Here is a 47,010-nt window from a genome sequence, read left to right as displayed (position 1 = left end):
TGTGCATGAAAATAGGCATCCTCAATGAGGATGCCTATGGTTAAAAGTTATTCATCAATACTATTTGACAAAGAGCCTAAATTTTGCTTGTGCTATTTTTAATTTCAAAGTTAAAAATTCCTTCAGAGCAGTCGCGGGGCGACCCATTATCTCTTGATAATCATCAGTAACAATGTTCAATAATCCCTCACCACCAGCATCATACATCGAACTTAACATATGTCCTTCACCGCCTTGATCATACAAGTCAGAGAACTCTTGTAATGTAACCGGTTGATAGCCAATTTTATGACCCGATACCTCAGTCAATACAGCTGCCAATTCAGGCATTGTATAATTTCTATCTTGAGTCAAAGTATAGATTTTTCCGTCTTGACGCAACTCGTTCGTAGTTGCTACTTCAGCAAATGCTTTAGCACTATCTTCTAAACTGATAAATGACAATGCTTCTTTTCCAACCGGATAAATAACATTTTGTCGCTCAATCAATTCAGGCAAATATGGAACCAATGGATCTGCATATAATGAATTTTTAATAATTGTATATTTCAAATTTGATGCGGCCAACCGACGTGGTAAATACCCATAGAATGCTGATAGATCAAAGGGATTATTCTCTTGATCAGCTATGAAACCCATTGCCAAAATGTGTCTAACTTTAGCCTTCTCAGCCGCAGTTATGACATTTTCTAATTCAGCTACCCGACTGAAACTGTCATGGCTCTTACTTGGAACATAAACCAAAATATCTTTATCTGTTAAAGATTCAACCATCATATCTTCATTTTGATAATCGATTGGTAGGACTTCTAACCCTACATCCGCAAGCTTTTTAGCTTTTCTAACGGTATGTACTCCAACACTTATATCAGAGTTAGGTACAAGTTGCATTGTTTCTTTTAATATCTGTGAACCTAGATGTCCCGTTGCACCAGTAATAATATATTTCATATTTGAATACCTCATTATAAGTTAATATACACATGTTACTTTATAAGTTACACGTTTGCAAATCATTAACCTTCACTGGAAATAACTTCAATTGAATATTTTACCTTTGGCATAATCGAATTGAGTGTTTCGCATACTCTAGTCAAAGCATCAACACGGTACTGAACTGTCGTATACTCATTTCCTTGCACGACAAACAAGATATTTTTGGTACTATCGTCTATCTTATAAAGTTCAGAATCACGACAATCCAAATATGCTAAAATTCCATTTTTGTCTCGATACACATAATCGTAATCTGCAACCTTTTTGTCAGGCGCCAAAATAGGCGAGAATATATCAACCTTGTTTGAGACTGTGAATTCAATTGGGAAATCAATTTTATCCATATCATGTGCACCAATCGATAAATAAGACTGTAGAGATTCAATATTATAAACATCAACTACGGAATTAACTCGAGGAAAACTACCACGATGCTGAATATTGCCTATCAAAGCCTCAGCGGTTGGTGGATTTTTTTTCAAACTTCGGCCAATTTTTTTGACCATTTCAACATATCCATTGATTATTTGATTATTACGTAACTGGTTCAAATCAGTTTTCAATGCTTTATCTTCATTTATTTTTAGTTCTTTCAAAATTTGATTATCCAATTTTTGGGAAAAATCAACTCCGGTTACTTTACCAATAACAATATTACTGATTCCTAAATCTACTAAACTTTGATTTAATTTAAAATTCATGATGCCACCCTATCTTTCAAATAAAAGTAATAGTTATAAAACATTTTCATACAAAGTGTATCTTATCTTGCATAATGAATGATATTAATTCTTGTTTAACAAAATAATCATTATATACTGACATTATCAAATCAATTACGAGGTAAAAAAAATGGCAGAAATAAAAATTCATATTTTACACACTGGACTGGTTCAAGTAGATAAAGCTTTACCATTTCATGAAAAATTCCGTAATCCATTGGCATTCACAGGCTTATTTCGATCAAACAAAAATCAAATTGTTCTGCCTGTTTCCAGTTATTTAATTGAACATCCCAAGGGGCTAGTATTAATTGATACCGGTTGGAATGAACTGGTAAGGACATCCCAGTGGCAGGAACTTGGTCTACAAACTGTTATTAACAAAGCGTACCTTCCCGATGGGTGGTCAATTAGAGAACGATTAGCAGAACTTGGGTACAAACCTGCTGATATTGATTATTTGGTTCTTAGCCACCTGCACAGCGACCACGTAAGTGGATTACCTTTAGTCAAAGATGCCAAAAACATTCTTGTGTCTGCTGAAGAATGGCAAGCAGGTAATACTGACAAATTGAGATACATACCTAAATCATGGGCCAACACTAAGATGCGAACATTCAATTTTCATCCCTCCAACTTAGGACCATTCCACCGTTCGTTCGACCTTTTCAATGATGGAAGCATAAATTTTATTTATACTCCCGGTCACAGCCGTGGATTAGCCGCAACATTGATAAAGGGCGCAGATGACAAAGAAGTTTTACTTGCATCAGATACCGCATATGCACAGGAATCTATCGACAAATTATACACTCCAGGAATCGCCGTCAACCGAGCTCAAGCTATTGAGTCTGTCGGTTGGGTCAAGGAAAAATCACAGGAATCACAGGTTATTGAAACAATCACCAATCACGACCCTAACGTCAAACAGCATATGATTACTCTGTAAACCAGTATGACATTAATGACTTAAATGATTCATTCATAAAATCCGTTGTCCGAGAATCAATGCCATTGCTAAGACTCCATTTAATAAAAGTCAAAACATTTGACGCATACATTTTTTTAATAAATTCATTAGATACAGGTGATTTTTTATCCTTAATAATATCGTCCAAGGAATCACCAATTAATCGTTCAAACTCTTCTTGTAAATTTGTGGATTCTGCATGGACAGAAAATAACAATAAAATTCTTTGAGAGTCTGATTTTAAGTACTCAATGAAATTCTTCAATGATTCCGGATCATCAAATGTCTTCATTCTAATATCCATTGCACGTTGTAAAAGCGACGTGTAATGGATATTTTCTTTTTCTAACAATTCATATTTATCCACATAATGCTGATAAAATGTCGAACGTCCAATCAATGAATCATTACAAATATCAGTAATAGTAAGTTGTTCAAATCCTTTTTGATCTACTAGCTTATAAAAACTATCTTTGATTAATTTTTCGGTCTTAATTACTCGCAAGTCCTGCATCAACTCACCCCATTTACCCATATTATGACATATAAAAAGACCGATTTGCAGCGGTCTCATAATTTCTTATATTTCAAAGATAATACTGAAAGATAAATAATTACCATTGTGGAAATAATTGTTATCCATATTGCTGGCATAATGTGAGAAATTTGTTCAGTCCCCTTTATCAAGTAAATGTTATCTGTCACTAATGCAATCGGATTATAGCGTCCTGTACTCTTAAATAAATTTAGCAATGTCAAAACAATGAAAACCACAACTGATGTCAAGAAACCCATATAATTACTCTTACTTAAGCTTGAACCTAAAATCGTAATTGCTACAAATAATAATCCAAATATTAATAATGGCCACATGCCACTCCAAATATGGGGACTCCTATTATCCGGAAAATAGTAAGATGTATATCCCCAACTAATCAAGAATGCCATCATTATTGCCAAACACCATTGAATATAAGCAACTATATACTTGGCCATAACGACTGAATAACGTGGCAATCCTTTAGTTACAAGATTTACCAACGTACCTTGTGCTACTTCGTTACTGATTGTCCCGCTGAAAATAACCACTAAAATATAAATACCAATCTGTGTCATATTTTTATAATATTGTTGCCAGGCATCAATACTAGTTGGATCCGGCATCTTAATTGTTAATCCACTGCCTGTCGCCATCTTTAAAATATCAGGTGTCAACTTTGCCATTAATGGACCTTCGATACCAAAAATAACGAAAACAACGGTAATAATCAATAAGTGATAGTTACGCCATGACTCCAATAATTCTTTACGGATAAAAAACCACGTAGCTTTCATGACGTTACCTCCATGAAAATATCTTCCAGACTAGCTTCTTGTTTATCCATCGACATAGGAATCAGATGCGATTTCAATAACATATTCAGCACAGATTCGGCTACAGCCTGATAATCACCATCATAATTAAGAATAACCTTCTTATCTTTTCTTGTGGCACTATCACCCAGAATCTGTGATACTTGATTTGCAATTTCATCTGAATCAAATTTCAAAACAATTTGTGATTTGGCATATTTTTTCTTCAAATTATCCAAACTATCATTTGCCTTCAATATCCCATCATGTAAGATTCCAACTTGATCACTGATTCGCTCCACATCAGTTAAAATATGAGTCGAAAAGATTATCGTCATTTCACCACGTAAACTTGCCAATAAATCAAGAAACTCACCTCGACCATTTGGATCAAGTGCCGATGTTGGCTCATCACAGATAAGTATTCTTGGTCGATTTAGTAACGCTTGAGCAATTCCCAATCTTTGTTTCATTCCTCGAGAGAATCCATGAATCCTTCGTTTATTTATTGGTAAATCAACCGTCTTTAACATTTGATTAATTCGAATAGATAAGTCCTCTTTAGAAATACCAGTCAATTGTCCGCACAATGTTAAATATTCTGTCGGATTCATATAACCATAATATTCCGGAACATCGGGTAAATATCCAATTTCACGGTTGACGCCAGAATTACCATAATGAACTTTTTGACCATCAATCAAGATATCACCTGAATCAATTGTTTCTAGACCTAAAATCATCTTCATAGTTGTTGTCTTGCCGGCACCATTATCACCCACAAATCCAAAAATCGAACCTTCTGGAACTGCAAAACTAAGACCATTCAATACTTGCTTGTCACCATACCGCTTCTTAACGTCGTGCAATTCTAAAATTGCCATTAATACTGTTCCCGACCGATAATGAAATACAAAATAGCTCCAATGGGATTAACTAATAATGTTAGTAAAACCCACAAAATACGATTTCCCATTCGATAATTCTTATGTCTAAATATATGAATCAAAGCGGCAAGATCCAATCCAACTTCAAGTATTATAAGCGGAATAAAAAGTGGCAAATTGTTTGTAATAATATCAGCATTATTCATTTTCAAAACGCTCCTTTATCGTATTCAAACGTTCGAGTATTTTTTTAAATTCTTCGCTATCTTGATACTGTTGTAAGAATGGATTCTGCGTGACGATCGTGATGAAGTCTGACTTCAGCTGATTCTCATCGCGTGGTAGCGCATGTCCAAGGTCAGTTTGATTCAACCACTCATTGATTTTGTCAAAGTATCTATCACCGTGTAATTCCAATGGAAATTGCATATTACTTAATAGATCAACGTATTGAGATAGACAATCCATCACTTGTTCAGTTCTTTGCATCTGTGCGAATCCCATAGCTGCGGAATTAAAAAAATTAATAACAATAGCCGGATTTAATTTTTTGAATGAAAAGGATTGAATTAACGATAAACCTTTATCATAAGTTGATTCGAATTTGTCCGGTTGATCTACTACAAGTTGTAAATAATTATTTATTTGACTCATCATCACAGCTGTATATTGAAAAAGTGAACTCTGAGTAGTAGCAATTGCTCTGTCCTTATCACCTTTCAATTGATAGGCCCATGCAATCAAACTCTCAGTTGGATAATATTCTGGCACATATTCACCTAATGTATTCAGGACTTCATCAGGTTTTTTCAGCATCAGCGCACAATAGGCAGAATAATTATTAGCTTTATCTAACAACACTGGATCATTAGAAATTTCCAGAACATGAGCAAACAGTTCTTGTGCTCTACCAATATATTTCACCATCTTATCATCTCTTGACTTACCTGGAAGCAAATCCCCGTGGTTCAACAATAACTGACCCATTTCTAGTATCAACGGTGCACAGGAATAATAACGATGGACTACATCCTCGATCGAATTCAAAACCTCTTCAGGCTTATTCGAGTCAAATTCGTTGGTTATCGAAATATAAATGTGACGAATTTGCTCAGTGGATAGGTTGTTACTATAATTCATCAACTCGTCAACTGAAATATTGAAATAACCAGCCAACAATGGAATCAAAGTAATATCTGGATATGACTGACCGGTCTCCCATTTTGATACGGATGCCTTAGATACCCCCATGAAATCAGCAAGTTGTTGTTGAGTAATTTGCTTTTCTTTTCGCTTCTGAGAAATAATCGTTCCAATATTCAGTTCCATGCCTACCTCCACTTAATCTCTTGTATATTCTAATTATAGATGGTAGACAAAGTTAAGTATAGCGATACTAAGTTAACTATTTTATGTGATAATCAACTAACTCGATACAAACAAAAAAAACCGCATTTCTGCGACTTTAATTTTGTTTAGTGTTTCTTGATATATTTATTACGATATGCCAAAGTAACTAGGATCATTACCAAGACGATTGCAATGATGAAGGCAATTAATAAGTAATTAGGCTCTGGACTTGCGTTCTTAACAATAGATGTCTTCGCTAATTTCTTAACCGTTTGAGTCGTGACAGTAAATTTTCTATCAAAGTGCCAAGCAGACGTACCTGCTTTGGCATCCAAAATCAATTCATATGTTCCAGCTTTTAAAGTTTGTTTAGGACTACCGATTAGATAATCAAAATTGCTATTTGGTGCCATTGATAATCCAGTTTTGTTCTGTTTATAAACTTCCTTGCCACTTGAATTCTTGACCGTCGCATTCACTGATAAGTTATCAATGATGGATGGAGTAGGATTGATTAAGTTAGCCGCAACATAATTGTAATAGTTAACTTGTTTTTCGTTAATATCGCCAAGATTCAACTTTGGTTTAATTTTATCTGAGTTTTGTCTCAATTCTAAGCCGATTACATAAGCATATTCATTATTAATATGAATCCCCTTTTTGGCGGCTTTCGGTGTCGCAGTTATTTCTTGTACTCTGATGCCACCAAGAATTATTCCGGAAAAGTTTTCTTTAGGAGAATCCAAATGTACAGTAACTAATTTGGTTGTATTAGCATCGACTTCTACATCCTGTGGACTGGTAACAAGAGATTCAATATTGTATGCAAGATTATCATTCACAGATGAGCCGTGAGTACTATAATCAATCACGCCATTGGAATTAGTTAAACCACGATTAACTGAAACTTCATAATGATGGCTTACGGAATCTTTATTATTTATTTTTATCGTCAAATTCTGACTTTGTCCTGGTGTAACCTTTAAATCAAAATAAGAACCTGATTTTTCAATTTGATTATCTGGCAGATCTGCACCAACTGTATAGTTTAATGTATCAGCTTTTACAGATGTTACTCCAGTTACCAAAAATACGAATAGTGAAGCAAAAGCTAAAATTATTGGCAAAAATATTTTTTTCGTCATTATCATCCATCCTTCCTTATTAAGAACGAGATGTTAAGGTTACACGCCTCAAATTTCGATAAAAGAAAGACAATACAATTTAGTATTGTCCTTCAAAAATATTATGATGGTGCATCTGATAAGCTCCAAGTTACGGTTGAAGTATAAGCACCTTGCAAATTACCAGCAGGTACGTATAGCGAGAAATCAGCTAGTGCATATGATGTTGTATATGCACCGACACCAGTACCTGCAGCGGCATCTTCAAGATTTACTGCACTAGTAGATAATGTGACTCCATTCTTGTAAGTTGGAAGTGTTGAAACATTAGATGAATCATCAGCTGTAATAGGTGTATCAGTAGGCGTTGCAATCGTGAGTGCTGCACCTTTTAAGCTAGTGCCAGAAGTTGTTCCAGAAAATGGTGTTGCTGAAACGTCTAGAGACCAACCAGTTGAGAAACCTGGATTAGTAAGCTTTAGATCTGATGAAAGTTTCAATGGCGTGTAATTTTGTTTAGAGACTGAATATAATTGACTACCAAAGCTTATTGTTGGAACGTCGTCCAATGATAGCATCTGTGTAGTCGTCAAAGTTGCATCCGACGTAGTTGTTTGTGGAGCAGGTGAAGCTGCAGCCGGTACAGTTCCTGGTGCAGTGTAACTTGTGGTAGGAGTAGTAGTAGTAGTAGTATCAGTCGTTGCAGCTGCTACCGTGACAAGTGTCGATCCAACACCGAGGGCTATAGCTCCCAATACAGCCGTTCCCTTAATTAATTTTTTCATGATTTAATCCTCGAATAAAAAACTTTCTCGTAAAAAATACTATTGTATTTGGATGCCATTAACCTGTCTAAACATCCACCTTCTTTATAGTCCGTTTAAACATTGATATCAAAATTATTGCCCAAAAAAAATAAACTAAAAGTATTATTAAAATACCTTTAGTTTGTATAAATTTTTTTACCATTTATCGTGATTCCACAGGCGTCCATCAAGTTCATGTTGAATTTGATCCGTTCTAGTCGCCTGTTCATTCACAACTTTTTTTAATGCCGTCAAAAAAGCTCGTTTTTCATATTCTGGCTGAGAACTCTTAAGTTGGTCAATTTGATCCATCAACCATTGTGATTGTTCATCCATTATTCGTCCTCACCCTCCTTGATCATTTTTAAAGTGTCATTTACTTGCTCAAGATTTTCCTTGTTTTGAATAAAGGTATCTCGAATTAGGTTACCAGTAAATTGATCCTTGTCAGGTAGTTCTTTAACAAATTTCTGCAAGTGTTCTTCAAACCATTCTTCACGATTGACTAATGAATCAGGATACTTTTGATTCAGGTATCGTTGGTAATCAATCAACAATTGCATTTGTTCATCTTCAGACATGTACCAAAATTGCGGGACAGAGAACAGAGGCATAATTTGCATTTTTCCTAAATTAGCAATTGCTCGATATGGAGCCATTGCTTCATCAAGTGTAATATTTTCAGTCGCACCCTTTTGAAAATCCTTTAGGGGCATACCCGTAGTGACAACTATCCCGAATTCTTTGTTTTTCAATGGATAAGTTTTGTCTCCATATATAAAATTATGAGTCAAGACTTCATCTTCCCATTTTTTAAGTCCATACGGTGCTGCATACCAATATAGTGGAAATTGAAAAATAATCCGATCAGCTTGACGAAGTAAATTTTGTTCTTTGATAATATTTATCTCATTCAAAGATTCTACATGATGCCAAATAACATCTGCATCTTCAGCACCCTTTCTCAAGAATTGTTGTGTCTGAGAATTATCGATTTCTGGATGTGAAACGATGACTAAAGTTTTGATAATCCACACCTCCATAGTGTTTCTAGAATAACATATTTTGACCACGACGGCTTCTCACAAGATTGATGTCGAGTGATATAATTAGCACATATATTAGAATAACTCGGAGGATGAAATGCAAAAAATTATCGTTGATCCAGAATTCTGGGAAATCTTTCCCGATGTAGAAATAACCTGCATGACTGCACGTGATATCGATAATCATGATGACAGCAACGTTCCTGACAACTTGATTCAACATGCGAATGAAGTCGCAAAAAAATGGGTACCAGATGATCCCATAAGTGCTAATCCCGTTGTTCATGCATGGCGTGAAGCATATCGTAAGTTCAAGACTAAAAAAGGTGCTCGTAACGCCGTTGAAAATCTTCTCAAACGTGCAAAGAATGACAAAGGAGTTGGTAACATCAATCCAGTTGTTGATGTCTACAATTCCATATCACTAGAATATGCCTTCCCTATTGCCGCGGAAGACCTCGATAATATCGTTGGGGATGTCCATCTAACGGTTGCCAAAGGTGGAGAACCATTCGTACCAATAGGTGAAGATGAACCTGAAGAAGCATTGACTGGTGAAGTTATCTATCGTGACGAACAAGGCGTTCTCTCACGTTGCTGGGCATGGCGTGACAGTTCACGTGTTGAAGCTACTGATGATACTAAGAATTTGTTATTCTATATGGAAAACATCCAACCAGATCGTAAAGACGATCATACCGAGGCTGGAGAACAATTGATCAAGCGTTTCAAAGACTACCTTGATATTGATATCAATGACTTAACAATTATCAGTAAAGACAACCCTGAATTTGTATTCAACAAGTAATCAAATAGCTAGTGAACTCCATTTTGGAATTCACTAGCTATTTTTGTGCCATACTACTTATTTGGTAATCCATCATTCAAAATCCAATTTATTGTAGCATGGTATCTTCCACTTGAATTTTCATTGTTGAGTTTTAAGAACATACCTAGATTACTATTCCAGTCATCTTCTACATTCACTATTTGTTTTTCCTCAGACTGCTTAGTATTAGTATAAATATCGGTTAAATTTGTCAGAGGCAAAACATTACCAACCGAATTCTTATAAACAATCTCACCATCAAGTTTTTGAGTACTATCTTCCTTTATTAATTCTGTTGCTTTGGCTTGTAATGTCCAACTCCTACCAATACTTCTCCCATCTGTAACTTGAATGTGCCAATCATCCTGTCGCGGTACTATTTGCCCTGCATATCCAACATTGATTGGTTCAAAAGACACGTATTTACTAACTTTATAATCTAATCCGCCTCCAATAAAAATTACAACTGAACCAACAGAGGTTGAATTTCCTAAATTATCATTTGCAAATATTGTTACTACATTTGATCCTACATGTAAATTATTTTTTTGTACATCAAAAATGTAATGTGCATTTTGCGAAGTATTTCCAAATAATTTAAAAGTATTCTGTTCAATACCATTAATATTTGGATGCATTGTTACATCTGATGGATTAATAAGAGATCCATTTGAATATGAAACATTTCCACTAATGGCAGTCAAATCAGGCACAGACTCCATATTTTTATAATCTACTCTATCAGATACAGTTAATGACATCGATGGAATAACAATATTAAAGCTGGGAGTATCGTCATCAACGATGAAGTTATCACTAGAAAATCTAGCATGTTGTTTATTGACAATCACAGGCTCTGTACGATTATTAACAACAGTATGAAGTTCTATTTTTGCATGTTTATTATTATTAGATAAACTTCTTAACATCAAATGCTCAACTTTACCGTTGCCATTACCATCAATAATACTAAATTCATTTTCTTTTATTTCCTCAGGATGATCCGGATCATCATCATAAGTGATTTTTCCACCATTAAATGTTACCTCTTGTGGAAGATTCATAGAAGTAGAGATTTTACTCCATTCTTTAGAACCATTTTTATAATTCAAGTTATAAACAAAATCAAGATTATCACCAATATTTACTTTATCGTCAGGACCGGGAATTTCAGTTCCCTTCGTCGTATCTTTTAAATTAACATTAGAATCTGCATTCACAAAGGATGGAATTGATTCAAAAACTATTAAATTATTTTCAGTAAACCGACCAGTGCTACCTGTGAAACCCCACATTAATTTTTTACTATCTCCAAGCTTAAAATGATTCATATCTAACTTTTGGGATCCAACAATACCAGTGCTATTAGCAGTACCATCAATGTTTTTGTCATCAAATGCATAGGATAAAGTACTTGTCGCATGATTAAATTTTACCGTCATGTGATGCCATTTTTCATTAGTTAAAGATAAATTATCATGAAGATTTTTATGATTCATTTTGAAGAATGTTCTGGATCCATTGTTACCGCTGGTAATCTCTTTCATATACGTAGCATTCGGATCATACTCATCAATAGTGTAATTTGCGTATCCATCAGGGTAATCCATACTAATGTGTTGTCCATGAATTTGCTGATGATAAGTAAAATTACCATCACTACCTCTGCCATTTAAAATATCCGCATCAAACGACACACCTTTACCGTTTATATCATCAGCTCTCGTAAGTCGATTAAGAAATGTATCAAATTCAATTGCAAAACTATTTTGAATTGCAGTTTGAGATATTGATGCTCTCGAAGCTGACCCTAAATTATTGAAATCAGCTCCCCATACCCCCAAGGTTTCTCCTGGTGCAGGACTACCATCAAACCTTGATATAGCCCTGATTCCTCCAAATGGGTTTAGTGGTGAAGAATCGTCTTTAGCATTCTGCAGGACAAACGCCATACCGTCACCAACTTCCCTAGGTTCTGCAAGATTAAGTGGTTTACCAAAATATAACCACATCGACATGGATTGATCTTGAGAAATATCTAAAAAATTTGATTCACTTGTATTACTCCAAATGGCCCCCAATTGATTAAAATTATGCGTAACTCTTAAAATACCAGTTTTATCGTTTGGATTATTCTCATTTCTTTTTATAACTTTTGAGGAATTCATATCTTCATCTGAATCTTTTTTATGAAATTCACCTCTCAAGAAAGTCGGATCCGATATATCCAATCCTCTTGGAGCAGTATCCAAAGCATTTTTTAAATCATCTGGATCTGCGGGTTCCACATCAACTGGAGCCACATTTGGTTCAACACTGTTTGCAGCATTTACTTCAAGAGAAGCCACCTTAAATAAACACATAACAATCAATACATTAAATATAAAAAATATGAATGATATTTTATAATGTTTTTTATTAAAAAGCATAAATAAGCCTTTCGTAATCGTTATATATCTTCAAATAATCATATATATTATAACAAACAAATGACAACAAATCTTAAAAAATCACATTTTGTTTTCAGAAAAACGATTTGAATATTTACATACTGTCGACTAGACTCCAATAGATCTTTCCTTCATAAGAACCAGCCTGTGTACAATTATTTACCTTCAATAAAATCCCATGCTTATTTTTCCAAGTACTGGCGACATCAATTGTTTGAATATCTTCATTGTCCTTAACATTCGAAGAAATTGTAGTCGGATGATTTAATTCTATTAATTTGCCATTTTCTTCCTTGTAAACAACATTACCATCCAATACAGTTTTAGTAGTATTTTCAACTAGCTGACCTGCTTGGGCTTGCAATTGCCATAATCTACCATTCGATCTACTATCAACGACTTCAACTTGCCAGCCATCCTGTCGCTGAACTATTTCGTTAGTTGAACCAGCCATAACTGGTACGAACGATACTTTATCTTGGATATTTCCAAATTGCAATCCACCACCAATATTAATAATTATTTCTGATTCTTTAGATTTATTTGATGACCTCCCTTTGGCACTAACTTTCAAAACATTTTGATCAATATGTAATTTTGTTTTGTCTACATACAAAATGAATTCGGCCTCTTTTGCAGCTGGATCACCGAGTCGAATTGAATTAGGTGCACCACCATTCAAATCATATAATATTGCAATAGTACTTGGACTAAACATTTGATCTCTAGCAAACCAAACCCTACGATCTAGAACTTGATCCATCGACGAATATTCAAGTTATCACTTTCAAATCTAACATGAGCTGAATCCACCTTGGTTGGCAATTCAACATTTGTATTATTATTGTTATTATTTGTTGGAGGTTTTGCTGCAAATATAACTTGATTATTAGTAAAAGCAAACATTACTAACATAACCAAAGCATATGCAATTTTATAACCTAATCTGTAGCTTGCCATTAAAATACCTTTCCCTGGTAGTTACCAATCATAATTTTAATTGCTAATTGTAGCAGAAATCCCGCAGCAAATGTTATCGAAATAGTCATAATAAAATTCAATAAAATGATTTTTAAAAACAAAAAAATGCAACCAATAAAGGTTACATTTTTTTTAATCTTGAAATAAATTTACTAAATCTTCTGATTTAAGATTTTGTTTTTCTTCACCACTAACATCTAATTTTATTTGACCATCTTGAACCATAATCAAACGATTACCGTATTTCAAGGCATCAGACATTTTGTGTGTGATCATCATTGTTGTCAAGCCCTCACGTGTCACAATTTTTTGAGTTATTTCCATAACATCATGACTAGTCTTTGGATCTAATGCCGCTGTGTGTTCATCCAACAATAATAATTTTGGCTTACTCAATGTCGCCATCAGTAACGATAAAGCTTGGCGTTGTCCACCGGACAAATATTTAACTTGCGTCTCTAATCTATCTTCTAATCCCATATTCAAAGTTTTCAACAACTCTTGATATCTGTTCCATCTATCTGCCTTCTTATAACGACGTAAGCTAGCAGTATGCGTATGACTTTGTGCCAACACTAAATTTTCAGCGACACTCAAGTCCCCCGCAGTTCCCATCTTTGGATCCTGAAATACTCGTGACATCCAGCGTGCACGATACGAAACTGGCTTCTTAACAACATTACGATCCGCCAAATCTATTTCACCAGCATCGGCAGTCAATGTTCCCGCAATCGTGTTCAATAGTGTCGACTTCCCAGCACCATTATTACCGATTACGGATATGAAATCACCTTCATAAACTTTTAGACTAACATTCTTTAAGATATGTTTCTCATTCTCTGTTCCCGGAAAGAATACCTTTTGTAAGTTTTTGACTACTAATGTTTCTGATTTCATCTCGTTGTTCATAATTTTCACCTTCCGCTAATTGTGACAAATATTGTTTTAATTGTCTCTTTGTTTTGATGCGATTTTGAATGATTGGAACGCAGATAACAATTACCAGGATAACTGCTGAGAGTATTTTCAAGTCATCTGGTGGGAATCCTAAGCCCATAGCGACTGTTAGCAACAAACGATAGATAATCGCTCCAAAAACCATCGCCAACAGTCTAACGATAATGCTACGTCCACGTAAGAAAATTTCACCTACTAGAACCGATGCAAGTCCAATAACGATTGTCCCAATGCCCATTCCTATGTCAGCATAACCATTACTCTGAGCAATCAGTGAACCTGACAAAGCAATTAAACCATTCGAAATCATGTAACCAAAAATGATCATTCTATCCGTCTTGATTCCATTAGCTGAACTCATGGCCTTATTATTACCCGTTGCCATGAGCGACAAGCCTAATCTAGTTTTAAAGAGGCTGTATAAGAGTGCAACCACGATTGATACAATAATTAATCCAGCAATTATGGTCTGAATATCTGGATCAAGATTACCAGGTAAATAACTTGTTAGAACTTTTTGATCCAACAAAGGAATATTTGACTTACCCATGATATGCATGTTGACAGAATACAATCCTGTCATAGTAAGAATACCTGCCAATAAAGAGGGAATTCTCAACTTAGTATCCAAAATTCCTGTTATGATACCTGCCAAACATCCAGCAATAAATCCAGCAATCGTTGCAACAAAAGTTGACTGTCCATGTAGCATCAAACTAATTGTGATTGCAGCACCGAAGGGAAAACTTCCTTCAGTTGTCAAATCAGGAATATCTAAAATTCTAAATGTGATGAAAACACCAATAACTAACGGTACCCACAATAATCCTTGTCCTAAACTAGATATAAGCATATGCGATTATCTCCTTTTTTAAGGTTTTGTAATTGAACTTGGGTCAATACCAATTGCCTTGGCATTTTCTTTATTAACATACAATCTCAAAGTTTTTGATGTTTCAATTGACATCGTTTCTGGTTTCTTTTTATTAACTAAGATTTGATAGGCCATTTCTCCAGCTTGCTTACCAAGATCTTTGTAGTTAATTCCATATGTTGTTGTACCACCATCTTGAGCCATTTCGATTGATCCGGTAACAACTGGTAATTTGGCTTCTTTAGCCTTTTTACCAATAGTCTTCATGGAACTAGCCATCAAATTATCTGTTGGTAAATAAATACCTGAAACCGTATCTTTCATCCCTGAAACCGCACTAGCAACGTCGTTAGTACTTGTGACACTAACTGTTTTAATTGCAATATTATTAGCTTTGGCATATTTCTTTGCACGTTTAACTTGTAAAACTGAATTTTCTTCTGAAGAGTCATACATAATTCCAATTGGCTTGTTACTTGTAGCAATAGACTTCAATAATTTAATTTGTTTTTCAACTGGTGATCTATCACTAGCCCCTGTGACATTCGTATCCGGCTTGTCGTTTGATTTAACTAATCCTGCACCTTTTGGATCTGTTACAGCCGTTATAACAATTGGAGTTGTTTTAGTTTTTTTAGCTAATCCCTGTGCTGCTTGAGTTCCAATTGCTAGTAGCAAATCTGGTTTCTTTTGTGTTAATTGTTGGCTCATAGAATTGACGTTTGATTGGTCCCCTTGAGCATTCATGTATGTGTAGTTTACTTTCATTGACTTATCATGCTTCTTAACTGCATCCGTCAATCCCGATTTGAAGCCGCTTCTAGCAGCATCAAGTGATCCATGTTGAACAATTTGTAAAATGCCGACATTAAGTGTCTTACTATCTGATTTTGATGATGATGAACAGCCGGTTAATACGACCGCTGCCATAATAATTGTAATTAATCCCATTAAATATTTTTTCATAATTGATATCCTCCCGATATTTAAAAAAGGTAAATAAAAAACCAGATAGATTTTTAGAAAAATCCATCTGGTTAAACATCGGGCCCGAATATTGTCCCCAGATAGATTTTACCCGTATCTATCTGGCTTGATGACATGTTCAAAAACTTTAGCCAATCAATAGATACGAACGCTTGCGTACGCGTTCGTATCCAGTTGACTGAACACAAACGCTATCTAAAGAAAAAGCTAAAGGCGAATTGACTATTCAAATGTGTGATATTGCTATTCAGTTTTATCATAGTTAATTACCTTTCCTTTCATGTCTTTAATTTACAATGACTAGTAAACCATGTACAAATTATGCTGTCAACAACTATTTTAATAATAAGATAATTTTATGAGTAAAATACTAATTTAAAAAGTATCTATGAATACTGATATAACAACGTTTATTATTGACCAACAGCATTTTTATAAATATTGGAAATTGTTTTCTCATAATCAGCATTGGAAACTCCAAAGACGATTTTCATATCACTGCCTTCTTGGATAACTAATCTAATATTGATCAAACTCTTATCAAGATATTGCATAATACGTCCGGCAATAGCGGGACGGCTGCTCAGCTCTGTCGAAACCGCCGCAATCAAGGCAATATTATCGTTCACAAAAACTTCATCAAGGTTACATTTGCTCTTCAACTCTGACATGACAACACTGAGAATACCCTTTAATTCACGTTGCGGTAATAAGAATCTAAATGAATCTGTTCCTGAGGGAACTGAATCAACAACCAAATTATGCTTTTGAAAAATCGATAAAACACTTTGTAAAATTTCAAGATGTTTATTTAATTGATATTTTTTAACAGTAATAATTGTATAATTTTTCTTTCCAGCAATTCCTGTAATAACTTGTTTATTGTCGCGCTTAATACGGTCAACAACTAATGTTCCGCCGCTGTTTGGATGATTTGTGTTGAGAATTTTGGTTGGAATATTTTTAATTCTAACTGGTTGCACAGCTTCTTCTTGAAAAACATTGAATCCCATATATGACAATTCTTGTAACTCACCATATGTTAGTGAATCAATCCGTTTACACTTACTAACAATTCGCGGATCCGCCATCAAAATACCAGAAACATCTGTCCAGTTTTCATACAAATCAGCGTTCAAAATATTAGCCAAGATAGCACCGGAAATATCACTGCCACCACGCTGCATTAATTGGATCTTACCATTCTGACTACCGTAGAATCCCGGCACAACGATTCTTTCATTTTCAGAATATAGGTCTTTGAACTTGTCAGCAGTAGCTGACATATCAATTTCTCCATTTGAAAACATCATAAAATCCGCCGCATCGACGAATTTGAATCCTAGGTAGGCTGCCATAAGGTGAGCTGTTAAGAATTCACCACGAGAAATCAAATAGTCACTTGAACAATCATTCAAGTTATTTTCAATGATTTTAATTTCATTTTCAATATCAAAATCAATTTTTAAATTATTCTTAATCTTCAAAAATCTTTCAACAATCTCATCTAGGACCTTTGAATAATCCGAATCACTCAATCTTAATTTATCGAGTTCAATCAATAAATCTGTGATTTTAATTTTTTCTGCAGCGCTTTTACCTGCGGCACTAACAACCACAACTTTACGTTCACTGTCATCATCAATAATTGCTTTTACTTTTGCGAATTGTTCTGCATCGGCAACTGAGCTGCCACCAAATTTAACTACTTTCATTATGCGACTACCTCCATGGGTAAACTGGCCATAAAGGCTTTACTATCAAAGGAAAGAACTTCTTTCATCAAATCATGCATCTTACCGGCTGAAATTTGTTCAACTCTGAGGAAATCTCCCTCAGGATAAACTTTGTAATCTGAAAAAATATCACTAACATCATATGACGAGCGAACTAGATAATCACTCTTTGTTAAGTTTGAACAGTATTCAACTTTACTATCAAAATTGCGAACTAAGTGATCCTTAGATTCCTTGATATCCAAAATATCTTGCACAACAGCATTCGCTGTTGGCAACATGCCGGCACCTTGACCGAAGAAATCCAGCTTACCAATTGTGTCTCCATTTAGAGAAATCAAATTGTAATTATCAGGTGTATTGGCTTCAAGTGTGTGACTCAAGAACAATGTTGGTTCAACGATATAGTCAAATTTATTTTCACGCTGATGTGTTTTACCAATAAGCTTGATCGACATACCCTTCTTGGCAAAATAATCAATATCACTGGCACTAATGTTGCGGATACCAAAAATCGGCATTTTATCCTGATCAGCAATATCAATGTTATAAGCAATATCCGCACTGATGGAGAGTTTGTTAGCAACATCGATGCCATCAATATCTGCACTAGGATCAGCTTCAGCATAACCTAGTTTTTGAGCTTCTTTGAGGACCTCAGAAAATGATTGGCCACGTTTGCTCATTTGATCAAGGATAAAATTACTTGTTCCATTGAAGATTCCTTCAATAGAATTAACTTGATCAATGCGTAAGGCTTTTTCAAGTCCCTGAATCCAAGGGATACCACCGCCAACACTGGCTTCAAAATAAAACTTAACACCATTGTCACGTGCGGCCTCTGTGAATTCTTTTAGATACAACGCTATAACGGCTTTGTTAGCTGTAATAACGTGTTTCTTATGTTTCAAGGCACTCAAGATATATTCATGTGCTGGCTCGATTCCACCAATTGCTTCTACTACTACGTCCAAATTCTTATCGTTCAAAATTTCATCTATACTATCTGTCATTTCTGGTAAAATGCATTCTTTATTCTTACGAATCAGAATATGAGCAACATGGAGGCTTTCGGTTTTACCACTAGCCTTCTTTACTATTTCATAAACGCCTTTACCAACTGTACCAAATCCCAAAATAGCTATGTTCATGGTAATAACCTCCTGTTTTCTGTGTTCATTATTCGTAAACACTTGTTTTTTCTTTAAAAACAAGTTATCATAATAACATTCAATTTGCAAGGGGTTATAACTATGAATAATTTATATACAAGCACAAGAAACGACCAAGTTAAGATTTCAGCCAAGGATGCAATCCGTCAGGGATTCTCTGAAGACGGCGGATTGTACGTCTTTCCAAATTTTGATGATGTATCTATAAATATAGAAGAATTAAAAAATAAAAGTTATCAAGATATTGCTAAATTAGTCTTGAAACAACTGCTACCAGACTTTTCAGATAAAGAAATTGCTGAATGTGTCAGTGCAGCCTATGACTCAAGCTTCGATACAGACGAAATAACCCCCGTCACCGATATTGATAACTTCCACATTCTAGAATTATTCCACGGACCAACAAGTGCCTTCAAAGACGTTGGCCTACAACTACTTCCTCAACTAATGAAGCATTCAATCGCTGACAAACGTGTCATGATCCTCACAGCTACAAGTGGTGATACTGGCAAGGCGGCCTTGGAGGGATTCAAAAATTCTGACAAAATTGCCATCACGGTTTTCTATCCTCATAACGGTGTCAGCAAAGTTCAGCAATTACAAATGGCTTCAACAGATGGTGACAATACTGAAGTCGCCGCTATCGAAGGTAACTTTGATGATGCACAAAGCAATGTAAAAAAGATTCTCAATGACGCTTCACTTAAGCGAGAACTAGGAAATAATATCAGTTTATCAAGTGCTAACTCAATTAATATTGGTCGTCTAATTCCTCAAATCGTCTACTACTTCTTTTCATACAAGAAGTTAGTCGAAAATAATCAGATCCATAACGGTGATAAAGTAAACTTCAGCGTTCCAACTGGTAACTTTGGCGATGTCCTCGCCGGATATCTTGCCAAACAATTAGGATTACCCGTTAATAAATTCATCGTTGCCAGTAATGAAAACAACGTACTTACAGACTTCTTCAATAGTGGTATTTATAACCGCAATCGTCCATTCTTCAAGACAGTTGCTCCAAGTATGGATATTCAGATCTCCAGTAACTTCGAACGTCTACTCTATTATAAGAGCAATGGTAATACTGCATACGTTAAGCAATTAATGGATGAACTAGAAACAAGTGGAAAATATCAAGTTTCTGCAGAGTTACTTAAAAGTATTCAAGAAGACTTCTATTGTGGATACAGTACTGATGATGAGATCAAAGAATCCATTCAAGATGTCTATCAAAAACAAAGTTACCTGATGGATCCGCATACTGCAGTTGGATATAAAGTTATGCGTGACTATCAAAAAATCGACGACTCTTGTCCAACAATCCTTTTGAGTACTGCTAGTCCCTACAAGTTCGTCAAAGTCGTAGCTGATGCTGTTCTCGATGATAATCATGACGATGATCTCCAGTTGATGAAAGATATTCAATCAAAAACTGGCGTTGAAATCCCTAAGAATTTGGCTAACGTTTGGAACTTGCCCATCCTCCACAAAGATGTTATAAAAAAAGACGAAATGCGTGACTACGTCAAAGAAAAAGTTGAGGCCGACCTATATGATAAGAATTAAAGTACCGGCAACTAGTGCCAACATCGGTGTTGGCTTTGATGCACTCGGCCTAGCGGTCTCTTTTTACGGAATTGTTGAATTCGACAAGTGTGACAAAAAACTACAAATCAGTGGTTGTCCTCGAGAATATAAAAATGAAAATAATTTGATCTATCGTGCTTTCGTGAATGGCTGCGAATATCTAAAAAAAGATATTCCTAACGTATCAATCAGTATCAATAATGACATCCCTATTGCACGTGGATTAGGTAGCTCCGCCGTTTGTATCGTTGCCGGATTAAAGGGCGCCAGTGTTTGGTTTGGTGACACAATGTCCAATGAGGAGATCCTCAATTTAGCCACAAAATTGGAGGGACATCCTGACAATGTATCTCCAGCTATCTACGGCAATCTGTGTGCTTCAATCAATCACGACGGTGATATTCAAGTAGCTCACTACAAAGTAAATATGAGCTTGAATTTCATTGCCATGATTCCTGACTATCCAATCAGTACTGAAGCGGCACGTGAGGTTCTGCCTGACACAATGAGTTATGCTGATGCTATTTACCAAATTGGCCATCTTGGTGTTCTGATCAAAGCACTGGAACTCGGTGATATGCAAATGATTAAATCAGCCATTGTTGATAGGATGCACGAACCATATCGTAAAAAACTAATTCCAGATTATGATCAAGTTGCAAAGATCTGCGAGGAAGAAAATGTCATTCTTTATATTAGTGGCAGCGGGTCAACATTAATGGCCATTGCTCAAGATGATCAAGTTGACTCACTCTTTGACAAAATTTCGGAACAATTTCCAAAATGGCAAATCAAGCCTCTCTCAGTTGATACAACTGGTGCAACTACCGAAATAATCTAAGATAGATTAAGTGCCCATAAGAAACGGCAAACCTCCCTGTCGTTTCTTATGGGCACTTTTTGGTACCTACTGCACTTTAAAGTACGTAATTGTTTAATTGATCTAACCCCTTATAATGATATTCATGTTCTAAAACACACATACATAAGGAGTTGACAAAATGAACAACAAAAAAGTATCACCAACATGGATCCTGATGTCATTGGCCATTAGTGCGTTTGCCATTGGATCAACCGAATTCATCAGTGTCGGAATTATGCCCATATTAACTAAGACCTTCAATATCTCACTAGCTACTGGTGGATTGACCGTTTCAATCTATGCAGCTGGTATCATGGTCGGTGCACCAATTTTGACTTTGATAACTAATCGTTGGAGTCGCAAAAAGCTTCTGATTGGTATTATGGTCAGTTTTGTTATTGGTAATTTAATTGCCGCATTTGCTCCAACATTCGGGATTCTTCTATTAGGAAGAATCATTACAGCTCTATCACACGGAATCTTCATGGCAATTGCTTCATTGATTGCTGCTGATGTAGTCGAACCAAATAAGCGTGCTTCAGCCATTGCCGTGATGTTCACTGGACTAACAGTTGCAACTGTTACTGGTGTGCCACTAGGAACATTCATTGGTCAAAATATTAACTGGCGTGCTTCATTCTTCTTCCTAGTCATCTTAGGATTGATCGGTTTGATCACAAACATTGTTTTAGTACCAAATAATCTACCACTTCCTAAGCCTACAAATGCCAAAGGATTATGGAAAATTATTAAGCAACCTGAGCTACTACTTATTCTAATTATCACAGCTTTAGGATACGGGGCAACTTTCCCCGTTTATACTTACCTAACAACTATTTTGAACAAGCAAATGGGTTGGTCTGAATCAGCAATTGTTATCATCTTGATTTTTTATGGCGTAGCTGTCGCTATCGGCAATACTATGGGCGGACGCTTAGCTAACAATAATCCACTCAAAGCATTACTAAAGATGTTAGTTGGACTTGGTGTTGCATTAATTCTTGTTCGCGTAACTATGAACATGCATCTACTTGGTTTGATTTCAATTTTGATCATGGGACTATTTGCCTTCATGAATGTGCCAGGATTGCAATTGTACATCGTTCAACTTGCTGAAAAATTCACACCAAACGAAATTTCATTAGCTTCAGCATTGAATATTTCGGCGTTTAACGTTGGGATAACCTTTGGTTCCTCCATCGGTGGACAAGCTGTTTCAGCGAATCAGCTAGTTAACACTCCTTGGTTAGGGATCAGCATGCTAGTAGTTGGTATTGTCTTAATTGTTGTCTTACAAAAGATGGTTTCCACAAATGACATGACACCTAAGGATATCGAATTAGAAAATTGCTAAAACTTGAGTAATCTATAATTGATGTTACGATATTAATACTAGTTTATGAGGATGGTAATTATTAATGAAACAATCTATTTATAATATTGGCGTCGAAGCCACGATGAGTATTATTGGAGGAAAATGGAAACCGATCATTCTGTGCCACCTCAAACATCAAACCATGCGTACTGGTCAATTACGGCGTGCCATTCCTAACATCACTCAAAAAATGCTGACACAACAATTACGTGAACTAGAAGATGACGGTATCGTCACTCGTAAAGTTTACAATCAAATACCACCTAAGGTAGAGTATTCATTGACTGAATACGGCGATAGTTTGAATCGTATCCTCGAAGAATTATGTCTCTGGGGTGAAGATAACATTGCCCGCCGCAAGTCTAAGGGTGAGAATATCATTCTTCTAAAGAGCGATTATATGGAAACACAAGACTTACCAGACGTTGAATAGTAATCTAAAAAGAACAGTTCACTATGAACTGTTCTTTTTGATTGAACATTAGTTTACTAATCGTGATATACTTTTAAAAGAGTTTCGACAATTTAATGCGAGGAGATTTATCGTGGAAAAATATTATATAGTTGACGGTTCTATTCTTCCAGAATCATTTGACAAAGTTATTAAGGCCCGTGGATTACTCGAAACAGGCAAATCAAGCAATGTCAGTGAAGCTGTCAAAATGGTCGGGATCAGTCGTGGTACCTACTACAAATATAAAGATCTCGTTTTTTTGCCAGATGAAGATATGAACGACCGTAAAGCCTTAATCTCAATGATGCTTAATCACGAACAAGGAATCCTGAACAAAGTTCTAGGAATTATTTCTGAAACCAACGCTAGTATCCTGACGATCAACCAGAATATTCCGATTCACAATATTGCTAGTGTTGTGATCTCGTTAGATATCAGTCACCTAACTGGAACTATTGATGATCTTATGGATAAGTTGAAGGAGTACGAATTCATCAGTAACGTTCAACTTATCTCAGTTGAGTAAATTACTTGGGCCAGGCAATATACATCGCCATGATGACCCCAAAGGTACCGATACAATAGAAGAATTTTGAAATGTATTGGCTCTTAATGTGACTAGCTGATAACAGGAATGACAACCCAATGACAAATGTCAAAGGAATGACCAAATAGTTCATATATCGTCCTCCGTTTAATTAGAATAATTGTTAATACTAATGTAACGAAAAAGTGTGACGAAACAATGAATATCATATGTCTATTTAATGCTCAAAAGGAGAATCCAAATTGGATTCTCCTTTTGTTTTAGTGTACCTTCTTCATTTCATCCCGTACTTGCGAAATAAAATATAACGAACCAGTAATGAACAAGACATCATCTGAAATCATTTCAGATTTAATATTATTCAACCCTTTGTGCCAATCATCAACAATCGTGATTCCATCAATATTATCCAATCCGGCATAGTCTTCTACATTCAATGAGCTTGGGAAGTCAAATGTCGTGATCGTTATTTTGATGTTAGGAACTTGTTGCAGCATATTGAGCATTTCGTCAATATTCTTAGTTGTAATGGCAGAAAACAACACATGAATATGGGTATCCGCAAACCCATGCACCATATTATCAGTCAAACGACGCATAGCATGCGGATTATGTGCTCCATCCATAATGATCAGTGGTGACTCACTGACAGTCTCCATGCGAGCCGGCCAGCGAACTTTTTTGAGTCCTTCACGAATGTGATTTTCATTCACTCGAATACTCTCATGCTGACAATGGAGTGAGAATAATTCAAGTGCTACACCAGCATTTTCAGTCTGATGACGACCCTTAAGCGGAATTCGTAAGTCCTTAAGATAGAATTGGTGATTTCTAAAATTGAATCTTTCATTACGATTCTTATCAAAACCAATATAGTCGACTAAGAAATCTTTGTTTTCACTATAAAACGGTGCTTTCGTCTGAACAGCTTGATTGCGAATAACTGCTAAAGCATTCTCAGGAATATCTCCAGCCACGATAGGAATATGTTTCTTAATGATACCCGACTTTTGCTGAGCAATTTTTTCCAGTGTATCACCCAAAATATCAACATGATCTAATCCGACCGTAGTGATTGCTGCGAGCATGGGATGCACAACGTTGGTGCTATCCATCAAACCACCAATTCCAGCTTCAATAATGGCAATATCAACTCGATCTTTGAAATAATAAAATGCCATACCAGTGAGAATTTCAAATTCTGTTATCCCTTGTAAATGTTCATCTGCATCTAGTTTTTCAATCAGTGGCATGAAAACATTTACCAGTTCTACAAAATCTGCTTCGGGAATTGGTTGTCCATTAACTGCAATACGTTCATAGAAGGTTTCAATATACGGTGAGGTAAATGTTCCAACTGTCAGATCTAATTCTTCTAACATACAACGAAGATACATAACAGTTGAACCCTTCCCATTCGTTCCAGCGATGTGAATACTCTTAACATCATCTTCTGGATTGCCGAGCATCTTTAACAATGCTTCGATTCTATCTAATCCTGGTCGCGAACCAAATTTTCTTCTTGTGTGAATCCAAGCTACAGCTTCTTCGCCTGTTCTAATCATAACAAACACCCCTTTATGCTAATACTATGCAGCAAATCTCTTAGACAATGACTTAAATGGTATTACGTTACCGAAGAAGACGATCATAGTCGTTTGAAGTGGCAACATAATTGATGCTTTGACGATACGAATCATCCATAATCTTCCATCAGTAAATGGAATCTTATACATGATAGATAACCATAGCGGTGTCAAGAATAAGCTGATAATCAAAGTATTCAATAACACACATAAAAAGGCATTTTTCCAACTGATTGGTTTCTTGTAGAAGAAGTATCCATACAAGATACCAGTAATAAATGAATTTAATGTAAAACCAATAAAGAATGCACCTTTACCAAGAACTGTACTACCGATCAAGTCGGCAATAACTGAACCAATTCCTGTCCAAAGTGGACCGAATAAACTAGCCATAACCACTTGTGGTATGAAATCGAAAGTTATTTTGAGAAGTTGTGTTTCAAAACCAAAAACTTGTGATAATACTATCATTAATGCAATTAATAATCCCATTGTAGCTATAAATTGTGCGTTGCTTCTCTTACCCATTCTTAGCATCTCCTTTTCGAGCTGCCACATAAATCCTTTATGCAGCGAATGCGTTGGCAAAACCGCAAATGGATTGTCATTTTTCGTCCGGGAAGCACATTCCGTCTTTCCGACACTTAACGCTCTGCCAACTACTCTGTCCTATTTGAAATTTTATTTTTTAATGACCGAACTTGTAACTAAAGTAATAGAATCCTGAAACAAAAATTGAACCGCCAACAATATTTCCTAAGTAAACTGGAATTAAATTATTTATAAAATCTCCCCATGTAACTCCACCCTCAAAAATTGCGGCAGGAATGACGAAACAGTTGGCGATACTATGCTGGAATCCAATTGCAACGAAAATCATGATTGGAAACCAAACACCTAAAATTTTGCCAGCAGCATCCTTAGCTCCATATGAGAGCCACAATGCTAATCCGACGAACCAATTACAACCGATGCCTGAAACAAAACTTGGCATGAAGGGTGAGGCTACTTTGCTTTGAGCAATTCGGATAACGTCTTCACGAAATATTCCGATATGAGTTAAACCGACAAAATGTCCAAAGAAATAAGCCACAAACAATGCACCAATCAAATTAGCAAAAGTTATAATAATCAAGTTTTTAACAAAATCTAACCATGATACTTTCTTGGCAAAAGCCGACAGACTAACTGCCATCATGTTTCCTGTGACAAGTTCGCCACCAGCTAATAAAATCACGATCAGACCAATTGGGAAGACTGATGCACCAACCAATGAGGCGACACTAGCTAAATCAGCTGGTATCGATGCTGATACTCTGATATAAGCTAAGTATCCTAAGGAAATCATGGCTCCACCGATGAATCCGAGAATAAGTTTTGCTAGAAGCGGCTTATTGATCTTGGCTGTTCCTTTGGTAATACTTATTTCCACAATTTCTTCAGGACTGTACACTTTTTCATCCCCTAAACTATATCTAATTCTTCAAATGTACCGAGAATCTTAATATCCTGCGATACACTGACAAACGCCTTTGGATCAACTTTTTTCATAATTTCTGCTAAAATTTCCATTTCATAAACGGTAATAACAGTAATCAAAACCGATTGAGTATTAAAATCATATGCACCGTATGCTTGAGGTATCGCGGTGATACCACGTTTTAATTTCTTTTGTAATGCTGGAATTACAACATCGGGACGTTGTGTGATAATCATCACTTGAACCTTTTGATGCTTAACATAGACCAGATCTGTCGTTTTCCCACTAACAAAAATCGAAACCAAACTATAAAAAGCATACGGCCAACCGAATAAGAATCCGGCTGTCAAAACGATCACACCGTTAAATGCCATTGAAATTGCACCAACACTGATACCTGTTGATTGTCGCAATGTAATGATCAATGCATCCATACCACCGGTGGAAATTCCATGTTTCAAAGCCAATCCCATTGAGTAACCATTGATCAATCCACCAAAGACGGCACAAATTATTGGATCTTCGATCAAGGTCATATTGGGCATTATTTGAATGGCAAATGAAGCAAATGTAACTGCAATGATAGTAAACACAACAAACTTACGATTGATCTTGAACCACGCCAGGATAAACATGGGTACGTTCAATAGATAATAAATAACTGAAATAGGTATATTGATATTATCTGCTCTTTCGGCAAGTGTCGATAAAATCTGTGCTATACCAGTTAATCCACCAGAATAAATATGTCCTGGCTGCCAGAAGAAATTCAAAGCCATGGAATATAAGACGGCGTATATCATAGCAATCGTCAGTTTAGTAACCACATCTTGCCAAAAACTCTCTCGCTTATTATTCAGCATGTTTTAAATTTGCATCCCTTCTCAATAACTTTGTACATAACAAAGAACAAGTAAAAAGGTTCGCAGCGGTCTAAGTCATTCAACACTTTTTACTTGTTCATATGCTAATTATTTAAATTGAATATCTAAGTCCACTGTATTTTCAACAGCATTTAATAAATCACCATTTACAAGTACATCTGTTGCCTTGTTTAGTTCATCGTAAATTTCGATATCTTTATCATTTTCGATGAAACTTACTGACTTACGGAATTCTTCATATGCAGGTTGTGTACCTTTTCCAAGTCCATGTTGACGTGACTTGATGTCTAGTGCTTGACAAGCAGCCATAATTTCAGTAGCAACGATTCTTCTTGAGTTGCCAATGATTTCTGCGGCTGTACGTGCAGCAGTTGTACCCATACTTACGAAGTCTTCTTGGTTTTCACATGAAGGAATTGAATCAACACTAGCTGGATGTGCTAAGATTTTGTTTTCTGAAGCTAATGAAGCACAAGCATATTGTGTGATCATAAATCCTGAGTTAAGTCCTGGATGTTTAACTAAGAATGAAGGCATCTTGCTTAGTTGTGTATTAACTAGGCGTTCAACACGACGTTCTGAAACATTTCCGATTTCTGAAGCAGCGATTCCAAGGAAGTCAAATGGTTGTGCCATTGGTTCACCGTGGAAGTTACCACCTGAAATAACTTTTCCTTCACGAGTAACGATTGGATTATCAGTAACTGAATTGATTTCGATTTCTACTTTTTCTTTAACATAAGCAACTGAGTCTTTACTTGCACCGTGGATCTGAGGGATACATCTAAGTGTATAGGCATCTTGAACACGGTCTTGGGTTGCTTCAGTTGTATACTCTGATCCATCGATCAATCTACGGATGTTACGAGCTGTTGCTAATTGACCACTTTGTGGACGAATTGTGTGTAGATCCTCTTCGAATGGGCTTGAAATACCTGAGTGAACTTCAAGAGATAGAGCACCAGCAATATCTGAGAGTTTTAACAATACGATCGAGTCGTATGTTGCTAGAGCGCCAACAGCTGTCAACACTGTTGTTCCATTGATCAAGGCGAGTCCTTCTTTGGCACTCAATTGAATAGTTCCAAGGCCGGCTTTTTCCATAGCTACCTTACCAGGTAATAATTCACCTTTGTAGTATGCTTTTCCTAAGCCTAGTAATGGAAGAACCATGTGTGCCAATGGAGCCAAGTCTCCTGATGCACCAAGTGAACCTTTTTCAGGAATAAATGGATGTACTCCAGCATTCAACATGTCCATTAATGCCTTAACAGTGCTCAAACGAATTCCTGAGAATCCTTTAACAAGTGAGTTAACACGGATCAACATGATGGCACGAACAACATCTTCTGGGAATGGATCACCGTAACCTGATGAGTGAGTTCTAATAAGATTTTCTTGTAATTGAGCTGTATCATCTTGAGAAATACTTACGTTACAAAGTGAACCGAATCCAGTATTTACACCATAGACAACACGTTTGTCTTCAACAATTTTGTCGATGATCTTACGTGAGTCGTTAACTGCTTGTTCTGAACCAGGTGCGATACTTACCTTCACATTATTACGTGCTACTGAAACAACATCTTCAAGTTTCAAACTGTTACCATCTAATACGATTGTCTTTTCTTTGATCATTTGTAAAACCCCCATTTATTTTTGAGTTGACTAAAAGTTTTAAGCAGGATCTACATCATCTGAGTCAGAATCGGAATTTGCACCCATCTTTTTACCCTTGATGAATAGGAAGTACATTGTACTTGTAATAATTACACCGATCAATCCAGCAATAAGATTAACTGGGTTGGCTGCAGCAACCATCCAAACACTTACGATAATGGAAATAATAGGAATAACTGGGCCGAATGGTAATTTGAATACTGGTTCGTTATCCATATCTTTGTTCCTTAACCAAATTACGGCAAGTGCAGTTGGAATGTACTGGAAGAAACGGAAAACAACACTTAATTCGGCTAATTGTTCAAATGAACCACTTAGAAGGAATCCGATTGTAACGAGACCTGAGAAGATAATCGCTACGAATGGAGCACCCTTTTTGTTTTGTTTCGCAATAATTTTTGGCAATAATCCTTCATCTGAGATAGAAGCTCCGTAACGAGGGATCATCAATGAATCACCCATGTTTAATCCGGCGATAGAAATCAAAGCGCCGATTGAAATGATCCACTTACCAGCAGGTCCGATCATTTGTACGAAAGCATCTTGTACAGGTGCATTACTTTGTAGAATACCTGTACCAAGCATTGCGATAGTACCAGCAATGATCATGAAGTAGAATAATGAAACCAAACTGATTGATCCGATAATAGCCTTTGGTACGTTCTTTTTAGGATTACGCATCTCACCAGCAACAACTGGCAAGGCTTCGAATCCGATAAATGCATAAAATACCGTTAGAGATGTTGAAGCGGCTGCCTTAGACAGCGTCATACCTGGGCTTAATTGTAGGAACGGTGTAAAGTGTCCCACTTTCATACCATGTTTGATGAAAAATACTGTAACAAGAGTAAATGCAATAATAGGAATAATCTTAGCGATAGTAATTGTGATCGTGAAAACCTTAGAAGTCTTAATACCAGTACTATTGATAATTGATAAGAACGTTACCAGCAAAATACTTATAATTGTATTTTTCCCCTCTAGGGAAGGGAAAGTTTGAATTAAAAGTTTTGCGAACCCAGCTGCCATAGCAGCCCAAGCTACGATCGTAACGAACCAACCAAGGATACCAACGTTGAATCCAACGAAGTCACCAAAAGCTGTTTTAGCATATTGGAAAGCCCCACCGTTCTTGTTGAAATATCCTGAAACTTCAGCGAAACATACTGCCAACATCAGAACTAGGAATACATCTAGTAACATAGCCACCAACGAAGCTGGACCTAAGTCCTTGTAGATATCCTTTGGTAAAAGGAAGATTCCTGATCCGATAACAGCATTGATTCCGTAAAGTGTGGCGCCATTAAGACTAAACTTAGCGTCTTCGCCCACCTTTTCTAATTCCCGAATATCCTTAATATCTGAATCTTCAGGAACTTGGTCTTTACTTTTCATGTTTGATTCTCCTCTCGGTGTTTACATCTGTTCTTGAAGCGCAATTCTTATTTTGATTCCTTCTCACTTGTCCAAACTAAAATGGCCATAGGATTTATTGAAGAACCTGCCGCACTTGTCACAAACATTGTCGAGGTTGAATTTGTTTTAAAATATAATGATTCATTTTTACTAACGAATTTACTTTGCATTGATTCGTCGTCTTTAAAAATCACTGAGCATCCATGTAAGAAATAACAAATGTATTCTGTATCTTCCTTAAGCTTCAAAGATTTATTATCGATTAGAAAGTTTATATGTCCTTCGAGATCAGAACGATATATCAAATTAAAATCAACACATTTGCCATGACTAGTAATCTTGTCATTACCGTCAAAATAATATTTTTGGAAAGGTGCCAAAGTGATCGTTTTTGCATTATTTTCCAAAGTCAATTGATTTTGTAACGGTAATATTATTCTCTTGTAACCCGGCAAGGGTGTAAATTCTGTCGTATCTAATTCAACTGTCGCACTAGAAATCCGATAGTCAAAGTTGCCTGGTCGATATTTTCCATTAGTTGGGGATAAATAAAATTCTGTGGTTTGACCCCCACTCCAATTTGAAACTTGGTAATCATTCTCTGTTACTTTTAATAATTTCATTTTCTAGAATAATCCAGAAATATTTCCATTCTCATCAACATCAATACGTTCTGCAGCTGGTGATTTTGGTAATCCTGGCATTGTCATGATTGCTCCAGTTTGAGCAACGATGAATCCGGCACCGGCAGAAACTTTCAAGTTACTGATCTTAACTGTGAAGCCTGTTGGTGCACCTAACTTCTTCGCATCATCAGAGAATGAATATTGAGTCTTAGCCATACAGATTGGTAAGTCTGTGAATCCGAGTCTTTCTAATTCTGATAATTGTTTACGAGCGCCACGTGTGAATTCAACACCGTCACCGCCATAAACCTTTTGAACAATCTTAGTTAATTTTTCTTCAATTGAATCTTCTAAGTCATATACAAATCCGAAATTATTTGGTTGATCTGCTGCTTCAACAACTGCATCAGCTAGTTCAAGTGCTCCGTCTCCACCTTTGCCCCATACATCTGATAGTGCAACTTTAACGCCAAGATCTTCACATGCTTTTTGAACAACTGCTAGTTCAGCATCTGTATCATTAGGGAACTTGTTGATAGCAACAACTACTGGCATACCATAAACATTTTGAATGTTATCGATGTGTTTCTTCATATTTGGTAATCCTGCTTCAACAGCTTCAACATTTTCTTCGTTCAAGTCAGTCTTCTTAACACCACCGTGCATCTTCAAAGCGCGAACTGTGGCAACAAGTACAACTGCATCTGGTTGCATGTCAGCTAGACGACACTTGATATCGATGAACTTTTCAGCACCAAGATCAGCACCAAATCCAGCTTCTGTAACTGCATAATCAGCATATTTCAAAGCTAGTTTAGTAGCTAAAATACTGTTACATCCGTGAGCAATATTAGCGAATGGCCCACCATGAATGAAGGCTGGTGTGTGATCAAGTGTTTGAACAATATTAGGATTGATAGCATCTTTTAGTAAGGCTGTCATTGCTCCTTCAGCTTTTAAGTCACCAGCTGTAACAGGATCCCCGTCCATGTTATAAGCTACGATCATCTTACGTAATTTTGATTTAAGTTCAGTAATATTATTTGAGAGACACAATACAGCCATAACTTCTGAAGCAACTGTGATGTCATACCCATCTTCACGGGGAACACCATTGACGCGGCCTTGCAAGCCATCAACGATGTGACGCAATTGACGATCATTCATATCAACAACACGTTTCCAAGTGATCTTACGTGTATCAATGTTCAATGCATTACCCTGGTGAATATGATTATCTAATAAGGCAGCTAATAAGTTATTTGCAGCACCAATTGCGTGGAAGTCGCCTGTGAAGTGAAGATTGATATCTTCCATAGGAACAACTTGTGAATGTCCACCACCAGCAGCTCCACCCTTGATACCAAAGACAGGTCCTAATGATGGTTCACGAACCGCAATGGCTGCTTTTTTACCAACATTTGATAATGCATCAACTAATCCAACTGATACAGTAGTTTTACCTTCTCCGGCAGGTGTTGGTGTGATAGCTGTAACTAGGATAAGTTTCCCACGTTGACTTGCGTCATCTAAACCATTCATGTTGTTGATGTCGATCTTAGCTTTGTATTTTCCATACATTGAAAGGTCTTCTTCAGGAATACCAACTGATGCAGCGATATCTTGAATGGGATCCATTTCAACTTGACTTGCAATTTCAATATCAGATAGATTTGCCATAATATTTAATTCCGCCCTTCTCATTAGTGTTGTCAGCTATACAATTTTCAAAATTTCTTCATAGATTTTGTCTGCCAAAGGACATCCCTCTTCTAACAAGGCTGTTCCTCTTTGCTTATAATCAGTAACAAAATCTTCATCCTTGATACCAGATAAGTTAATCAATACATTCAACCATGCTCCTTGAAGTGCTGACTTCAAGTTCAAAGCTGCAACACCCAAATCACTAGCGGCATTAGTATTTGCCTTGCCAATGATCGATTCAGTTACCTTCAATGCGTCAACACATTTGACCATGATGTCGAATGGGGCTTTGGTAGCACCTTGTAGCGCTTGTTGCATAGCACTTCTACGTGCAGCCTTTTCTTCATCAGTTGCTTTAGGCATTGAAAAGACGGCTGATACTTCGTTAAATGCTTCAGTATCTTTGTCAATTGCATCAAGTAATTCAGCTTGCAACTTACCAGCTTCCTCACGAGCTTCTTTTGCAATATCTTCGAATTCGAGATATTTTTTCTTTCCAATTGTGAGTTCCGTAACCATCTTAGTCAGTGAGATTCCCATAGAACCAGCAAGTGCAGAGGCTGAGCCTCCACCTGGTGCTGGCTCATCTGAACCAAGAACAGTCATGAATTCACGTACTTGCTTGTCAGTTAATTTCATTGATTGTTCTCCTTAAATTAAGTGATTTTCAAGAACTTGTTTGTTGTAGTCGAAGTCTTCAACTTGTAAGTAATATTCAGCAACATCTACTAAAGCCTTAGCAGGTGTTAATCCGATAACTTCACTACCAATGATGTTTACTCCGTAACGTTTTGCTTCAAACTTGATTGTTTCAAATGTACGATACAATGGTGTTCCTTCATAATTGACCATGTTCATGGAGACTTGAGCAATATTGCGATCTTCTAGCATCAATCCGATACCCTTGCAATACTTGAATCCGCCACTTGAACCACGAATGATCTTAGCAATCTTTTTAGCAATCGTTACATCATCTGTATCAAGGTTTACGTTGAAAGCAACTAATGGCATACGTGCACCGATAGCTGTAACTCCGGCTGTAGGATGAATCTTTCTTTCACCATAATCAGGTGCCCATTCATCTTGAAGAAGTTTTTCTGGCATTCCTTCGAATTGACCTTTTCTTACTTTAGCAAGATTTCTACGTGCTGGTGTTGAAGCTGAATCTTCATATAAGAAGATCGGAATATCTAATTCATCGTTAACACGTTTAGCAACTTTCTTTGAAATTTCAACACATTCTTCTGCGGTAATGTTCTTGATAGGTACAAATGGTACTACGTCAGTTGCACCCATACGTGGGTGACCACCTTCGTGCTTAGTCATATCGATATGTTCACTAGCATATTTAACAAGTTGAAATGCTACTTCTTGAATTCCATCTTCGTTTCCAACTAATGTAAATACACTACGATTATGATTTTTGTCTGAAGAGTGATCCAATAGTGTGACACCTTGAACACCCTTGGCTGTCTCAACTAAACCATCAATTGTTTCTTGGTTCTTGCCTTCACTAAAATTCGGAATACATTCAATTAATTTGTCCATGATCAAACATCCTTTCAAATTTGTGTACTTGATTGTTTTAATAAAAGACAACAAATCCAGATTTCCATGGGTCACGATTGGGTATTCATCACCTCGATCTTTGTAAAAAATCATCCACAACTTCTGGATATCCCCCGTACTATTTTTCAAAATCCGATTTATCTGTTATCGCTTTCATTAACCGCTATTAATCTATCATGGTACTTATAACCGGTCAATAGCGCCTGTATCAAGGGTTTCAGCGATTTTAATATTTCAAAGATATATAAATTTATAAGTTTTACTAAATAATGTTTAAACACATTTTTATAAATATCAAAATTTGACACTTTTTTGACAGTGACATTTTGGTAATATCCGAACTGTAAAGTTATGTCCATCAACACTTCAATTAATTTTCTAGATATTAACTATCAGCTTTACTAATCGAAAACCATTTACGATAGGCAGACTAAAAAAGTCATTAAAACAGGCAAAATTTCTGTCAAGTGAACTGTTTCTCAATATGCTATCTTTTGACGTTTAATAGATTCAAAAATTAAAAAACATTCCCTAAAATTAATTTTTTCTAATCATTCAAAAAAACAGAAAAGACGCTAAAAATGACAACAATCGTCAATTTTAACGCCTTTTCTTATATAACTTTTTTAATTTTTTTAGTTTGGATCAATCGGATTTATTTCATCATAAATACCATTCAAATACTGTAATTCAAATCGATCACGATATTGACTAAGATTCTCTTGAGCTTTTTCCAAATAAAATGCTTCGTCTTGATTGAGTAATTCACGTAATGAAGGATCATTGATCTGCTGGTCATTGATCATCTTCTTAACAATTGCTTGAATAAAATAAACGATTCCCATATCTCTGGGATTGGATAAATGTGTGTAATACTCATTGAAGCTTAACAAAAATCTCAATACAGCGTCATAATCACCATCATGCAACTCATTTAAAGCTAGATATGCATTAAGCTGTGTTCTCTTCCACGGTGACGTCAAATTATCATATAGTCCCTTAGCCTTTCGTAGATATTGCTTAGAACCATCGTAATCTTCCTTGGCATAGAGCGAAATCCCCATATCAACATAGAAGATAACTAAACTAGTCTTCAAGCCTGTCTGTTCGCAGAGACAAATTGCCTTCTTCTCATAACTGACAGCTTCATCATAGTTTTCACGGAGACGTTCTATTTCAGCTAGATAGTCATATGCGGCCGCAATATTACTGGAATACTTCTCTTTAACCTCATCTGATATTGTAAAAATAGTTACTGATTCAAGTAACAGATGCTCTGCCTCCGTCAAATTTCCGACCATCAAATAGTACAGACCCTTTAGACGCAACAATATTCCAATCGATTGGTGATCATTTGACCTGATAGAAATATTCATTGCCAAATCAATATAATGTACCATATCAGTCGCATTATCAGTCTGAATATAATAATAAATCATTTGACGGTAACCACGGATCAAGAAATCATCATGATGAAGTTCCTTTGCCTTAACGATAACTCGTTGGATATTTTCGATTCCTTGATTATAATTGCCGTAATTAATATAATAGCGTCCTTCAAAATATAAATATTTCATCAGCAATGATTCATAAGTCTGATTACCCTCATACTGGTATTCAATCGCTTTGAGTCGATCACCGATTTGTTTGAACTTCGCCAGTTCGTCATGCCACTCAATACTTTCTAGCTCAACTGATTCCTTATTGTATTCAGTGTAGATTGGAAATAATTCATGTTGAAATTTGAGCGATATCTGTAGATGTGATAATTCATAATCAAGTGATTTCAGTTCTTGATTAGCATACTTGTAGTGATAAGCAATTTGTGACAATAACGTTGATTCATCATCAACTGAACGTAATTTTTGTTCTAATAGCACCGCAATTTTTTCATGAATCACCCGCAGTTTTGAAGGTGCTTGCTGCATATAAATAAATTCACGGAATTTATTATGCAGAAAGCTAAGTTGAATTTCACCTTCAATCATGTGTTCACTGATCAACTGATGATCTTTGATCGTTGAAATATCTTTAGCTATACTTCCTTCGGTACGATTCAACAATGTCGAGATTATTTTTAATGGTGCTTCTTCAGGGAAGTACGAAACCATCTCCAAAATCTCTTCCTCACCAGGTTCAAGATCTTGAAGAATAAATTTCAACTCCTTTTGAATCCTCGGTGTCATATAATCTGGTCGTAATCCCAACTTAATCTGTCGAACATATTCCATTAAGAAAAAAGGACTACCTTCCGACTCATTATACAGTTCATTCAATGTAGCAAAATCCAAATCATTGTCAGGAATTTGCTTCTGCATAAATGACGTCATTGATGCACGATCAAATGGTTTCAAATCGATAATATTAAGTCGGCCATAGTGACTAACCGTATTAATAAACTCATCAATATGAGTCTGATAATTGGACCTAAGAGTTAGCAAGAACAACGTATCATAGTCATGCAACATCAAACTTGTCAACAAACGTAAACTCCACTCATCCATCCATTGTAAATTATCGATGTTAATAATTAACTTGTTGTCCTGTTCAATTATCTTTAGAGCTTCCAGAATTATCTGTGACAAATAATTTATATCATCATCAGTTAATCTTTCGTCAAAATTTATCAAACTGTCATCAGTGAAATATGGGAAAAATTTTTTGCAAGTCTTCTCAAAATTATTCGACATTACAATTTCATTATCTTTGATAACAATCTCAATTTTTTGAAGTATTTCACGCCAAGGACGAAGCGTAAAAAATCGTTCAGAATGGAAACAAGTGAAATTTAGTAACAGATGTTTCTTACGCATGTTGTTAAGAACTAATTCTGACAACGCTGTTTTACCCATACCAGCATCACCTTGAATAATTATCGACTGGAAATTATAATCGTGAAAGAATCCATCAAAATTGGCTTCAAGTGTTTCAATTTCTTGAGTTCGACCGAAGAATTTGAAACTTTCGATATTCTCTTCATGATTCTTTCGACGATTGACGATTTCCAATGTTTTCTCATAGATTTTACGAGTCTCTTCACTTGGTTCAATGCCGAGCTCTTCTTTGAGTGTGCTGACCAATTCATAATAAGCTTCGATTACTTTACCATTGCGATGACTGTCCTGATAAAATCTCATCAATAACTGATAGTTACGCTCATCATATTCATCAATAGAAATCAGACGTTGAATATTACGTTCAACGTCATCCAACTGATTGTTGTTAATATCATTGGCAACCTTGTGATAACAATTTTGCACAAATTTTTGTTCATAAATACTACGCATTCGCGTAGTCCACTGATCAAAATTTTCAGAATCCTTCAAAAAGAATCCCTTCAAAAATTCACCTTGATACTTGATTAAGTGTTCTGTCGGATCGGAGAGAAAATCTTCCACATCACTCTGAACCGGTAAATCTTCATTCAATTGTAAAACTGATTTGTTTGGTGAAACGACATAATCGTCGCCCAGAACCTTGTTAGCCTGATAAATAGTATTACGGAGATTCTTTCTGGCACTCTGTTCAGACTTATTTGGCCACAATAAACCAGCAATCTCATCTCTACTGATGGATTGATTGACGGCCAAATAATACAAAAGAGCATTGATCTTGGAGAATGAGAAAAAAATCTGTTGATCGGCCAAATGGATCTTGGGATTACCAAACAATTGAAATTTTAGTGTTTTCTTCATATTATGCTCACCCCACAATTACTATACGTCAAAAAAATGTCAAAAGACACAATTTTGTGAAACCGGTAACAAAAAAATCAGCTCTCAATCATTATTTGAAAGCTGATATATAGGATTTTTAACTATACTAATTGCCTGTCTTGAACTACTAGATTACCGTTCTTATAGACTTCACTGACCAAATTAGTAGCGAAGAAGTAGAATGGATAATCGATATTCTCGCAATCAAATACGGTAATATCAGCATTCTTTCCTTCATCGAAACTACCAATACTATCGTTACGACAAACTGAATACGCGGCGTTGATCGTTACTGCATTGAGAACTTGAATCGGAGTTAATTTCATCATGAATGTTCCCAATTGCATAATGAATTGTAAATTAGACGTTGGACAACTTCCTGGATTGCTGTCAGTTGTCAGGGTAATTGCCATTCCGTGTTCGATCATCTTCTTGGCTGGTGCATACGTATCTTGCATCAAACTGAAAGTTGTTCCTGGAAGTAGATTACCAATAACATGAGCTTTACTCAATTTATCAATACCTTCATCCGTGATAACCATTAAGTGTTCTGCACTAACTGAACCTAATTCAGCAGCCACATCTACACCACCAACTGAATCAATTTCATCAGCATGAATCCTTAATTTGAAACCTTGGTCTTTAGCGGCTTGCAACAAACGCTTAGATTGTTCAGCCGTAAACACTCCTGTTTCACAGAAAATATCGCAAAACTCTGATAAATGTTCTTCCTTGACCTTTGGTAACATTTCATTAATGATCATATCAATGAATTCGTCCGATCTACCTTTATATTCTGGAGGAACAGCATGAGCTGCCATGAAGGTCGAAACCAAATCCATATCGTGCTTTTCGTCAATTTTTTTAATTACTTCTAATTGTTTCTTTTCTGTTGCCCAATCTAAACCATATCCACTTTTTGCTTCTACTGTGGTAACACCATGAATGATCATGTCATCTACAAGCTTGGATGTCTTTTCATATAATGTATCAAAACTAGCATCACGAGTTGAATTAACTGTGCTAAGAATGCCACCACCCGCGGCTAGAATATCCAAGTATGGCACACCGTTTAGTTTCTTCGAAAATTCATTTTCACGACTTCCACCGTATACCAAATGTGTATGGCAATCAATCAAACCTGGTGTTGCCATTTTACCAGTGTAATCAATTACTTCAGTAGTAGAATCTAGTAATTCTGCATTTGGTTCACCAGAATCAATTGCCAGAATCTTACCGTCTTTGATTGCAATATAACCATTCTCAATCACCTTAGCATCAGACATTTCTTCGCCTCTTAATGGATGACCAATATCTGAGGGACAAAAAATCTGACTGAAATTCTTTAAGATCTTATCTGCTTTCATTATGCACACTCCATCAATTATGACTTTCCTTAATTCTATATACGAGCTGTCTAATTTGTGTCAAAAAAATAGTAAGCGTTTCATGCCTTGTCGTCATAATAATTTTTTCCCAGTATAGACTCTCAATTGACACATTCTTAATATACTGAACGTGCAGTATTAAATGACACAGTCTAAGTCACAGAAATAGAGTACATACTAGGAGGCTATTAAAATGATCGATTACAAAGAAATGGAAGCAGCAATGACAATCAAGTTGGACGACGAATTACCAGAAAAAACCGTCTTCCAAGAAGGTATCAGACGTGCACCTGACCGTGGATTCCGATTAACTAAAGAACAAACAGAACTTGCTTTGAAGAATGCACTTCGCTATGTACATCCCAAGTATCACGATGTAGTTATCCCAGAATTCCTAGAAGAATTAAGAACTCGTGGACGTATCTATGGATACAGATGGTATCCAAAAGAACGAATCCATGGCAAACCAATCGATGAATACGAAGGAAACTGTACAGCCGGTAAAGCTATCCAAGTTCAAATCGACAATAACTTGAACTTCGATGTTGCTCTCTACCCTTATGAATTAGTTACATATGGAGAAACTGGTTCAGTTTGTCACAACTGGATGCAATATCGTTTGATCAAAAAATATTTGCAAGCAATGACTGACGAACAAACATTAGTTGTTGAATCAGGACATCCACTAGGATTATTCAAATCCAAGAAGAGTGCACCTCGTGTAATCATCACAAACGGTCTAATGGTCGGTGAATACGACAATATCGATGATTGGGAAGTTGCTGAAGAAATGGGTGTTACTAACTACGGCCAAATGACTGCCGGTGGTTGGATGTATATCGGACCTCAAGGTATCGTTCATGGGACATTCAATACTCTACTTAATGCTGGTAGATTAAAACTTGGCATTCCTGATGACGGTGATCTAACTGGTAAATTATTTATTTCATCAGGACTTGGTGGAATGAGTGGTGCTCAAGGTAAGGCTGGAGAAATCGCAAAGGCCGTTGCCATTATTGCTGAAGTTGATAGATCAAGAATCGAAACTCGTAAGAGCCAAGGTTGGATCAGCCAATTAGCTGAAACACCTGAAGAAGCCGTCAACATGGCCGAAGACTACATGAAACGTGGCGAAAGCACATCTATCGCCTTCCATGGTAATATCGTTGACTTACTAGAATATATCAATGAGAATCACGTTCATGTTGATCTACTATCTGATCAAACATCATGTCACAATGTTTATGAAGGTGGCTACTGTCCTGTTGGATTAACATTCGATGAGAGAACAGCCATGTTAGCTGAAGATAAAGAAAAATTCCGTGGCTTAGTTGATAAAACTTTGAGACGTCACTTCGAAGTTATCAAATCATTAGTTGCTGATGGAACATACTTCTTCGACTACGGTAACTCATTTATGAAGTCAATCTATGACTCAGGCGTTAATGAAATTTCAAAAAACGGACATGATGATAAAGATGGATTCATCTGGCCATCATACGTTGAAGATATCATGGGACCCATGTTATTTGATTACGGATATGGACCTTTCCGTTGGGTATGTCTAAGTGGCAAACATGAAGATCTTATCCAAACTGATCATGCTGCTATGGAAGTAATCGACCCTAATAGACGTTATCAAGATCGTGATAACTACAACTGGATCCGTGACGCCGAAAAGAATGCCTTAGTTGTTGGTACACAAGCACGTATCCTTTATCAAGACTGCTATGGTCGTGTAAATATTGCTTTGAAGTTCAATGAATTAGTTCGTGACGGTAAAATTGGTCCAGTTATGCTTGGACGTGATCACCACGACGTTTCAGGAACAGACTCACCATTCAGAGAAACATCAAATATCAAAGATGGTAGTAACGTCTGTGCTGACATGGCTACACAATGTTATGCCGGTAATGCTGCTCGTGGTATGACACTGATTGCCCTTCACAATGGTGGCGGTGTTGGTATCGGTAAAGCTATCAATGGTGGCTTCGGACTAGTACTTGATGGTTCAGAAGAAGTTGATGAGATCATCAAATCATCAATTGCTTGGGACACAATGGGTGGAGTTGCTCGTCGTAGTTGGGCACGTAATCCACATGCTATTGAGACATCAATCGAATACAACAAGATGAACGCTGGAACAGATCACATTACAATTCCTTATCTTGCTGATCAAGATGCCGTTGATGCAGCAGTTGATTCAATGTTCAAATAAATAGCGAGTAAAAAAATATATTTAGTCATACAAAATAAAGAAGGACTTCCCTTAGTTGGGAGGCCCTTCTTTATTTTTAAATTAGATTTATAGCATCTGTTGATTTCACAAATTCATTTGTGGCTACACGATAATAATTAATTCCATTGATCTGGATAGTTTTATCGACTTTAAATTCAGAGTTAGTTGTTAATTTATTAGTAAGCATATTGCCGCGCTCATCATATAGTGGTGTTTCCAAATTCGTATGCAAAGTCGCAGTAGTATCTTCATATATATAAACATTAGCAGCACTAACAAATTGATTAGTAGCAACTCGATAATATGTACCATCATTCAATGTTACTAACCTATCAGTCATCCATTCACTTGATGGAGCTAACTTGATCGGTAAAATATTACCTCTTGAATCAACTACATCACTAGTAATGTTTCGATATACACGGACATTATTAAGTTTGTAATTGTATACATATGCCGTATTAGTCTTGATCCACTTATTCGTGGCAACGCGGTAATATGTATCGCCATCAATTGTCATAACCTCATCATTATGCCAGTTGCTTAATGATGGAAGCGTCGTATCAGCAACCAAAATTCCATTATCATCATATACTTGTGCCGATGGTTCATCTGGATGCACTGAAATGGTTTGATTAACTGATCTTACTTCACGATCAATTTGAGGTTTGGAAGAACCACCACCAGAAGTATTAGATTTGATTGGTGCATATACTGCATTCAGAACATAAGTCTGACCAGCATAGGAATCATACACCCCATCATCACTCATCACGCCATTTAACAAGAATTTAGCAATAAAATCGGCATCATTTTTATAACCAGGAAATGTTGAGAGTCTTTTCAAAAGATCAGCTGACAATGGCATCGATGTAGAATTACCGTCAGAATCAATCATCACTATAGAACTCACGTCTTGTAATAACTCTCGACTGGAAGACGCAATACCATCTAAAGTCTTATCAGGATCTTGATTACCGAATGTTGGATCATCAACCGGTATCGTAATTGTATTGTTACTTATCTTTTTACCAGCAGAATCTGTTTCTATCACTTGAAATTTGAATGGCTTAGAAATTGGTTTAGCAGGTATTAACACCTTGACTATTTGGCCTTCAACATCAGGAACCGTTATAGAATTAGGTGTGAAATCAGTTTGATACGAAGGATTACTTACTCCCAAAGTAACTAATGATTGAGGATAATACGGATTTCCAGAAATTGTTCCAGTTACGGGCAACGTATATAATATCCCATCAGGACTGTCTTGGTTATCCTCAGCCACATACTCCAAAACAAAATTTACATAATTATAATTTTTATAAGCAACTTGCCATGTAGTCTTCCCACCATTATTAGTCTTAGCATCGTACATATTCATCAATCCATTGTCATACACATTTGTCCCTATAGGAGTCACACCATCAATCGTATCAGTAACATTCCACCCAGAACTTGATGAAACAAGCTTACCCTCGGCATTATATTTATTACGATCTGAAGTTGACAAACCAGAGAAATTTAAATTGTCTTTTGATGACAAAATAAGTTTATTCAAACTCTTCATACCATCAAGCATTGAATTAGAACCACTTGAAGGCTTAAATTTACTCATATCATAACCGGATAAATCCAAGGTTTCCATACTTAAACAATCAGAGAACATTCCATTGAAATCAGTAACTTTTGAAGTATCAAAATTCTTTGGATAGTCAATGTTCAGCAATGCCTTATCGTCCAAAAACATTTTATTAAAATTAGTTGCACTAGAAAAATCCCAAGACGTCAAATCAATATTTTTTAAACTTGAAACACTTGAAAAAACACCCGAGAAATCCGAGACTTTGGAAACATCCAACCCAGACACATCTAAGTTAGTTGCCCTGGACATACCCCAAAACATCTCATCCACATACTGTAAAAGTGGGGTTTTAAAATTAGATAAATCTAAACTTGGTAACAAATGACAACCTTGAAACATTCCTTCGGCATCTGTAAGGCTATCTCCTTTGAAGTTTTCTCCAAATTTAATGGATGCCAAAACTTCATTATCATTAAACATAGAATACATACTAGTAACCTTGCGAGTATCCATATTTGATAAATCTAAAGATTTTAGTGAACGATCTAAATCAAATAACCCACTCATATTTGTGACGTTAGAAGTATCGAAGTCGGTCAAATTATCGATTGAGGTCACCTTATTAAAGTTATAAAAAAGTCCTGACACATCTGAACTTGCAGTCACTTTTCCATCAAACGATATTGAAGTAACTTTATCACGTTGAGTCTGCGTCCAGGGATTTTTATCTTTAATTGGCCCGACACTCAAAGTTTGGGTATTCGAAGGTTCAACTAAAATAGTAGCAGACGTATCTTTCAACGTTCCAGAATTAATATGCAACACACCATCATCAGTAATCGACCAATCAACACCCCAATTACCACTGTCTGTGACTGTAGGCGTACTTTCTGGTTGCGGTGTTGCTTGATTAAGACTGTATGTTTCTGCTGATGGACTTATATCAGGTTGTTCAGATTTTGTAGTGTTACTGCCATTTTTATCCTGCACAGTCGTAGCATCGTTGGAATCAGTAGTATCATTACTTGCTTTAACATTTAGTTGCGTGCTTGAATTACTACTTAGATTACTATTTGAATTAGTATTTTGATTTGTTGTGTCAATGGTCTGATTGCTATTGGCATCACCATCTGAAATTGGCTTTGCCTGATTAGATGAACCATTGTCACTCACGGCCGATTGTACTTGTTCAGTTCCAGTCGAAGTATTAGTAACATCAGCCTTGACTGTCAGTTGTGATCCCCCAAGTAAAATCAATCCGCCAGCAAAACTCAAAGATGCCTTAACAACCCAGTTTTTACCACTCTTATACATCCTTTTTCTTAAAATAGCATTACTATTTCGTTTTAATTGTTGAAACCTCATGATTGTCGCCCCTATTCATAGGTTTATGATAGTCTTTTCTGAAAATATTGACAGTTGGCATTTTGCTAACTATCCCAAAAACAAGTAATAAGTTGGACTCCAAAATACTAAGTCGAAATATCATCTACCATGTGCTTGTTCAATGAGAATTGCTATACTTAGAATGTTAAATATCAAAATACCGAGGAATAATCATGGGATTCTTTGAATCATCAATCGTTCTGCTTATTGCTGTAGCTGTCAGCAGCTTTATCTCCAATCTGTTACCCAAAATATCAGGGACCTATATTAGCCTGATTATAGGAATTATCGTCGGACTGATTCCTTTAACCAACCAAGCTGTTCTATCATTTAACGATGAAATATTCATGTTATTTATAATTGCTCCATTATTATTTTTTGAAGGGCAGAAAACTAAAACGTATCTTGTTCGCCGAAAAATAAAAAACATTTTAAGTACTGCTGTTTTTTTAGCAATCATTTCAGCCGTTATCGGAACAATAATCCTACATTCAGTGGCTGGTATCACCTTTTCATTGGCATTAATAATTATTTCAATTAGTACCCCTACTGACGCCACGGCCATGGGATCAGTCAGCGATGGTCTGACATTGCCTACCCACGTAAATATTGTTTTAAAAATGGAATCATTATTCAATGATGCAACTGGGATCGTTTTGTTGCAGGCGGCATTGATCTGGTATAGTACCGGACATCTAGCATTAAGTCAAAACATCTCCGCATTTTTTGTTTCTGCCATTGGTGGAATTGTCTTCGGAGTTATCACTGCTGGATTATTAATGTTATTTAGACAACTGTTGGTCCGCACTTCCTATAATTCTATTACAGCTCAAAATCTACTATATTTAATGACACCATTTATCATTTACGTACTAGCTGAAAAGCTTGCAGTATCAGGAATAATTGCCGTAGTTAGTGCTGGACTTATTTTTAATAATGAAGCTAGTCGAAGCCGTTTTTCAGCACCTAAACAATTTCACGCTGGAGTTCAAATGAGTCAATTCTTGACAGAGATACTAAATAGTTTTGTTTTCGTTGTACTTGGAATAACACTGACTCGCATTGTTAAACAACAATTTAATAATAGTAACTCATCATTCAGTTGGCTTGGGGTTGCATTTTTAGTTTATGTTATCTCATTAATTACTAGATTTATTTATGGTCAACTCATTAGTAAACTTTCAATTAGAGAAGCGTTAATCTTCGCATTTGGGGGGATTCACGGATCAGTAACTTTAGCAATGGCATTCTCAGTTATTGGGGCAAGTATTACCTCCAAATCTCAAATATTCAATTTCATCATCTTGGTGGAATCTGCTGTAATAATACTAAGTATGCTCGTACCGACAATACTATTTAGATTTGTTCTACCTGCTGACGAACAAGATTTAGAATCAAAAATCAAAATCAATCAAATTAGAAATAATATGGTCCAATTGGGCATTGAACATGTCCAGAAAATGAAAATTGATGAAATTGTCAAACAAAGTGTTATCTATGACTTGCGTGATCAAATCAAAAACAATAGTATCGGTTCATTCCTTAAACAATGGCGATTTGCTGGGAGTCAGGAGGCATTATATACATCTGAACAGGCTCTTCAAGAACGGTAAGCACCTAATAACCGACCGTCTATGATTTAGGCGGAATTCGAATTATGATTATCTCATCAAACATATTGGTGAG

42 protein-coding genes and 1 riboswitch are annotated in these 47,010 nt (G+C 36.2%); of the genes, 9 read left to right on the top strand and 33 right to left on the bottom strand.

Annotated features, from left to right (window positions below; translation table 11 throughout):
* Positions 1 to 60: 60 nt before the first annotated feature.
* Positions 61 to 951, bottom strand: coding sequence for an SDR family oxidoreductase (locus EKM68_RS11570; protein ID WP_125590934.1), 891 nt, complete (start codon positions 949 to 951; stop codon positions 61 to 63).
* A gap of 65 nt (positions 952 to 1,016) precedes the next feature.
* The gene (locus tag EKM68_RS11565) at positions 1,017 to 1,697 is read right to left on the bottom strand and encodes a B3/B4 domain-containing protein (protein ID WP_125590932.1); all 681 of its coding nucleotides are present in this window, start codon (positions 1,695 to 1,697) and stop codon (positions 1,017 to 1,019) included.
* A 151-nt stretch (positions 1,698 to 1,848) separates the two neighbouring features.
* Between EKM68_RS11565 and EKM68_RS11560 the strand changes: the two genes are divergently transcribed.
* Positions 1,849 to 2,667, top strand: coding sequence for an N-acyl homoserine lactonase family protein (locus tag EKM68_RS11560; RefSeq protein WP_125590930.1), 819 nt, complete (start codon positions 1,849 to 1,851; stop codon positions 2,665 to 2,667).
* Here the strand turns inward: EKM68_RS11560 and EKM68_RS11555 are convergent.
* The 9 genes from EKM68_RS11555 to EKM68_RS11515 form a co-directional block, all read right to left on the bottom strand.
* Positions 2,657 to 3,202 (bottom strand): TetR/AcrR family transcriptional regulator, encoded by a 546-nt coding sequence (locus EKM68_RS11555; protein WP_164509429.1) that lies wholly within the window; start codon positions 3,200 to 3,202, stop codon positions 2,657 to 2,659. The two genes, EKM68_RS11560 and EKM68_RS11555, sit on opposite strands and share 11 nt — an antisense overlap.
* Positions 3,203 to 3,258: 56 nt before the next feature.
* Entirely contained in the window at positions 3,259 to 4,023 is a 765-nt protein-coding gene (locus EKM68_RS11550) for an ABC transporter permease (protein ID WP_125590926.1), read from the bottom strand.
* Positions 4,020 to 4,925 (bottom strand): ABC transporter ATP-binding protein, encoded by a 906-nt coding sequence (locus EKM68_RS11545; protein ID WP_125590924.1) that lies wholly within the window; start codon positions 4,923 to 4,925, stop codon positions 4,020 to 4,022. Before EKM68_RS11545 ends, EKM68_RS11550 begins: the two co-directional genes overlap by 4 nt.
* On the bottom strand, positions 4,925 to 5,134 hold the full coding sequence (locus EKM68_RS11540; RefSeq protein WP_125590922.1) for a PLDc N-terminal domain-containing protein: 210 nt from the start codon (positions 5,132 to 5,134) through the stop codon (positions 4,925 to 4,927). The genes EKM68_RS11545 and EKM68_RS11540 overlap by 1 nt, the downstream gene beginning before the upstream one ends.
* On the bottom strand, positions 5,127 to 6,257 hold the full coding sequence (locus EKM68_RS11535; RefSeq protein WP_125590920.1) for a helix-turn-helix domain-containing protein: 1,131 nt from the start codon (positions 6,255 to 6,257) through the stop codon (positions 5,127 to 5,129). Before EKM68_RS11535 ends, EKM68_RS11540 begins: the two co-directional genes overlap by 8 nt.
* A 146-nt stretch (positions 6,258 to 6,403) precedes the next feature.
* A complete protein-coding gene (locus tag EKM68_RS11530) occupies positions 6,404 to 7,423 on the bottom strand; it encodes a DUF916 and DUF3324 domain-containing protein (RefSeq protein ID WP_164509428.1) in 1,020 nt (339 codons plus the stop codon).
* A gap of 101 nt (positions 7,424 to 7,524) precedes the next feature.
* Complete coding sequence (locus tag EKM68_RS11525; protein WP_125590916.1) at positions 7,525 to 8,187, bottom strand: WxL domain-containing protein; 663 nt, start codon at positions 8,185 to 8,187, stop codon at positions 7,525 to 7,527.
* A 177-nt stretch (positions 8,188 to 8,364) separates the two neighbouring features.
* On the bottom strand, positions 8,365 to 8,544 hold the full coding sequence (locus tag EKM68_RS11520) for a hypothetical protein (protein WP_125590914.1): 180 nt from the start codon (positions 8,542 to 8,544) through the stop codon (positions 8,365 to 8,367).
* A complete protein-coding gene (locus EKM68_RS11515; protein ID WP_225423004.1) occupies positions 8,544 to 9,251 on the bottom strand; it encodes an NAD(P)H-dependent oxidoreductase in 708 nt (235 codons plus the stop codon). The genes EKM68_RS11520 and EKM68_RS11515 overlap by 1 nt, the downstream gene beginning before the upstream one ends.
* Before the next feature lie 100 nt (positions 9,252 to 9,351).
* Between EKM68_RS11515 and EKM68_RS11510 the strand changes: the two genes are divergently transcribed.
* On the top strand, positions 9,352 to 10,062 hold the full coding sequence (locus tag EKM68_RS11510) for a B3/B4 domain-containing protein (protein ID WP_125590912.1): 711 nt from the start codon (positions 9,352 to 9,354) through the stop codon (positions 10,060 to 10,062).
* A 53-nt stretch (positions 10,063 to 10,115) separates the two neighbouring features.
* Here EKM68_RS11510 and EKM68_RS11505 read toward each other — a convergent pair whose 3' ends face one another.
* From EKM68_RS11505 to EKM68_RS11470, 8 genes are all read right to left on the bottom strand, one after another.
* Positions 10,116 to 12,512 carry a lectin-like domain-containing protein gene (locus EKM68_RS11505; protein ID WP_125590910.1) on the bottom strand — a complete coding sequence of 799 codons (2,397 nt, stop codon included), beginning with the start codon at positions 12,510 to 12,512 and terminating at the stop codon, positions 10,116 to 10,118.
* A 115-nt stretch (positions 12,513 to 12,627) separates the two neighbouring features.
* Positions 12,628 to 13,296 (bottom strand): hypothetical protein, encoded by a 669-nt coding sequence (locus EKM68_RS11500; protein WP_125590908.1) that lies wholly within the window; start codon positions 13,294 to 13,296, stop codon positions 12,628 to 12,630.
* Complete coding sequence (locus EKM68_RS11495; protein WP_125590906.1) at positions 13,281 to 13,493, bottom strand: hypothetical protein; 213 nt, start codon at positions 13,491 to 13,493, stop codon at positions 13,281 to 13,283. The genes EKM68_RS11500 and EKM68_RS11495 overlap by 16 nt, the downstream gene beginning before the upstream one ends.
* 153 nt (positions 13,494 to 13,646) lie before the next feature.
* On the bottom strand, positions 13,647 to 14,423 hold the full coding sequence (locus EKM68_RS11490) for an ABC transporter ATP-binding protein (protein ID WP_404810806.1): 777 nt from the start codon (positions 14,421 to 14,423) through the stop codon (positions 13,647 to 13,649).
* A complete protein-coding gene (locus EKM68_RS11485; RefSeq protein WP_125590902.1) occupies positions 14,347 to 15,324 on the bottom strand; it encodes an ABC transporter permease in 978 nt (325 codons plus the stop codon). The genes EKM68_RS11490 and EKM68_RS11485 overlap by 77 nt, the downstream gene beginning before the upstream one ends.
* 18 nt (positions 15,325 to 15,342) lie before the next feature.
* Positions 15,343 to 16,311, bottom strand: a complete 969-nt coding sequence (locus tag EKM68_RS11480; RefSeq protein ID WP_125590900.1) for an ABC transporter substrate-binding protein — start codon at positions 16,309 to 16,311, stop codon at positions 15,343 to 15,345.
* A gap of 434 nt (positions 16,312 to 16,745) precedes the next feature.
* Positions 16,746 to 18,047 (bottom strand): aspartate kinase, encoded by a 1,302-nt coding sequence (locus EKM68_RS11475; RefSeq protein WP_125590898.1) that lies wholly within the window; start codon positions 18,045 to 18,047, stop codon positions 16,746 to 16,748.
* Complete coding sequence (locus tag EKM68_RS11470) at positions 18,047 to 19,219, bottom strand: homoserine dehydrogenase (protein ID WP_125590896.1); 1,173 nt, start codon at positions 19,217 to 19,219, stop codon at positions 18,047 to 18,049. Before EKM68_RS11470 ends, EKM68_RS11475 begins: the two co-directional genes overlap by 1 nt.
* A gap of 102 nt (positions 19,220 to 19,321) precedes the next feature.
* Between EKM68_RS11470 and thrC the strand changes: the two genes are divergently transcribed.
* From thrC to EKM68_RS11445, 5 genes are all read left to right on the top strand, one after another.
* Positions 19,322 to 20,809, top strand: a complete 1,488-nt coding sequence (gene thrC, locus EKM68_RS11465) for a threonine synthase (RefSeq protein WP_125590894.1) — start codon at positions 19,322 to 19,324, stop codon at positions 20,807 to 20,809.
* A complete protein-coding gene (gene thrB, locus EKM68_RS11460; protein ID WP_125590892.1) occupies positions 20,796 to 21,671 on the top strand; it encodes a homoserine kinase in 876 nt (291 codons plus the stop codon). Before thrC ends, thrB begins: the two co-directional genes overlap by 14 nt.
* 160 nt (positions 21,672 to 21,831) lie before the next feature.
* Positions 21,832 to 23,046, top strand: a complete 1,215-nt coding sequence (locus EKM68_RS11455) for an MFS transporter (protein ID WP_125590890.1) — start codon at positions 21,832 to 21,834, stop codon at positions 23,044 to 23,046.
* A gap of 64 nt (positions 23,047 to 23,110) precedes the next feature.
* Entirely contained in the window at positions 23,111 to 23,500 is a 390-nt protein-coding gene (locus tag EKM68_RS11450) for a winged helix-turn-helix transcriptional regulator (RefSeq protein ID WP_125590888.1), read from the top strand.
* Positions 23,501 to 23,612: 112 nt separating this feature from the next.
* Positions 23,613 to 24,047 carry an ACT domain-containing protein gene (locus EKM68_RS11445; RefSeq protein WP_125590886.1) on the top strand — a complete coding sequence of 145 codons (435 nt, stop codon included), beginning with the start codon at positions 23,613 to 23,615 and terminating at the stop codon, positions 24,045 to 24,047.
* 1 nt (position 24,048) lies between these two features.
* Here EKM68_RS11445 and EKM68_RS13595 read toward each other — a convergent pair whose 3' ends face one another.
* The 13 genes from EKM68_RS13595 to hutI form a co-directional block, all read right to left on the bottom strand.
* Positions 24,049 to 24,201 (bottom strand): hypothetical protein, encoded by a 153-nt coding sequence (locus EKM68_RS13595; RefSeq protein ID WP_164509427.1) that lies wholly within the window; start codon positions 24,199 to 24,201, stop codon positions 24,049 to 24,051.
* Positions 24,202 to 24,328: 127 nt separating this feature from the next.
* On the bottom strand, positions 24,329 to 25,633 hold the full coding sequence (locus tag EKM68_RS11440; RefSeq protein ID WP_125590884.1) for a bifunctional folylpolyglutamate synthase/dihydrofolate synthase: 1,305 nt from the start codon (positions 25,631 to 25,633) through the stop codon (positions 24,329 to 24,331).
* 24 nt (positions 25,634 to 25,657) lie between these two features.
* Positions 25,658 to 26,182 carry a folate family ECF transporter S component gene (locus tag EKM68_RS11435; protein ID WP_125590882.1) on the bottom strand — a complete coding sequence of 175 codons (525 nt, stop codon included), beginning with the start codon at positions 26,180 to 26,182 and terminating at the stop codon, positions 25,658 to 25,660.
* A 40-nt stretch (positions 26,183 to 26,222) separates the two neighbouring features.
* Positions 26,223 to 26,323: riboswitch (THF riboswitch) on the bottom strand.
* Between the two features lie 19 nt (positions 26,324 to 26,342).
* On the bottom strand, positions 26,343 to 27,107 hold the full coding sequence (locus tag EKM68_RS11430; RefSeq protein ID WP_125590880.1) for a formate/nitrite transporter family protein: 765 nt from the start codon (positions 27,105 to 27,107) through the stop codon (positions 26,343 to 26,345).
* A gap of 11 nt (positions 27,108 to 27,118) precedes the next feature.
* Positions 27,119 to 27,997 (bottom strand): YitT family protein, encoded by an 879-nt coding sequence (locus EKM68_RS11425; RefSeq protein WP_125590878.1) that lies wholly within the window; start codon positions 27,995 to 27,997, stop codon positions 27,119 to 27,121.
* Between the two features lie 108 nt (positions 27,998 to 28,105).
* The gene (hutH, locus tag EKM68_RS11420) at positions 28,106 to 29,656 is read right to left on the bottom strand and encodes a histidine ammonia-lyase (protein ID WP_125590876.1); all 1,551 of its coding nucleotides are present in this window, start codon (positions 29,654 to 29,656) and stop codon (positions 28,106 to 28,108) included.
* Between the two features lie 39 nt (positions 29,657 to 29,695).
* On the bottom strand, positions 29,696 to 31,093 hold the full coding sequence (locus tag EKM68_RS11415) for an APC family permease (protein WP_125590874.1): 1,398 nt from the start codon (positions 31,091 to 31,093) through the stop codon (positions 29,696 to 29,698).
* Between the two features lie 47 nt (positions 31,094 to 31,140).
* On the bottom strand, positions 31,141 to 31,737 hold the full coding sequence (locus EKM68_RS11410; protein ID WP_125590872.1) for a HutD family protein: 597 nt from the start codon (positions 31,735 to 31,737) through the stop codon (positions 31,141 to 31,143).
* 3 nt (positions 31,738 to 31,740) lie between these two features.
* On the bottom strand, positions 31,741 to 33,420 hold the full coding sequence (locus EKM68_RS11405) for a formate--tetrahydrofolate ligase (protein WP_125590870.1): 1,680 nt from the start codon (positions 33,418 to 33,420) through the stop codon (positions 31,741 to 31,743).
* A gap of 36 nt (positions 33,421 to 33,456) precedes the next feature.
* Positions 33,457 to 34,083 (bottom strand): cyclodeaminase/cyclohydrolase family protein, encoded by a 627-nt coding sequence (locus EKM68_RS11400; RefSeq protein ID WP_125590868.1) that lies wholly within the window; start codon positions 34,081 to 34,083, stop codon positions 33,457 to 33,459.
* A gap of 12 nt (positions 34,084 to 34,095) precedes the next feature.
* Positions 34,096 to 34,992: a glutamate formimidoyltransferase gene (ftcD, locus tag EKM68_RS11395; protein WP_125590866.1), complete on the bottom strand. Its 897-nt coding sequence runs from the start codon at positions 34,990 to 34,992 to the stop codon at positions 34,096 to 34,098.
* A 656-nt stretch (positions 34,993 to 35,648) separates the two neighbouring features.
* Entirely contained in the window at positions 35,649 to 38,708 is a 3,060-nt protein-coding gene (locus tag EKM68_RS11390; protein ID WP_125590864.1) for an AAA family ATPase, read from the bottom strand.
* Between the two features lie 122 nt (positions 38,709 to 38,830).
* A complete protein-coding gene (hutI, locus tag EKM68_RS11385; RefSeq protein WP_125590862.1) occupies positions 38,831 to 40,096 on the bottom strand; it encodes an imidazolonepropionase in 1,266 nt (421 codons plus the stop codon).
* A gap of 214 nt (positions 40,097 to 40,310) precedes the next feature.
* On the opposite strand from hutI, the gene EKM68_RS11380 reads away from it, so the two are divergent.
* Complete coding sequence (locus EKM68_RS11380; RefSeq protein ID WP_125590860.1) at positions 40,311 to 42,335, top strand: urocanate hydratase; 2,025 nt, start codon at positions 40,311 to 40,313, stop codon at positions 42,333 to 42,335.
* 76 nt (positions 42,336 to 42,411) lie between these two features.
* Here EKM68_RS11380 and EKM68_RS11375 read toward each other — a convergent pair whose 3' ends face one another.
* Positions 42,412 to 45,303, bottom strand: a complete 2,892-nt coding sequence (locus EKM68_RS11375; RefSeq protein ID WP_125590858.1) for a BspA family leucine-rich repeat surface protein — start codon at positions 45,301 to 45,303, stop codon at positions 42,412 to 42,414.
* Between the two features lie 194 nt (positions 45,304 to 45,497).
* Here EKM68_RS11375 and EKM68_RS11370 point away from each other — a divergent pair, with 194 nt between their 5' ends.
* Complete coding sequence (locus tag EKM68_RS11370; RefSeq protein ID WP_125590856.1) at positions 45,498 to 46,937, top strand: cation:proton antiporter; 1,440 nt, start codon at positions 45,498 to 45,500, stop codon at positions 46,935 to 46,937.
* Positions 46,938 to 47,010: the final 73 nt, after the last annotated feature.

Origin of the sequence: Companilactobacillus jidongensis, from assembly GCF_003946575.1 — a bacterium.
In the GTDB taxonomy this organism is placed as follows: domain Bacteria; phylum Bacillota; class Bacilli; order Lactobacillales; family Lactobacillaceae; genus Companilactobacillus; species Companilactobacillus jidongensis.
The sequence above is the reverse complement of the archived record's forward strand: the minus strand, read 5'-3'. Positions and strand labels throughout refer to the sequence as shown.

Bases quoted from the DNA above. Each gene is read 5' to 3' on its own strand.
- EKM68_RS11570 (WP_125590934.1), bottom strand. From the start codon at position 951: ATGAAATATATTATTACTGGTGCAACGGGACATCTAGGTTCACAGATA.
- EKM68_RS11565 (WP_125590932.1), bottom strand. From the start codon at position 1,697: ATGAATTTTAAATTAAATCAAAGTTTAGTAGATTTAGGAATCAGTAAT.
- EKM68_RS11560 (WP_125590930.1), top strand. From the start codon at position 1,849: ATGGCAGAAATAAAAATTCATATTTTACACACTGGACTGGTTCAAGTA.
- EKM68_RS11555 (WP_164509429.1), bottom strand. From the start codon at position 3,202: ATGCAGGACTTGCGAGTAATTAAGACCGAAAAATTAATCAAAGATAGT.
- EKM68_RS11550 (WP_125590926.1), bottom strand. From the start codon at position 4,023: ATGAAAGCTACGTGGTTTTTTATCCGTAAAGAATTATTGGAGTCATGG.
- EKM68_RS11545 (WP_125590924.1), bottom strand. From the start codon at position 4,925: ATGGCAATTTTAGAATTGCACGACGTTAAGAAGCGGTATGGTGACAAG.
- EKM68_RS11540 (WP_125590922.1), bottom strand. From the start codon at position 5,134: ATGAATAATGCTGATATTATTACAAACAATTTGCCACTTTTTATTCCG.
- EKM68_RS11535 (WP_125590920.1), bottom strand. From the start codon at position 6,257: ATGGAACTGAATATTGGAACGATTATTTCTCAGAAGCGAAAAGAAAAG.
- EKM68_RS11530 (WP_164509428.1), bottom strand. From the start codon at position 7,423: ATGACGAAAAAAATATTTTTGCCAATAATTTTAGCTTTTGCTTCACTA.
- EKM68_RS11525 (WP_125590916.1), bottom strand. From the start codon at position 8,187: ATGAAAAAATTAATTAAGGGAACGGCTGTATTGGGAGCTATAGCCCTC.
- EKM68_RS11520 (WP_125590914.1), bottom strand. From the start codon at position 8,544: ATGGATGAACAATCACAATGGTTGATGGATCAAATTGACCAACTTAAG.
- EKM68_RS11515 (WP_225423004.1), bottom strand. From the start codon at position 9,251: ATGGAGGTGTGGATTATCAAAACTTTAGTCATCGTTTCACATCCAGAA.
- EKM68_RS11510 (WP_125590912.1), top strand. From the start codon at position 9,352: ATGCAAAAAATTATCGTTGATCCAGAATTCTGGGAAATCTTTCCCGAT.
- EKM68_RS11505 (WP_125590910.1), bottom strand. From the start codon at position 12,512: ATGCTTTTTAATAAAAAACATTATAAAATATCATTCATATTTTTTATA.
- EKM68_RS11500 (WP_125590908.1), bottom strand. From the start codon at position 13,296: ATGGATCAAGTTCTAGATCGTAGGGTTTGGTTTGCTAGAGATCAAATG.
- EKM68_RS11495 (WP_125590906.1), bottom strand. From the start codon at position 13,493: ATGGCAAGCTACAGATTAGGTTATAAAATTGCATATGCTTTGGTTATG.
- EKM68_RS11490 (WP_404810806.1), bottom strand. From the start codon at position 14,423: ATGAACAACGAGATGAAATCAGAAACATTAGTAGTCAAAAACTTACAA.
- EKM68_RS11485 (WP_125590902.1), bottom strand. From the start codon at position 15,324: ATGCTTATATCTAGTTTAGGACAAGGATTATTGTGGGTACCGTTAGTT.
- EKM68_RS11480 (WP_125590900.1), bottom strand. From the start codon at position 16,311: ATGAAAAAATATTTAATGGGATTAATTACAATTATTATGGCAGCGGTC.
- EKM68_RS11475 (WP_125590898.1), bottom strand. From the start codon at position 18,047: ATGAAAGTAGTTAAATTTGGTGGCAGCTCAGTTGCCGATGCAGAACAA.
- EKM68_RS11470 (WP_125590896.1), bottom strand. From the start codon at position 19,219: ATGAACATAGCTATTTTGGGATTTGGTACAGTTGGTAAAGGCGTTTAT.
- thrC (WP_125590894.1), top strand. From the start codon at position 19,322: ATGAATAATTTATATACAAGCACAAGAAACGACCAAGTTAAGATTTCA.
- thrB (WP_125590892.1), top strand. From the start codon at position 20,796: ATGATAAGAATTAAAGTACCGGCAACTAGTGCCAACATCGGTGTTGGC.
- EKM68_RS11455 (WP_125590890.1), top strand. From the start codon at position 21,832: ATGAACAACAAAAAAGTATCACCAACATGGATCCTGATGTCATTGGCC.
- EKM68_RS11450 (WP_125590888.1), top strand. From the start codon at position 23,111: ATGAAACAATCTATTTATAATATTGGCGTCGAAGCCACGATGAGTATT.
- EKM68_RS13595 (WP_164509427.1), bottom strand. From the start codon at position 24,201: ATGAACTATTTGGTCATTCCTTTGACATTTGTCATTGGGTTGTCATTC.
- EKM68_RS11440 (WP_125590884.1), bottom strand. From the start codon at position 25,633: ATGATTAGAACAGGCGAAGAAGCTGTAGCTTGGATTCACACAAGAAGA.
- EKM68_RS11435 (WP_125590882.1), bottom strand. From the start codon at position 26,182: ATGGGTAAGAGAAGCAACGCACAATTTATAGCTACAATGGGATTATTA.
- EKM68_RS11425 (WP_125590878.1), bottom strand. From the start codon at position 27,997: ATGCTGAATAATAAGCGAGAGAGTTTTTGGCAAGATGTGGTTACTAAA.
- hutH (WP_125590876.1), bottom strand. From the start codon at position 29,656: ATGATCAAAGAAAAGACAATCGTATTAGATGGTAACAGTTTGAAACTT.
- EKM68_RS11415 (WP_125590874.1), bottom strand. From the start codon at position 31,093: ATGAAAAGTAAAGACCAAGTTCCTGAAGATTCAGATATTAAGGATATT.
- EKM68_RS11410 (WP_125590872.1), bottom strand. From the start codon at position 31,737: ATGAAATTATTAAAAGTAACAGAGAATGATTACCAAGTTTCAAATTGG.
- EKM68_RS11405 (WP_125590870.1), bottom strand. From the start codon at position 33,420: ATGGCAAATCTATCTGATATTGAAATTGCAAGTCAAGTTGAAATGGAT.
- EKM68_RS11400 (WP_125590868.1), bottom strand. From the start codon at position 34,083: ATGAAATTAACTGACAAGCAAGTACGTGAATTCATGACTGTTCTTGGT.
- ftcD (WP_125590866.1), bottom strand. From the start codon at position 34,992: ATGGACAAATTAATTGAATGTATTCCGAATTTTAGTGAAGGCAAGAAC.
- EKM68_RS11390 (WP_125590864.1), bottom strand. From the start codon at position 38,708: ATGAAGAAAACACTAAAATTTCAATTGTTTGGTAATCCCAAGATCCAT.
- hutI (WP_125590862.1), bottom strand. From the start codon at position 40,096: ATGAAAGCAGATAAGATCTTAAAGAATTTCAGTCAGATTTTTTGTCCC.
- EKM68_RS11380 (WP_125590860.1), top strand. From the start codon at position 40,311: ATGATCGATTACAAAGAAATGGAAGCAGCAATGACAATCAAGTTGGAC.
- EKM68_RS11375 (WP_125590858.1), bottom strand. From the start codon at position 45,303: ATGAGGTTTCAACAATTAAAACGAAATAGTAATGCTATTTTAAGAAAA.
- EKM68_RS11370 (WP_125590856.1), top strand. From the start codon at position 45,498: ATGGGATTCTTTGAATCATCAATCGTTCTGCTTATTGCTGTAGCTGTC.